The sequence below is a fragment of the Phormidium sp. FACHB-1136 genome, from assembly GCF_014697375.1.
Lineage (GTDB): Bacteria > Cyanobacteriota > Cyanobacteriia > Phormidesmidales > Phormidesmidaceae > Nodosilinea.
In genome coordinates this window covers 1-57,244 of the sequence record NZ_JACJRS010000005.1, presented here as the reverse complement: position 1 = coordinate 57,244, position 57,244 = coordinate 1, and the positions used below count along the sequence as shown (strand labels likewise).

The 57,244-nt window shown below is 58.2% G+C and carries 51 protein-coding genes, 1 tRNA gene and 1 pseudogene; 33 read left to right on the top strand and 20 right to left on the bottom strand.

Annotated features, from left to right (window positions below; translation table 11 throughout):
• Positions 1 to 43 precede the first annotated feature (43 nt).
• Genes H6G62_RS02895 through H6G62_RS02880 form a run of 4 tightly spaced genes read left to right on the top strand, consistent with a single transcriptional unit; the run spans position 44 to position 2,951 of the window.
• Complete coding sequence (locus tag H6G62_RS02895; RefSeq protein WP_190492610.1) at positions 44 to 616, top strand: YqhA family protein; 573 nt, start codon at positions 44 to 46, stop codon at positions 614 to 616.
• Entirely contained in the window at positions 613 to 2,100 is a 1,488-nt protein-coding gene (locus tag H6G62_RS02890) for an MFS transporter (protein WP_190492609.1), read from the top strand. The genes H6G62_RS02895 and H6G62_RS02890 overlap by 4 nt, the downstream gene beginning before the upstream one ends.
• Before the next feature lie 3 nt (positions 2,101 to 2,103).
• Complete coding sequence (locus tag H6G62_RS02885; protein WP_190492608.1) at positions 2,104 to 2,565, top strand: DUF1622 domain-containing protein; 462 nt, start codon at positions 2,104 to 2,106, stop codon at positions 2,563 to 2,565.
• Positions 2,562 to 2,951 (top strand): DUF202 domain-containing protein, encoded by a 390-nt coding sequence (locus tag H6G62_RS02880; RefSeq protein WP_190492607.1) that lies wholly within the window; start codon positions 2,562 to 2,564, stop codon positions 2,949 to 2,951. The genes H6G62_RS02885 and H6G62_RS02880 overlap by 4 nt, the downstream gene beginning before the upstream one ends.
• 49 nt (positions 2,952 to 3,000) lie before the next feature.
• Here the strand turns inward: H6G62_RS02880 and H6G62_RS02875 are convergent, their stop codons facing one another.
• Positions 3,001 to 3,405: a DUF202 domain-containing protein gene (locus H6G62_RS02875; protein ID WP_190492606.1), complete on the bottom strand. Its 405-nt coding sequence runs from the start codon at positions 3,403 to 3,405 to the stop codon at positions 3,001 to 3,003.
• Positions 3,406 to 3,579: 174 nt separating this feature from the next.
• On the opposite strand from H6G62_RS02875, the gene H6G62_RS02870 reads away from it, so the two are divergent.
• The 6 genes from H6G62_RS02870 (at position 3,580) to H6G62_RS02845 (ending at position 10,447) form a co-directional block, all read left to right on the top strand.
• Positions 3,580 to 3,969, top strand: a complete 390-nt coding sequence (locus tag H6G62_RS02870; protein ID WP_190492605.1) for a DUF202 domain-containing protein — start codon at positions 3,580 to 3,582, stop codon at positions 3,967 to 3,969.
• Between the two features lie 85 nt (positions 3,970 to 4,054).
• Positions 4,055 to 5,539, top strand: coding sequence for a DUF202 domain-containing protein (locus H6G62_RS02865; protein WP_199324690.1), 1,485 nt, complete (start codon positions 4,055 to 4,057; stop codon positions 5,537 to 5,539).
• A gap of 389 nt (positions 5,540 to 5,928) precedes the next feature.
• Positions 5,929 to 6,831, top strand: coding sequence for a formylglycine-generating enzyme family protein (locus tag H6G62_RS02860; RefSeq protein ID WP_190492604.1), 903 nt, complete (start codon positions 5,929 to 5,931; stop codon positions 6,829 to 6,831).
• 111 nt (positions 6,832 to 6,942) lie between these two features.
• Complete coding sequence (locus H6G62_RS02855; RefSeq protein WP_190492603.1) at positions 6,943 to 8,247, top strand: dihydrolipoamide acetyltransferase family protein; 1,305 nt, start codon at positions 6,943 to 6,945, stop codon at positions 8,245 to 8,247.
• A 218-nt stretch (positions 8,248 to 8,465) separates the two neighbouring features.
• Positions 8,466 to 9,188, top strand: coding sequence for a MerR family transcriptional regulator (locus H6G62_RS02850; protein WP_190492602.1), 723 nt, complete (start codon positions 8,466 to 8,468; stop codon positions 9,186 to 9,188).
• Positions 9,185 to 10,447: a VWA domain-containing protein gene (locus H6G62_RS02845; protein ID WP_190492601.1), complete on the top strand. Its 1,263-nt coding sequence runs from the start codon at positions 9,185 to 9,187 to the stop codon at positions 10,445 to 10,447. The genes H6G62_RS02850 and H6G62_RS02845 overlap by 4 nt, the downstream gene beginning before the upstream one ends.
• 24 nt (positions 10,448 to 10,471) lie before the next feature.
• Here the strand turns inward: H6G62_RS02845 and H6G62_RS02840 are convergent, their stop codons facing one another.
• Positions 10,472 to 11,620: a HEAT repeat domain-containing protein gene (locus H6G62_RS02840; protein ID WP_190492600.1), complete on the bottom strand. Its 1,149-nt coding sequence runs from the start codon at positions 11,618 to 11,620 to the stop codon at positions 10,472 to 10,474.
• Positions 11,621 to 12,041: 421 nt separating this feature from the next.
• Between H6G62_RS02840 and H6G62_RS02835 the strand changes: the two genes are divergently transcribed.
• The 3 genes from H6G62_RS02835 to H6G62_RS02825 all read left to right on the top strand — a co-directional run bounded on the left by H6G62_RS02835 (position 12,042) and on the right by H6G62_RS02825 (position 16,721).
• A complete protein-coding gene (locus H6G62_RS02835; RefSeq protein WP_190492644.1) occupies positions 12,042 to 13,625 on the top strand; it encodes a ferredoxin--nitrite reductase in 1,584 nt (527 codons plus the stop codon).
• 371 nt (positions 13,626 to 13,996) lie between these two features.
• Positions 13,997 to 16,231 (top strand): nitrate reductase, encoded by a 2,235-nt coding sequence (locus H6G62_RS02830; protein WP_190492599.1) that lies wholly within the window; start codon positions 13,997 to 13,999, stop codon positions 16,229 to 16,231.
• Between the two features lie 64 nt (positions 16,232 to 16,295).
• Positions 16,296 to 16,721, top strand: coding sequence for a phosphate-starvation-inducible PsiE family protein (locus tag H6G62_RS02825; protein ID WP_242051794.1), 426 nt, complete (start codon positions 16,296 to 16,298; stop codon positions 16,719 to 16,721).
• Positions 16,722 to 16,732: 11 nt separating this feature from the next.
• Here H6G62_RS02825 and H6G62_RS02820 read toward each other — a convergent pair whose 3' ends face one another.
• Entirely contained in the window at positions 16,733 to 17,479 is a 747-nt protein-coding gene (locus H6G62_RS02820) for a hypothetical protein (RefSeq protein WP_190492597.1), read from the bottom strand.
• Between the two features lie 238 nt (positions 17,480 to 17,717).
• On the opposite strand from H6G62_RS02820, the gene H6G62_RS02815 reads away from it, so the two are divergent.
• The gene (locus tag H6G62_RS02815; protein WP_190492596.1) at positions 17,718 to 18,635 is read left to right on the top strand and encodes an S-layer homology domain-containing protein; all 918 of its coding nucleotides are present in this window, start codon (positions 17,718 to 17,720) and stop codon (positions 18,633 to 18,635) included.
• Positions 18,636 to 18,669: 34 nt separating this feature from the next.
• On the opposite strand, the gene H6G62_RS02810 is transcribed toward H6G62_RS02815, so the two are convergent.
• Together H6G62_RS02810 and rpsF are read right to left on the bottom strand one after the other, a co-directional pair.
• The gene (locus H6G62_RS02810) at positions 18,670 to 19,230 is read right to left on the bottom strand and encodes an Npun_F5560 family protein (RefSeq protein WP_190492595.1); all 561 of its coding nucleotides are present in this window, start codon (positions 19,228 to 19,230) and stop codon (positions 18,670 to 18,672) included.
• Positions 19,231 to 19,675: 445 nt separating this feature from the next.
• Complete coding sequence (gene rpsF / locus H6G62_RS02805) at positions 19,676 to 20,005, bottom strand: 30S ribosomal protein S6 (RefSeq protein WP_190492594.1); 330 nt, start codon at positions 20,003 to 20,005, stop codon at positions 19,676 to 19,678.
• Between the two features lie 152 nt (positions 20,006 to 20,157).
• On the opposite strand from rpsF, the gene H6G62_RS02800 reads away from it, so the two are divergent.
• On the top strand, positions 20,158 to 20,943 hold the full coding sequence (locus H6G62_RS02800; protein ID WP_190492593.1) for a fumarylacetoacetate hydrolase family protein: 786 nt from the start codon (positions 20,158 to 20,160) through the stop codon (positions 20,941 to 20,943).
• A gap of 10 nt (positions 20,944 to 20,953) precedes the next feature.
• On the opposite strand, the gene H6G62_RS02795 is transcribed toward H6G62_RS02800, so the two are convergent.
• From H6G62_RS02795 to H6G62_RS02785, 3 genes are all read right to left on the bottom strand, one after another.
• A complete protein-coding gene (locus H6G62_RS02795; RefSeq protein ID WP_190492592.1) occupies positions 20,954 to 22,858 on the bottom strand; it encodes an ABC transporter ATP-binding protein in 1,905 nt (634 codons plus the stop codon).
• Between the two features lie 209 nt (positions 22,859 to 23,067).
• Positions 23,068 to 23,574 (bottom strand): DUF4168 domain-containing protein, encoded by a 507-nt coding sequence (locus H6G62_RS02790; protein WP_190492591.1) that lies wholly within the window; start codon positions 23,572 to 23,574, stop codon positions 23,068 to 23,070.
• A gap of 116 nt (positions 23,575 to 23,690) precedes the next feature.
• The gene (locus tag H6G62_RS02785) at positions 23,691 to 25,364 is read right to left on the bottom strand and encodes an ABC transporter substrate-binding protein (protein WP_190492590.1); all 1,674 of its coding nucleotides are present in this window, start codon (positions 25,362 to 25,364) and stop codon (positions 23,691 to 23,693) included.
• 422 nt (positions 25,365 to 25,786) lie between these two features.
• Between H6G62_RS02785 and H6G62_RS02780 the strand changes: the two genes are divergently transcribed.
• Positions 25,787 to 27,304, top strand: a complete 1,518-nt coding sequence (locus H6G62_RS02780; RefSeq protein WP_347239274.1) for an adenylate/guanylate cyclase domain-containing protein — start codon at positions 25,787 to 25,789, stop codon at positions 27,302 to 27,304.
• A gap of 178 nt (positions 27,305 to 27,482) precedes the next feature.
• On the opposite strand, the gene H6G62_RS02775 is transcribed toward H6G62_RS02780, so the two are convergent.
• Positions 27,483 to 28,040, bottom strand: coding sequence for a DoxX family protein (locus tag H6G62_RS02775; protein WP_190492589.1), 558 nt, complete (start codon positions 28,038 to 28,040; stop codon positions 27,483 to 27,485).
• 512 nt (positions 28,041 to 28,552) lie between these two features.
• On the opposite strand from H6G62_RS02775, the gene H6G62_RS02770 reads away from it, so the two are divergent.
• Positions 28,553 to 29,278: a late competence development ComFB family protein gene (locus H6G62_RS02770; protein ID WP_190492588.1), complete on the top strand. Its 726-nt coding sequence runs from the start codon at positions 28,553 to 28,555 to the stop codon at positions 29,276 to 29,278.
• A 60-nt stretch (positions 29,279 to 29,338) separates the two neighbouring features.
• Here H6G62_RS02770 and H6G62_RS02765 read toward each other — a convergent pair whose 3' ends face one another.
• The 3 genes from H6G62_RS02765 to H6G62_RS02755 all read right to left on the bottom strand — a co-directional run bounded on the left by H6G62_RS02765 (position 29,339) and on the right by H6G62_RS02755 (position 32,365).
• A complete protein-coding gene (locus H6G62_RS02765) occupies positions 29,339 to 30,589 on the bottom strand; it encodes a glycosyltransferase (RefSeq protein ID WP_190492587.1) in 1,251 nt (416 codons plus the stop codon).
• The gene (gene argH, locus H6G62_RS02760; RefSeq protein WP_190492586.1) at positions 30,590 to 31,984 is read right to left on the bottom strand and encodes an argininosuccinate lyase; all 1,395 of its coding nucleotides are present in this window, start codon (positions 31,982 to 31,984) and stop codon (positions 30,590 to 30,592) included. It lies immediately after the preceding gene.
• A 69-nt stretch (positions 31,985 to 32,053) separates the two neighbouring features.
• Complete coding sequence (locus H6G62_RS02755; protein WP_190492652.1) at positions 32,054 to 32,365, bottom strand: hypothetical protein; 312 nt, start codon at positions 32,363 to 32,365, stop codon at positions 32,054 to 32,056.
• Between the two features lie 131 nt (positions 32,366 to 32,496).
• Between H6G62_RS02755 and H6G62_RS02750 the strand changes: the two genes are divergently transcribed.
• The 5 genes from H6G62_RS02750 to H6G62_RS02730 all read left to right on the top strand — a co-directional run bounded on the left by H6G62_RS02750 (position 32,497) and on the right by H6G62_RS02730 (position 37,257).
• Positions 32,497 to 33,408, top strand: coding sequence for a LysR family transcriptional regulator (locus tag H6G62_RS02750; protein ID WP_242051793.1), 912 nt, complete (start codon positions 32,497 to 32,499; stop codon positions 33,406 to 33,408).
• Positions 33,409 to 33,579: 171 nt separating this feature from the next.
• A complete protein-coding gene (locus H6G62_RS02745; RefSeq protein WP_190492585.1) occupies positions 33,580 to 33,909 on the top strand; it encodes a hypothetical protein in 330 nt (109 codons plus the stop codon).
• A gap of 13 nt (positions 33,910 to 33,922) precedes the next feature.
• Positions 33,923 to 35,212, top strand: a complete 1,290-nt coding sequence (locus H6G62_RS02740; protein WP_190492584.1) for an ATP-binding protein — start codon at positions 33,923 to 33,925, stop codon at positions 35,210 to 35,212.
• 319 nt (positions 35,213 to 35,531) lie between these two features.
• Positions 35,532 to 36,605 (top strand): hypothetical protein, encoded by a 1,074-nt coding sequence (locus H6G62_RS02735; RefSeq protein ID WP_190492583.1) that lies wholly within the window; start codon positions 35,532 to 35,534, stop codon positions 36,603 to 36,605.
• 52 nt (positions 36,606 to 36,657) lie between these two features.
• A complete protein-coding gene (locus H6G62_RS02730) occupies positions 36,658 to 37,257 on the top strand; it encodes a TIGR04376 family protein (RefSeq protein ID WP_190492582.1) in 600 nt (199 codons plus the stop codon).
• A 54-nt stretch (positions 37,258 to 37,311) separates the two neighbouring features.
• Here H6G62_RS02730 and nth read toward each other — a convergent pair whose 3' ends face one another.
• The 3 genes from nth to larB all read right to left on the bottom strand — a co-directional run bounded on the left by nth (position 37,312) and on the right by larB (position 39,952).
• Positions 37,312 to 37,968 carry an endonuclease III gene (nth, locus tag H6G62_RS02725; RefSeq protein ID WP_190492581.1) on the bottom strand — a complete coding sequence of 219 codons (657 nt, stop codon included), beginning with the start codon at positions 37,966 to 37,968 and terminating at the stop codon, positions 37,312 to 37,314.
• 3 nt (positions 37,969 to 37,971) lie between these two features.
• On the bottom strand, positions 37,972 to 39,063 hold the full coding sequence (gene rseP / locus H6G62_RS02720; RefSeq protein WP_190492580.1) for an RIP metalloprotease RseP: 1,092 nt from the start codon (positions 39,061 to 39,063) through the stop codon (positions 37,972 to 37,974).
• Between the two features lie 109 nt (positions 39,064 to 39,172).
• A complete protein-coding gene (gene larB / locus H6G62_RS02715; protein WP_190492579.1) occupies positions 39,173 to 39,952 on the bottom strand; it encodes a nickel pincer cofactor biosynthesis protein LarB in 780 nt (259 codons plus the stop codon).
• 225 nt (positions 39,953 to 40,177) lie between these two features.
• Here larB and H6G62_RS02710 point away from each other — a divergent pair, with 225 nt between their 5' ends.
• Positions 40,178 to 40,753, top strand: a complete 576-nt coding sequence (locus H6G62_RS02710) for a DUF1802 family protein (RefSeq protein WP_190492578.1) — start codon at positions 40,178 to 40,180, stop codon at positions 40,751 to 40,753.
• A gap of 59 nt (positions 40,754 to 40,812) precedes the next feature.
• On the opposite strand, the gene H6G62_RS02705 is transcribed toward H6G62_RS02710, so the two are convergent.
• The 3 genes from H6G62_RS02705 to gap form a co-directional block, all read right to left on the bottom strand.
• A complete protein-coding gene (locus H6G62_RS02705) occupies positions 40,813 to 42,210 on the bottom strand; it encodes an IctB family putative bicarbonate transporter (RefSeq protein ID WP_190492577.1) in 1,398 nt (465 codons plus the stop codon).
• A 91-nt stretch (positions 42,211 to 42,301) separates the two neighbouring features.
• A complete protein-coding gene (locus H6G62_RS02700) occupies positions 42,302 to 42,874 on the bottom strand; it encodes a hypothetical protein (protein WP_190492576.1) in 573 nt (190 codons plus the stop codon).
• A gap of 263 nt (positions 42,875 to 43,137) precedes the next feature.
• On the bottom strand, positions 43,138 to 44,163 hold the full coding sequence (gap, locus tag H6G62_RS02695; protein ID WP_190492575.1) for a type I glyceraldehyde-3-phosphate dehydrogenase: 1,026 nt from the start codon (positions 44,161 to 44,163) through the stop codon (positions 43,138 to 43,140).
• Positions 44,164 to 44,620: 457 nt separating this feature from the next.
• Here gap and H6G62_RS02690 point away from each other — a divergent pair, with 457 nt between their 5' ends.
• The 3 genes from H6G62_RS02690 (at position 44,621) to H6G62_RS02680 (ending at position 47,463) form a co-directional block, all read left to right on the top strand.
• Entirely contained in the window at positions 44,621 to 45,982 is a 1,362-nt protein-coding gene (locus tag H6G62_RS02690; protein WP_190492641.1) for a histidine phosphatase family protein, read from the top strand.
• 2 nt (positions 45,983 to 45,984) lie between these two features.
• Positions 45,985 to 47,322 (top strand): dihydroorotase, encoded by a 1,338-nt coding sequence (locus H6G62_RS02685; protein ID WP_347239273.1) that lies wholly within the window; start codon positions 45,985 to 45,987, stop codon positions 47,320 to 47,322.
• 68 nt (positions 47,323 to 47,390) lie between these two features.
• A tRNA-Arg gene (locus H6G62_RS02680) sits at positions 47,391 to 47,463 on the top strand.
• A gap of 79 nt (positions 47,464 to 47,542) precedes the next feature.
• Here the strand turns inward: H6G62_RS02680 and H6G62_RS02675 are convergent.
• Positions 47,543 to 48,751, bottom strand: coding sequence for a bifunctional oligoribonuclease/PAP phosphatase NrnA (locus tag H6G62_RS02675; protein WP_190492574.1), 1,209 nt, complete (start codon positions 48,749 to 48,751; stop codon positions 47,543 to 47,545).
• Positions 48,752 to 49,006: 255 nt separating this feature from the next.
• Here H6G62_RS02675 and H6G62_RS02670 point away from each other — a divergent pair, with 255 nt between their 5' ends.
• The 4 genes from H6G62_RS02670 to H6G62_RS02655 all read left to right on the top strand — a co-directional run bounded on the left by H6G62_RS02670 (position 49,007) and on the right by H6G62_RS02655 (position 55,332).
• On the top strand, positions 49,007 to 49,471 hold the full coding sequence (locus H6G62_RS02670) for a carboxypeptidase regulatory-like domain-containing protein (protein WP_190492573.1): 465 nt from the start codon (positions 49,007 to 49,009) through the stop codon (positions 49,469 to 49,471).
• 294 nt (positions 49,472 to 49,765) lie between these two features.
• Positions 49,766 to 51,151, top strand: coding sequence for a tRNA (N6-isopentenyl adenosine(37)-C2)-methylthiotransferase MiaB (gene miaB / locus H6G62_RS02665; RefSeq protein ID WP_190492572.1), 1,386 nt, complete (start codon positions 49,766 to 49,768; stop codon positions 51,149 to 51,151).
• Positions 51,152 to 51,168: 17 nt separating this feature from the next.
• Positions 51,169 to 52,542, top strand: a complete 1,374-nt coding sequence (locus H6G62_RS02660; protein WP_190492571.1) for an FAD-dependent oxidoreductase — start codon at positions 51,169 to 51,171, stop codon at positions 52,540 to 52,542.
• Positions 52,543 to 52,791: 249 nt separating this feature from the next.
• Entirely contained in the window at positions 52,792 to 55,332 is a 2,541-nt protein-coding gene (locus tag H6G62_RS02655) for an adenylate/guanylate cyclase domain-containing protein (protein ID WP_190492570.1), read from the top strand.
• An 83-nt stretch (positions 55,333 to 55,415) separates the two neighbouring features.
• Here H6G62_RS02655 and H6G62_RS02650 read toward each other — a convergent pair whose 3' ends face one another.
• The gene (locus H6G62_RS02650; RefSeq protein WP_190492569.1) at positions 55,416 to 55,862 is read right to left on the bottom strand and encodes an SRPBCC family protein; all 447 of its coding nucleotides are present in this window, start codon (positions 55,860 to 55,862) and stop codon (positions 55,416 to 55,418) included.
• Here H6G62_RS02650 and H6G62_RS02645 point away from each other — a divergent pair.
• The 3 genes and pseudogenes from H6G62_RS02645 (at position 55,861) to H6G62_RS02635 (ending at position 57,187) form a co-directional block, all read left to right on the top strand.
• A complete protein-coding gene (locus H6G62_RS02645) occupies positions 55,861 to 56,142 on the top strand; it encodes a hypothetical protein (RefSeq protein WP_190492568.1) in 282 nt (93 codons plus the stop codon). The genes H6G62_RS02650 and H6G62_RS02645 overlap by 2 nt on opposite strands.
• Positions 56,142 to 56,891, top strand: a pseudogene (locus tag H6G62_RS02640) (transposase); the annotation flags it as partial. The gene H6G62_RS02645 and the pseudogene H6G62_RS02640, both read left to right, overlap by 1 nt.
• Before the next feature lie 71 nt (positions 56,892 to 56,962).
• Complete coding sequence (locus H6G62_RS02635; protein ID WP_190492567.1) at positions 56,963 to 57,187, top strand: IS1 family transposase; 225 nt, start codon at positions 56,963 to 56,965, stop codon at positions 57,185 to 57,187.
• The last annotated feature ends 57 nt before the right edge of the window (positions 57,188 to 57,244 follow it).

Here is a 57,244-nt window from a genome sequence, read left to right as displayed (position 1 = left end):
GTAGCCGTCGCTGAGTTTTCCTATCTATATTCATGACCGATTCATGACCGATTCCTCTTCCTCCAAACCTGCCACGACCATGCCTCGTTTGGTGATGGCCATCCGCTGGACTCGCTTTATGAGTGTGCTGGCGGTGGCATCGTCTTTGATTGGGGCGTTGCTGATGTTTGGAATTGGCACCGTCAACACCCTAAAAGCCGTGATGCTGGCTGTTAATGCCGAGGAATCTGTGATAGAAGGGAGCCGCATTTCTCCCACAGAACTGGCCACCATTGAGCTATTGGAATGTCTGGATGAATTTCTGGTAGGGCTGGCATTTTTATATTTTGCCTACGGCATTTATGCACTGTTTATTCAGCTTGAAAAGTCTGATACCGAAGCGGGTACTTGGGCGAAATTGGGCGGTATCAGCACCCTCAAAAAGACCTTGATGGAAGTGCTGATTGTGCTGTTAACGGTGATCTTTGTCAAAGGACTACTAGAACGGCTGTCGTTTCGAGGTCTAGAGTGGACGTATTTGGTCATTCCCCTGTCGATTTTGGCCCTCGCCGCCAGTACCCGCCTGCTGCAATTTGAAGGGGCCGATGGCGCTAAGTCCAAGGAGTCTGAGGAATGACGGCAACGATCCCTCCCCAATCCTTTGAGCAGCGCTTGGACAATGCGGGCCTCACCCGTGCCATGGGGCTGCTGTGGCTGCTGTCGGCGGGGCTGATTGCCCTGGATGGCTTCGACTTTTTTGTCATCGGGGTCGCCATCCCTTTCCTGAAGCGGGATTTTGGCCTGGATGCCGCCACCCTGGGGGCGGTGGCCACGGCGGCGGTGGTGGGTTCCCTGGTGGGGTCGATTACCCTAGGGCCAATCACCGACAAGGTGGGCCGCAAGCCGATGCTGATTGTGGATGTGGTGCTGTTTGTGGTGGCCACAGCGGGGACGGCCCTGGCCTGGAATGCCGCCTCGCTGATTGCCTTTCGGTTTTTGGTGGGGGTGGCCATCGGGGCCGACTACCCGATCAGCGTTGCCTACATCACCGAAAACGTGCCCGCCCGCTACCGGGGCCGATTGGTGATCGGAGCCTTCACCTTTCAGGCGGTGGGGGCCATGCTGGGAGCGCTGACGGGGGTGGCGGTGATCACGCTGTTCCAGGTCATCTATCCCGACCCGGAACCCCTGGCGGTGCAGTATGCTTGGCGCTGGATGCTGGGCGTGGGCGTGGTTTTGGCGATAGCCGTCGCAGCGGTACGGCTAAGCGTCCAACTAGAAAGCCCCCGCTACCACATCAGCCGGGGCGAGTACGCCGAAGCCTCTGAGGCCGCCAGCCAGCTCTTGGGTGAAACCATCACCATCACCGCCGAGGAGGAACCGCCCCCGGAGACCGAACCCGTCGCCCTGTCCACGCTGTTTACGCCAACCCATCGCCGTAGCACCCTGCTGGCCTCCCTGCCCTGGTTTTTGCAAGACATCGCCACCTACGGCATCGGCATCTTTACCCCGGTGATCATCGCCAAGCTGGCCCTCTCCACAGAAACGAACTTTTTGGTGCGAGAAATCAAATCGGCCCAGGGAGCGGCTTTGGTGGATGTGTTTCTGATCGTCGGCTTCCTCTGCGCCGTGGCCTTGGTGGAGCGCTGGGGGCGGATGCGCCTGCAAATCCTGGGCTTCCTCGGCATGGCGGTCGGGCTGCTGCTGTTGGCGACCTCCGGCCTAGTGAGCGCGGGCAGCGGGGCCGAAACGGGGCTGGTGTTAGCGGGATTTCTGGTGTTCAACCTGATGATGAACGCTGGCCCCAATGCCACCACCTTTCTGCTGTCGGGAGAAGTCTTTCCCACCCATCTGCGGGCCACCGGGGCTGGATTTGCGGCCTCCTTTGCCAAGGCGGGGGCGGTGTTGGGCACCTTTGTGTTGCCAGTTATCGCCAAGTCTTGGGGGATTCCGCCCCTGCTGGTAGGATTAGCGGCGATTTGTGTCCTAGCGGCGCTGATCACCCATCGCTTCCGCATCGAAACCACGGGGCAATCCCTCGAAGCCGTGCAGGACTGGGAGCGGTCTCAGGTTGCATCCAGCGCCTCGCTGTCCGTCCCGTCGCCCCATCAAGGAGGTTAAGCCATGCCCTGGTTAGAAGTCATCGAAACCTTCTCCTTTCATCTGGCCACCCTTGGCGAAACCATCCTAGAAGCCCTAGGAGTAATCTGCATTTTTGTGGGGATTATCGTCACCGCTCGACTGGCGCTAAAAATCCTCAAACATCGTCATCGGGTGATGCTGCCATTTATTCAAATTCGGCTAAAATTTGGTCTTTGGCTGGCCCTAGCCTTAGAATTTCAACTTGGCGCTGATATTTTGAGTACAGCCATTACCCCCACCAATGAAGCGCTTGTTCGCCTCTCGGTTATTGCTGTCATTCGCACCTTTTTGAACTACTTCTTAAACAAAGAAATTGAAGCTCAAATGGAATTTCGTGAGAAGGCCATTACCCACAACTATCCCCCCCTCCATATGCTGGATAGCCCCCTAGACTTTATGGAAATCCCTCCCAAAGATACCCCACCACCGAGTGCTCACCCATGACCAACCCCACCTCTGATTTTAATCCCCAAGATGAACTGGCCCGCGAGCGCAATCACTTGGCCGCAGATCGATCCCTGCTGTCTTTTGTTCGCAGCAGTCTTACTCTAATTGGGATTGGGGTAGGGGTCGATCAAGTGGTGAGTGCCATTGCTCCGGGGGGGCGCTTTATCGATGCCTGGGCCTATCTTCTCAGCCTGGAGTTAGTGGGCTTAGGTGTCGTTACGTTGGTCTTTGCCATCCGCGATCACCAGGGTGAAATGCAACGTCTCAAAGCGCCTGTGTATCGTTATACTCCCCGTTGGCCACTCGGAGCTACTACGGGGCTTCTGGTACTTATCGTTGGGATTCTGGCGTTCTTCTGGTTGGGGTTTCAGCTATGGGTATGAAGGATAGTGGGCGAGGAGCCACGCCCCTACAGCCTAAATTAAGGACGCTCTAAATCAAAAATAAGGTGGCAAAAAATCCAGCGATACCAAGAATCACAATGCCAATAACGACGATACGATTTAGCTTTCTTGTCGATAGCATTACATAATTGGGGTGCTCAATGCTTTTAATAGCCAACCGATGTTGTACTAGCCCTACACCTAATAAAACCAGTCCTATTTCCACAAAGCCCATGCCAATCAGTGTGGCGGCCTCCCTTGTAATAGTCGAACTTGTCTCAGGGAAGCGCTGCCTTAGGCTGAGAAAAATTTGGTCAAAGGCCACACCGAAACCGATCAAACTCAGACAAATTCCCAACCAGGCATTGATCGTCCGTTCCGCCGCTGCCCGATTGCGTTCCTTGGCTAGCTCATTGGTGGTGTTAATGGGTTTTTGTGGTGTCGAATCTGTCATTGCCCCCGTTCTCCCTTACCCGTGAGGATATCCCGTGAGGATATGTTGAGTTGCTTTGAGAATAGCCTAATTTTTAACGATCTAAAACCCAAATTTCACAATTCAGAGTTCACCATTCAAAATCCACCATTCAGCATTCAAAAACACCCTTGTTTATTAGCTCACTGACCCCCTATGACCGAACTCAATCCCGCCACCGAACTCGCCAAAGAACGCAACCGCGCCGCCGCCGAACGCACGCTCATGGCCTGGATTCGCACCGCTCTCGCCCTGATTGGTTTTGGCTTCGGGATTGAGCGCATCGTCGCCGCCATCCACCAAGCCCTAGGCGATGCCGTCAACCCCCTGCGGCTGTCGCGCATTTTGGGCCTCTCCTTTGTGGCCCTGGGCACCTTTGCCATGCTGTTCGCCGCCCTTGACCATCAGCGCCAACTCCAACGCATTCAGCGCAACGATCTGGTCTACCAATCTCGCCAGTCCCCGTCCCTGATTGTGGCCTACGTCCTCACGGGGTTAGGGGGCATCGCCTTCCTCGGCATCCTCATCAGTCCCCTGATTTCTTGATCCTAAATCTGGCTGGATTGTCTTTGGTATAGATGGGCGAGGAGACCTCGCCCCTACGATTCCGACTCCCTACTCCCGAACCCCCATGTCTTCTACCGAACCCCCATCTCCCTTGCCGAATAACAACGAACTCGCCATGCAGCGCACGGTCATGGCTGAGAAACGGACTGAACTGGCCGAAAATCGTACGGCTATGGCCGAAAAACGCACGGAATTAGCCGAGAATCGTACCGAACTGGCGGAACAGCGCACCGAACTGGCCGAGAAGCGCACCGGGCTTTCCATCGAGCGAACAGACCTGGCCGAACTGCGGACGGAACTGGCTAAGGAGCGCACCCGTGCCGCCGAAGAACGCACCCTGATGGCCTGGATTCGCACAGCGCTGTCGATGATTAGCTTTGGCTTTGGCATTGATCGCCTGTTCACCTACCTGGATCGCACCGAAACCGATCTCGGTATCAACCGCCTGACGGAGGAGCGGGTGCTGGGCCTGAGCCTGATGACCCTTGGTCTGGTGACGCTGGTGATGGCGATTATCAACCACTGGACGATGCTGAAAACCATTGAATCCGACGATTACAAGTATGGCCCCACCTGGTCGCAGGGGTTGGTGGTGGCCACGGTACTGCTGTTTCTGGGGCTGGCGGCCTTCATTCCCCTAGCGGTGGGGGGCGTGCAAATGGCGGAGGTGTTTACCCTCAACAGCCGCGTCATCACTACCCTGGCGGCTTTAATTATTTTTATTTTGATGCTCAGCCTGGGGGCGCAAACTTCCCTCAGCAGCCTTGCGACCCTATGGCAGCAGCCCAGTTTGTTGAGGCGTTCCCTGCTCTCTACCCTGGTGCTGTTCCCGGTGGGGGCGGTGGTGATTGGCTATCTGGTGCTCAGCGGGGGGCAGCCGGGGGTGGGGCGAGTGGCCTTGGGCCTGGGTGTGTTGGCAGCAGCACCGGGGGCACCCCTGCTGTCTCGGCGGGCGGCGATGGCGGGCAGCAATCCTGATGTAGCCATTAGCCTTCAGGTTACGCTGGCCCTATTGGCGACCGTGACTACGCCGTTGACCCTGTGGGTGCTCAGTAGCCTGTTTGCCCCCATCGATGCCAGCGCCGACTATCTGATCATTGTTAAGCAGGTGCTTCTCGCCCAGTTTTTGCCCCTGGGGCTGGGGATCGCCCTGCGTCGATTCAGCGGGGAACAAGCTGCCAACGTAGGCCAACTGCTGTCGGTGATTGCCAGTACGCTGTTTGCGGTGCTGCTGGTGTTTGCCCTCGGCATCAGCATTGTGGTGCTGCCCACCATCGCATGGCGCGGCTTGGTGGCGATTCCGCTGATTGTGATCTTCGGCCTCGCCTGCGGCCACTTCCTCGGTGGGCCAGAGATCGCCGTGCGTTCCGCCGTTGCCACCGGAACCATCGCCCGCAACGCCGGACTCGCCCTCTTCCTCCTTGCCGCTAACGGAGGCGGAAACGCTATCCCTACGGTGATCGCCTACGTCGTGATCGGTGCGGTGACGGCCTTGCCCTATAACGTTTGGGCCAAACGGCAAACGAAAACCGCAGAAAATCCCGCCTGAAGCTAAGATCCCAGGGTTTTTAGGCGACTGATCATGAATTACCGCTGCTTTCAAGTCAGAACCCTGGGATCTTTAAAGCTGTCCCCCTTTGGCCCCCCTCTCCCCCCTGGGAGAGGGGCTGGGGGTGTAGCTTGCTTCCCACAGGGTGGGCCAAACCCATCACAAGCGCCACTTGCCAACGAATAGCATGTTGATTGCCCTTTTCCAATGATGAGATGCACTCTGCACCGATGTCCTAAGTGGTGCATTGCTGCGCGAATGCACCCTACAAAATTTTCCATTTCCCCATGGCTCTACCCCGTTATTGGATCCCTTACGTTCTTCTCATCCTTGCCCTTTTCTTCTTCCCTTGCCCAGCGTTGGCGGAGGCTTCCCCTTGCCCTAACGATATGGTGTTTATCCCTGGCGGGACGTTCACCATGGGGGATGGGGTCTCCGATTTTGTGGAGGAAAAAATTGCCGAGGATGTCTCCGTCAGCAGTTTTTGTATCGAACCCCATGAGGTGACGAACGCCCAGTTTGCGGCCTTTGTGCAAGAGACGGGCTATGTGACGGTGGCGGAGCGGCCCCTATCAAAGGATCAGTTCCCAGATTTGCCGGAGGATCAGCGGGCACCGGGTTCCTTGGTGTTTCAGCCGCCGGAGGAGGGGGTGCAGCAGGTGGCCTACCTAAGCTGGTGGCATTGGGTGCCGGGGGCCAACTGGCAACACCCCTTTGGCCCAGATAGCGATTTGCAGGGCAAGGAGAATCATCCCGTCGTCCACATCGCCTACGAGGATGCCGAAGCCTACGCCGCTTGGGCGGGCCGCCAATTGCCCACCGAAGCCCAGTGGGAATACGCCGCCCGTGGAGGATCCGAAGGCTGGACTTATACCTGGGGCGAACAGTATTCCGCCAAGCAGGCCAACACCTGGCAGGGGCTATTTCCCTTCTTCAACACCAAGGCGGACGGCCATTTGGGCACGGCCCCGGTGATGTCCTTTCCGCCCAATGGCTACGGGCTGTACGACATGGCGGGCAACGTGTGGGAACTCACCTCCAGTTGGTTCACGGTCTACCACGACGACCTCGCCCACCAGCACGACCCCACTGGCCCCACCCAAGCGGTGAGCTACGACCCCAAAAAGCCCCAGGATGGAGCCACCCACGTCATCAAAGGCGGTTCCTACCTCTGTGCCAAAAACTATTGCAGCCGCTATCGCCCCGCCGCCCGCGAATCCCAAGCCCCCGACACCGGAACCACCCACATCGGGTTTCGGCTGGTGCAGACACCCCGCCCTGAGGCCAACTAGACCGCCCTCGACCCCCAAGAGTTTTTTGGGGATGGAATCCGCTTAGGGATAGAATAAATAGTCGGTCTTGCGGCCAAGTTGTTGTTTTAGCGCTGTCTCGGAAGTCACCCCATGATTCGCGAAGTTTTCATGCCCGCCCTCAGTTCCACCATGACCGAAGGCAAAATTGTCTCTTGGGTGAAAGCACCGGGCGACAAGGTGGAAAAGGGTGAAACGGTGGTGATTGTGGAGTCTGACAAGGCTGATATGGATGTGGAGTCCTTCTATGAGGGCATCCTCGCCGCCATTGTCGTAGACGCTGGGGACACAGCCCCGGTGGGTGAAGCCATTGCCCTGCTGGCCGAAACCGAGGCCGAGGTAGAGGCCGCCAAACAACAGGCCGCTACTAAGGGGAGTTCCGGGGAATCCGCCGCCGCTCCCGCCGCTCCCGCTCCTGTGGCCGCGACAGCAACTCCCGCTGAGGCACCCGCCCAGAACGGATCCACCGCCAGCCCTCGCAGTGGTCGGGTGGTGATTTCCCCCCGTGCCCGCAAGTTGGCCAAGGAACTCAAGGTAGACCTAGCTACCCTGCAAGGCAGTGGCCCCCACGGTCGGATTGTGGCCCAGGATGTGGAACGAGCCGCTGGCAAGGCCCCCACCCCCGCTGGCCCCGCCGCCACGGCCCTCGTGAATACTCCGGCTCCGGCCCCCCTTGCTGTCGTGGCAGCTCCGGCTCCAGCCCCCGCCGCTGGGTCGGCTCCCCTGGGCCAATTGGTGCCCTTCAGCACCCTTCAGCAGTCGGTGGTGCGCAATATGAACGCCAGCCTGACGGTGCCCGTTTTCCACGTCGGCTACACCATTACCACCGATGCCCTAGACGCCCTCTACAAGCAAATCAAATCCAAGGGCGTCACCATGACCGGGCTGCTGGCCAAGGCGGTGGCGGTGGCCCTGAAGAAGCACCCCGTCCTCAACGCCTACTACACCGACCAAGGCTTGCAGTATCGCCCCAACATTAACGTGGCGGTGGCGGTGGCCATGGAGGGCGGTGGCTTGATTACCCCCGTACTACAAAACGCCGACCAGCAGGATATCTACTCTCTCTCCCGCACCTGGCGCGACCTGGTGGAGCGCTCCCGCGTCAAGCAGCTCAAGCCGGAAGAATACACCTCCGGCACCTTCACCCTGTCTAACTTGGGTATGTTTGGGGTGGATAGCTTCGATGCCATTCTGCCCCCCGGCCAAGGGTCGATTCTCGCCATTGGGGCCGCCAAACCCACTGTGGTTGCCACCGCCGACGGCCTGATGGGCATCAAACGGCAAATGCGCGTTAACATCACCTGCGACCACCGGATCATCTACGGAGCCGACGCCGCCAGCTTCCTCAAGGATTTGGCCGACGTGATCGAAAACAACCCCCAGTCCTTGACCCTGTAAGCCCTTAACTCCCAAATTGGCCCTAGACGACATCGGGTTTTTCTGATGTTAGCCCCACTCTACCCCTCGCAATCAAAACGATGGCGGGGGGTATTGCTTAGGGATTCTCCCCAAGGCCAGCGGTCAATATCGCCACAGAAAACGGCTAGGGCGTCCTCGCAACACTGACAGCCAAGATTGTTATTGACATTGAGAATTGTCTGAATTAAATTAGAGTCATGCACCAACTTCAGCGGTTTGCTGACCAAGATGCCCAGTGGGCCTTGGATGATTTTGTGGAAGTGGCCAATCAGCTTCTACCCCAGTTCTTGCCCGACGGTGGTGCAGAGAGTCGGATACAAGAAACCGTCAATGCCCGATTAGTACGTCACTACAGCACCAGCGGCCTGCTCGATAAACCCCTCAAACAGGGGCGAGAGGCGCGGTATACCTACCGTCATTTATTGCAGTTGTTGGTGTTGCGGCGGCTGCTGGCGGAGGGCTACGGTTCCGGTGCCATCGGGCAACTGATTTCCACTAAAACCAATCAAGACCTGGAGGTGCTGCTGCAAGGTGGTGCTCAGTTAACCGTGGAGGCGGCGAATCCGGCCCTGGCGTTTTTAGCCAAGGTGCAAGCCCGATCTGCCGAACCATCGGCCCCGTTGCCGCCAACCTCGGTGGTGGGGATGGCCCCCCGATCTGCCCCGTCCCCGTCCCCGCCGGCCCCATCCGCTTCCCACTGGGTGCGTCATCCCCTGCTGGAGGGATTGGAACTCCATATTCGGGAAGACTTTAGATATCCCACTACGCCCCAGGAGCGGGATGCCCTACTACAACTGATTGCCCAGGCTTTGACATCGTCCTCCGGTTTGTCGCCCTCTGGTTCGTCACCATCTACTGCGTGGTCGCCTCGTTCATCTTCTTCTACTCCATCCTCTTCTAAAGGGAGAACACTGCCATGACTACCGCTGCTCCTCAACCCACCATCACCATCATTCCCATGCATGGAGCCGTTGCTGCCCAGCGCTCGACGACGTTGGATGTGCTGATTCGCATTACGCCGCCGGAGATTGAAATCACCACGGATCGGCCCCCGTTGAACCTAGGTCTGGCCATCGACTGTTCTGGTTCTATGAGCGGGGCCAAGCTGGACTATGCCAAGCAAGCGGCCTGCTTTGCGGTGGAAAATTTGCTGCCCAGCGACCGGGTTAGTGTGGTGATGTTTGATAGCGATGTGAGCGTCCTTGTTCCTAGCACCCTGGCCACGGATAAAGGCGCGATGCTGGCTAAAATTCGCCAGATTCAGGCCGGAAGCTGTACAGCACTCCACCAGGGCTGGGTGCAAAGCGGTCTTCAGGTGAGCAGCTATCTCCACAACGACCACCTAAACCGGGTGCTGGTGCTGTCCGATGGCTTGGCCAACGTGGGCGAAACCAACCCCGACACCATCGCCAACGATGTCCACGGGCTATCCCAACGGGGTGTGAGCACCACCACCCTCGGCGTCGGCAACGACTACAGCGAAGACCTGATGGAGGCCATGGCCCGCAGCGGCGACGGCAACTTCTACCACATCGAATCGCCCAAGCAACTGCCCGACATTTTTCAGACCGAACTCAATGGGCTATCGGCCACGGTGGGCCATCGGGTGAGCCTGGGCCTAAAACCCAAGCATGGGGCCGTGGTGAAGGATGTCCTGAACGATTTCGACCTCACCTCTACCCAACGCTACAAGCTGCCTAACCTGGTCTTGGGAAGCTCGATCAATGTGGTGATGCGGCTACAAATTCCTGCCCTGGATGCTGAGACAGACCTGGGCGATATCCGCCTCGCCTGGGACGACCCCACCCAGCCCAAACGCCAAGTATTACGCGCCACCTTCTCGATGCCCGTGGTTAAGGCCGAGCAACTGGGCGATTTCCCAGCGGTAGCCGAGGTGCAGGAACAGGTAGCCCTGCTGATGGCGGCACGGGCTAGGGAGGAAGCTATTCACTTTAGCGATCAGGGCGACTATGCCCAAGCCATGGGTTCCCTCCGAAATGCCCAGACCTTTATGGCCGCTTGCCCCCCTTCGGCGGTGCTGGCGGAGGAGAGCATGGCCCTGGATGATCTCGAAGCCCGATTTAGCGAGGGTGACATTGCCAGCGCTCGCAAGCTGTCGAAGTCCCAGCGCTACAACCTGCAACGCAGCCGCCCCAGCCAGCGGAAAACCCAGGATTAAGCCGATCAGCTAGACCAATTTAGGTCAAATCCGAACCCTAGCCCCCTGCTTTAGAACGGGGGTTGAGCGCAGGGCTGCTTCAGCATGGAAACGAACCCCCGCATCGGCATCCTGGCTCAGGGTTTGCAGTATGGGGAGGGCCGTATCATCGCCAATTTGCCCTAGCAACATCACTAAATTGCGGCGCAGGAGGCTGTGATCTGCCGTGGCGGGAAGGGTGTTTAACCATTGCTGCACTGGTTGGCTCATCTGAGTTTTGAGGCCAGGGTGGGTGATTTGGGAAAGCCCCTGCACCAGAGCGATGCGAGTATCTTGGCCCAAGGTGTCCCAGGTTTGGATCAACACCGCTAGGGCAGCGGCGGTGCCCTGCCATGCGAGGGCCTGGGAAGCGGCTATTTTGAGGGGTTCTGGGGTATGGATGGCCTCTAGCAACCCTTGGAGCGTCCGGGTGGCGGCTAGGTGAGGAGTGCGTCCGAGGGCATGGATCGCCCGCTGGGCCACGGTGGGGTTCACATCCTGAACCAACGGCTGAATCCACGCCACCCAGCCCGACTCATCCACCTGCGTTCTAAGGCGAATCAACCCTTGCAGCGCCGCCAGCCGCACCGAGGACGCCTTGTTTTGAACCGCCTGGGTAAAAATCGGCAGCAGGTCAAGATCCGCGAACTGGCCCAGGGCTTCAATCACCTTGGCCTGGGTCGTTCCGGTCGTGAGGTCAACGGCGGCAACCAGGGGAACCTGGGTGGCGGGGTGGGGAATGCGGGTCAGCACCTCGATGACCAGGGTTTGATAAGTCGCCTCGGTCACCAGGGTGCTGAGGGACTGAATCGCGCTAGGGCCAATGTGGCCGAGGGCATCGATAATCGCCTCCTGCAAGTCCTGGTCGGCGGTGCCCAGGGCGTCAATTAGGGCTGTAATCGCCATCGGGTGGTCAAAGCTTCCTAGGCTGCGGGCCGAGAACCAGCGGATTTCCCAGACCAAGGTTTCATCCCTCAGCATAGCGATCAGATCGGGAATCGCGGACTCACCCAGGCGGGGAATCTGCTTGACGGCTTCCCACCGATCCTCAAAGCTACCCTGCCTCAAATTCACCCGGTATCGGGGGCTATCGACCCTGGATTGGGACTCTAGGGACGTCTGGGATGAAGCCGAGGGGTCAACAAAATCTAGCAAAGCCTTTCTCCCTATCGGCGTGGGATGCGCCGCAATACTGCGCGGGGACGCGGGGCCAGTTCCCGAAGCCCGCCTGTATCTATTGATAGCCGATGACGGCATACAACTATGCAGGTCGCGCAATTGAATCTTGCATGACCTGCATGGATCGCCTAAAAGCGTATTGAGAGATACAAAACCCTTGGAAATGCGCCGTTTATGGTAATTATGCTAAGTCGCGGAATGATTTAAAGAGTTTTCTAGGAGTGGAAAATATTTCCTATCCACTTCATTAGTGCTTTCGCTATCTATCCAACGGTCCCTTTGAATGGCATTGAAACGCTGGATACATCTACGGAAATCTAGATTTTGATGTCGCTTATTGATGGGTTTTCATTGTGTTGTTGACTGTTCTTAAGGCGGTGTGCCTGTGACTATTTCTATGGATAGGACTAGCGAAGCCGCTAGCACGAAACAGAATAAGTTTGAAAAACTGAAGGCCGAAAAGGATGGCTTGCTGGTCAAGCATGATCTAGATCATTTCGCCAAAATTGGCTGGGAAGCGGTGGATGAGACCGATTTAACCCATCGCCTCAAGTGGCTGGGCATTTTCTTTCGGCCTGTCACTCCTGGTAAATTCATGCTGCGGCTGCGGCTCCCCCACGGGGTAATAGTCAGTCGCCAAGCCCGCACCTTGGCCAACATCATTCAACGCTATGGTGAAGATGGCAGTGCCGACATTACAACGCGGCAAAATCTTCAACTGCGCGGCATTTTGCTAGAGGATATTCCCGATATTTTTAGTCAGCTAGAGGCGGTGGGGCTGACTTCGGTTCAATCCGGCATGGACAACGTGCGCAACATCACGGGTTCTCCGGTTGCGGGCCTTGATGCCGATGAGTTAATCGATACGAGGGAACTGGTACAAAACATCCAGGATATGATCACGGGCAACGGCCAGGGCAATCCTGAATTTAGCAATTTGCCCCGCAAATTCAACATCGCCATCGAGGGTGGGCGCGACAACTCTATCCACGCCGAAATTAACGATATTGCCTTTGTCCCCGCTTTTCGGGAAGGCATTCTCGGCTTTAACGTGCTGGTGGGGGGCTTCTTTTCCGCCCGTCGCTGCGAGGCCGCCATTCCCCTCAAGGCCTGGGTGCCCGCCGATGACAGCGTGGTTGCCCTCAGCCGCGCCATCCTAGAGGTCTACCGCGACAACGGCCCCAGGGTGAACCGCCAAAAAGCCCGCCTGATGTGGCTGATCGACGAATGGGGCCTGGATCGCTTCCGCACGGAGGTGGAAGCGGCCTACGGCCAGCCCCTTCTATCCGCCGCCGACAAGGACGAAATGGACTGGGATAAGCGCGATCACATCGGCGTTTATGCCCAAAAGCAGGCGGGGCTGAACTATGTGGGACTGCATGTGCCCGTCGGTCGCCTCTGGGCTGAGGATTTCTACGAATTGGCTCGGTTGGCCGAAGTCTACGGTGACGGCGAATTGCGGCTGACGGTGGAGCAAAACGTGATCCTCCCCAACGTGCCCGATGACCGCTTGCCCGTGCTGCTGGAAGAACCCTTATTACAGAAGTTCTCCGTTGATCCGTCCCCCCTGGCGCGATCCGTGGTCTCCTGCACCGGGGCGCAATTCTGCAACTTTGCCCTGGTGGAAACCAAACAACGCGCCCAGGTTCTCGCTAAGACTCTGGATGCCGAACTCACCCTACCCAACCCCGTTCGCATCCACTGGACGGGGTGTCCCAACTCCTGCGGCCAGCCCCAGGTGGCGGATATTGGCCTGATGGGTACCAAAGTCCGCAAGGACGGCAAAACCCTGGAAGGCGTGGATATCTTCATGGGCGGCAAGGTCGGCAAAGACGCCCACCTCGGCGAAAAAGTCATGCAGGGCATCCCCTGCGACGATCTGCCCGATGTCCTCAAAACCCTGTTGATGGAGCACTTCCAGGCCCAACCCCGCTCCGGTGAGGATGCCTTCGTGGGTCAGGTCTCGGTAACGATGGAGTAGCCATCCCCCCCAACCCCTCTCCCACGGGGCTACCGAACATACATCAGTCTCTAGCCTGCTTTGTGCTGAGAATTGATCCCCCCTAGCCCTCCTTTTTAAGGGGGGAACCGGAGTCAAAGTCCCCCTTCATAAGGGGGATTTAGGGGGATCTCCCAAGACTTACGGCATGAAAACAAGATGTGTATGAGCGGTAACTCTAGGGAGAGGGAGACTCAGGGGGTGAGGGTTTCAAAAAAATGCCCTGCCGCTATCGTTCGCGCCAGGGACACACAGTTTGCATTAATGCTTGCAGCCTAGCATAGGATTTCCCCCTTTCCTAGCCTCTTTTATCCTTCTCAGTCCTTCCTTCTTATTCCTATACATAGATAGCTATGACGGCCCCTCACAAAACCCTCTGTCCCTATTGCGGTGTTGGGTGTGGATTGGAGGTCGTGCCCCAGTCCCGCAACCCCGAAGCATCGCCGGAAACCCAACGCTGGCAGACCAGGGGCGACCGTGCCCATCCCTCCAGCCAGGGCATGGTTTGTGTGAAGGGGGCCACCGTAGCGGAATCCATCGACCAGGATCGGCTGCTGTACCCGATGCTGCGGGAGTCGTTGGATGCGCCCTTTGAGCGGGTGTCTTGGGATGTGGCCTTGGACGCCATCACCCACCGTATTCGCGAGGTGATAGACACCCTAGGGCCGGATGGGGTCTGTATGTACGGCTCTGGGCAGTTCCAAACCGAGGATTATTATGTCGCCCAAAAGCTGATTAAGGGCTGCTTGGGAACGAACAATTTTGACGCCAACTCGCGGCTCTGTATGTCCTCGGCGGTGTCGGGCTATCTGCAAAGCTTGGGTTCCGATGGGCCACCCTGCTGCTATGCGGATCTCGACCTTACCGACTGCGCCTTCCTGATCGGCACCAACACCGCCGAATGTCACCCCATTGTCTTCAACCGTCTGCGCAAGCACCACAAGCGCAATCCCCATATCAAGCTAATTGTGGTGGATCCTCGCTGCACCGAAACCGCCCAGGTCGCCGACCTGCACCTGGCCATCCGTCCCGGCACCGACATCACTCTGCTGAACGGCATCGGCCACCTGCTGCTGACGTGGGGCGCGTTGGATCGGGGCTTCATCGACCAGTCCACCCAGGGTTTTCAGGACTATAGGGAAGTCCTGCGCCACTACGCACCCAGCATCGTCGCCGAGCGCTGCGGCATCCCCGAAACCGACCTAGAAACCGCCGCCCGCACCTGGGCCGAGTCCCAAAACGTCCTCTCTCTGTGGTCGATGGGGCTGAACCAGTCCTCCGAGGGCACTGCCAAGGTCTGTTCGCTGATTAACCTGCACCTGCTGACGGGGCAAATCGGCAAACCAGGGGCAGGGCCGTTTTCCCTCACCGGACAGCCGAATGCGATGGGAGGCCGCGAGGCAGGCGGTTTGGCCCACATTTTGCCGGGATATCGCCTGGTGAAAAATCCCCAGCACCGCCAGGACATCGAGCAATTTTGGGGTTTACCCGAAGGCCGCATTTCCCCCACCCGTGGCCTAACCGTGGGCGAGATGATCCCCGCCCTAGAGCATGACCAAGTGGGGCTACTATGGATTGCCGCCACCAACCCAGCGGTCAGCTTGCCAGACTTGAACCGCACCAAGGCCGCCCTGCAACGATCCCCCTTCACCGTTTACCAAGACGCCTACTACCCCACCGAAACCGCCGCCTATGCCCACCTGCTGCTGCCAGCGGCCCAGTGGGGCGAAAAAACAGGCACCATGACGAATTCTGAACGCACCGTCACCCTTTGCCAAGCCTTTCGGCCCCCGGTGGGAGAGGCCCGTGCCGACTGGGAAATTTTTGCTGAAGTCGGTCGCCGCCTGGGCTTTGCTGAGCAGTTCCGGTTCGCCACGAGTGCCGAAGTCCACCGGGAATTTGTGCAAATCACCCAGGGTCGTCCCTGCGATATGACGGGCATCAGCCACGAAAACCTCGCCACCCGCCCCATTCAGTGGCCTTGTCCAAGTCAGGGAAATCCCGATACCTCCCCCGACAAGCACAACAAACGCCTCTACACCGATCACCGCTTCCACTACCCCGATGGCCGCGCTCGATTCATGGCCTACCACGAAAAAGGGTTGGCCGAACCTGTGGATGACCGCTATCCCTTCGTCCTCACCACCGGGCGGCTCTATGGCCACTGGCACACCCAAACCCGCACCGGACGCATCGCCAAAATTCAAAAAATGCACCCCCAGCCGTTTCTAGAAATGCACCCCCGCGATGCCGAACGGCTCCAGCTTGCCGATCAAGACTGGGTGGAGGTGAAATCTGCCCGTGGCATGGCCCGTTTGCCCCTGTTGGTGACCAAAAACATTTGCCCCGGCACCCTGTTTGTGCCCATGCACTGGGGAGCCCTCTGGGCCGAATCCGCCGAATGCAACGCCCTCACCCACCCCAGCGCCTGTCCCATTTCTCTCCAGCCAGAGCTAAAGGCCTGTGCGGTGCAGGTGGTTCCTCTGTCGTCCTCGGTTCAATTAGACACCTTAGAAAAATTAGGGGAAGCGCCCCCCCAGCGAGCCGCTATGGTTCAACGCGATCCGGTAGAATCATCTAGACCTTAGGCATTTCTGCCTCCCTAAACCCCTTGTACCGATGGCTCGTTCGGCTAGACAGCTCCTTACACAATTGAAAAACGATATTTTTCTCAAACGCCTCCATCAGTTTGAAGGCACCATTTCCAAGGTGCTGTCCATGGGGATGATTGTGGTTATTATTGCCATGGTCATCGATTTAGGCATCGTGATCGTGCACTCTATTCTTACCACTAGCCCTGGCACATTTTTGGGACAGCCTGTTATTGATATTTTTGGGTTTTTCCTGAGTATCTTAATTGCCCTAGAAATTCTAGAAAACATTACGGGCTATATCCGCAGTCATGTGGTTCAGGTGGAGTTGGTCATTGCCACTGCGTTAACCGCCGTAGGACGAAAGATTATTATTCTTGACCTCAATCAAATCTCAGGCACCACATTAATTGGTCTAGCCATTGCCATTTTTTCCCTGGCCATCAGCTATTGGATTGTCCGCCACACGAACCGTAGCCAAGGTTAACCCCCAGCCCCCTAGAGGCATCCCCCTGGCCAGGTAACGGAGGGAAATTGTCCGGCCCGATACTGCACCACTTCCCCCCGATCATCGGTTTCAAAGACTAGGCGAAATAGATCTTCACCAGGATCGCGGGGCGTAAACACAATGGTTTTGCCAAGGGTGACGGGGTTGGCCGTGGCCTCTAGCTGATTCCTATAGAGACGGACAAGTTCGGCCTCCGTGGAGCCAATTTTTGCGCCGCTGCGGGTTTCGATGATGCTACCGGGCCACACATCAATGCGAAGAATTCGACCGCCAATGGCCATTAGCCCAATGGGTTCGCTGTTGCCCTTAATTCGATAGTACTGGCACACGCCATCGCCACTGCCTTCTAAGGGAATGGGAGTCAGGCCAATTTCCTCTAGATCGTCCAGGGTCATGCCAATTTGGATAGGGCCAAGTCCGGTGGTTTTCAGCGGTTCATTGAGGATAGCGAGTAGTGGCAGATTCACAAGGGCTGAGGCATCTCCTGCCTTAGCTAAGGCTCGCTTCATCAGACGCAAGGAATTTAGGGGAGCCACCACCCCTTGCATCAACACCGGAGCCTGGGGCAGATAAACCGATGGGGTTGTGGATGAGGTGATGGTAGAACGGCTATCGGGCTGACCGCTAGTCGGTTTGGCCATAGCCTCTGTCGCGCCTCCCTGGGGGAAAGCCGTGAACCATCCCCCCACCATCGCGGCCATCGTGAAGACGGCAAGTTGCCCGATACACTGTTTCATGCTTTTGTGGCCATTGAAACGTTGGATCATTGTTACCTATAGACTATACGCGATGAATAGAGCGCGATTGAAAACCTTTCTCACCTTTGGCACCCTTTGGAGTCCCATTGTATAGACTATAAGCAATGATCGGGGACGTATGGCCTAACCAAACCTGGCGGGCCGCTCACCCAGCCCAATGACGCCAAACTCCACAATCTACGCTAGCCTTAGCTTGCGTGTTTTGTGGGGGGTGCCCATGCCGTCCTGGCCAATCCTGAAGCGAAGTCTTCAGCCAAAACCCATCACCCTCATTGTGCTGTTGGGCCTGGGTACGGGAATGACTGGCTTTGTCTGGCGTTGGCAGAGTCTTAGCGCCCAAAGCCAAGTGGCCCCCAGTCTAGAGAGTCCCATTGACCAGGTTATCGTTCCCGGCTTGCCCAATCCCTTGAGGATGCTGTCTGCCCTGCATACCCCGTCCTCCCCACCCCTAGAGATTCCGCCGCTGCTATTGCCCCAGCCCCTCCCCCCCCAGGAGGTGTGGCCCGATGCGCCCAGCCAGCCGCCTCGCCCCTACTTTAGTGATAGTGATGAAGCCGCCTGGGTGGCTCCCATTTTGGAGGATCTCGCCCAGCGACGCCTGATTAAGGGCTTCCCAGACGGCACCTTCCGCCCGAACGACCCGATGACGCGGGCCGAGTTTGCCACCCAACTCAGTCACCTCTTTGTCCTGTCGCCCCAGACCGCCCCATCCACCGTATATGGCGATGTTGACCCCAACCACTGGGCTATCCAGCACATCCAATCGGCCATTGCCACGGGTTTTCTGACGGGCTATCCCGATGGCACCTTCCGCCCGGAGGCCAAGGTCACTCGGATCCAGGTCATGCTGGCCCTCGCCAACGGCCTTAACCTCAAATCTAGCAGTAGCCCAGATCGGGTGTTGCAGGGCTATCTCGATGCGGATCAGGTGCCCCCCTGGGCTAGAACGGCCTTGATCACCGCCCTGGAGGCTAATCTAGTGGTCAACCACCCCAACCCCAAGCGCCTAGAGCCGAATCGAGACGCCACGCGGGCCGAGGTGGTGACCATGCTACGCCAAACCTTGGTCTATACCGGACAACTGAGCCCTCTTACCCCAGGGCGTCCGCCCCTGCCCGACCAACCCGCCTACTAGCAGGCTGAGCTTGGAGGCGGGTTGGGCCAACGGTTTAGGCGCTGGCACTGCCAAAGGAGGGTAGCGAGAGGCCGTCCATCCCCTCCTGGCTGAGGGCGGGCAGTTCTAGGCGTTGACTGCGGCGGGTGCGCATGGCAAGGCGGTAGGTGACGCTCTGCAATTCGGCCTGAAGCTGGCGGTTCTCCCGCTGAAGTTCGGCGACCCGTTGCTTTACGGCGGTCAGGCGTTCGGAGAACTTCTGACGATAGACCGTCGGCAATTCCTGCACCACCTGCTCCAACATACGGGAGCGGTCGGTGAGATCCTGCACCGTTTGGCGTAGTTGCACCACCTCGGTATCCCGTTCCTCTAGCTGGCCTTGATAAAAGTCAATTTGCTTTTCCACCCCCCGCAGTTGATCCCGCAGGGCACGAACTTCGGCCTGGTGTTGCTCAGACACCTCAGGGCTGGGCATAAATCCGGCATTGCCCTTCACCAACCGAAAGAGCTCCTGGGAAAGCTGTTGTACGAGCTGATCGCGAATTTCCAGCTCAGCGGTGAGGCGAGCCACCTCGGCCTGTTGCTCATTTCTATCTGTGTACGGAGACTGCGCCACAAGACTACTCCCATCCAACTAACGAACCAATGTGTTTGAATTACGGCCCCATTCGGCCTTCACCAGGGCACCCCTGGCCCGCAACTCAGCCTAGGGTAGGCATTTTGGCCAACGTTTCCCTGGGCAATGGCGTGATCCCGCACCCAGGGCCGTGCCAAAGTGCTGCTAATGTAGCACCTGTCGCCAAAATCGGCACACCTGTTTTGGGCTAAATCTGGTTGGCTTGTGCCCAGCCTCAGCAGCCAAGGAGACCTCATCCCTACGGTTGATCGGGCTGAGAAGCGGGGCAGCTTTGTTGACAACGTTTGGGGGCAAAGGCCACAAAAAAGCCACAGCCCCAAAGGAACTATGGCTTCTCACCTTCCCCAGCCAGAAAACGCTAATGGGCCGCACTGATAGACGGAACCCAGGGCTCTAGGGCAGAGGCACGGAGGACAACGAGAGGCTACTCGACTTCAGCGACGGCTTCGGCGACGGGGGCATCGGCTTCTTGCTTGACGGTCAAAAAGCGGATCACGTCGTCGCTCAAGCGCATGGCCCGCTCCAGAGGAGCCACAATTTCGCCGGGGCCAGTGTAGTTCATTTGGATGTAAATCCCTTCCCGGTTGCGGTCAATTTCGTAGGCTAGACGACGCTTGCCCCGGTGCTGGGTTTCCAGAATGGACGCACCCTGATCCTTAAGCATGGTTTGATATTTACCGATGGTGCCATCGACGATCTCATCATTGAGGTCGGGACGTAAAATGTACATGGTTTCGTACATGTATGATTTCATGGAGGCTCCTTATGGACAAAAATGGCCTTTACACCCTTGAAAACAGCTTTTATTCCCCCCTAGCAGCCTCCCTAGGATGGTCTAGGGACTAGAGGTCTTGCGGTTAGCGTAAAGACAAGGATCTACAATTATATCAAGATTTAGCAAGTATTATGGCGCAGCGCTACGTTCGAGTTCAGTCCCACCTTGGGCAACTCCACTACGGTTTGCTTCATCCTGATCGCCGTGTGCAGGTGCTGGATGCGCCCCCCTGGCTCCAGGGCCAGCCCACAGAGGCGGAATTGCTGCCCACTCAGTACACCATTCTGGCTCCCTGTGCCCCGTCTAAGGTGGTGGCCGTGGGCAAAAACTATGCGGATCATGCCGCCGAAATGGGCACACCGCCCCCCCCAGAACCCCTGATTTTTCTCAAGCCCTCCACCACGGTTACCTCGGTGGGGGCCACCATTTACTACCCGTCTCAATCTCAACAGGTGGACTACGAGGGCGAATTGGCCCTGATCATCGGTGAGCGTTGTGCCCAAGTGCCCCTAGAGGAGGCCCAATCCAAAATCTGGGGCTACACCATTGCCAACGACGTGACCGCCCGCGATCTTCAAAAACATGATGGCCAATGGACAAGGGCCAAGGGATTCGATTCCTTTTGCCCCCTTGGCCCCTGGATTGTGAGGGAAATTAGCTCCGCCGCCCGCCTACAAACTTTTTTGAACAACAACCCCGACCCGGTACAGTCCGCTTCAATTGAAACAATGATTTTCAACCCTGGACAGTTGGTCACCTACATCAGCCACATCATGACCCTGCTGCCCGGTGATGTGATCCTGACCGGAACCCCGGCGGGGGTTGGCCCCCTCTCCCTTGGCGACCAAGTGCGGGTGGAAATTGAGGGCATTGGTGCTCTAGAGAACCTGGTCGCCGCTAGGGCCGAGGGAGCCTAGGCCGTCACGATTAAACCCCCAGCATTTGCAAGCGGTAGAGGCTGGAGTAGAGGCCATCGAGGGCGAGGAGTTCGTCATGGGTGCCCTGTTCCACCAGTTCGCCGTGCTTGAGGACGAGGATGCGGTCTACGTTGCGGATGGTGGAAAGGCGGTGGGCAATGATGATGGCGGTGCGGCTCTCTAGCAGGCGTTCTAGGGCGTCTTGGATCATGGCCTCGGTGCCCACGTCTAGGTTGGCGGTGGCTTCATCCAGGATGAGGATGCCGGGATCGCGGATGGCGGCGCGGGCAAAGGCGAGGAGTTGCTTTTGCCCCCCGGAGAGGTTGGCCCCCCGTTCTCGCAGTTCGGTGTGGTAGCCCTGGGGCAGTTGCTCGATCAGGCCGTGGATGTTGGTCTTTTTCGCCGCGTCGATCACCGCCTCCAGGGGGTAGTTCTCCCCTAGGGTGATGTTGCTTTTCACATCGCCAGCAAACAAAAAGCCGTCTTGCAAAATCACGGCCATGCGCCGCCGCAGTTCCGCTTGGGGTAGGTCGCGAATGTCTACGCCATCCAGCAAAATCGAGCCGCTGTTGATGTCGTACAAACGGCAGAGTAGGCGAATGATAGAACTTTTGCCCGCCCCGGTTGGCCCCACCAGCGCCACCTTTTCGCCGGGACGAATGGTGAAGGTGAGATCCTTGAGCACAGGCTCGTCGGCCTTGTAGCCAAAGGTGACCTGGTTGAAGCGGATTTCTGAGGCGTGGGTGGTGGCGGAAGAGGGAGAGAGGGGGAGAGGGGGCGTGGCGGGGAGGGCAGGGGTCGAGGGTTGAGCCGCCGTGACTTCTGCGGCAGGGGGGGCGGTGGCGGCGACACTGAGGTGGGCGGGGTCGCGGATTTCGACAGGGATGCTGAATAGGTCGGTGAGGCGTTCGACGGCGGTGAGTCCGGCTTGGATGGCGGTGAATTTATCGGCAAACTGGCGCAGGGGATCGAACAACCGCTGGGCAAACAAAATGAACGAGGCTAACACCCCAAAGGTGAGGGCATCCTGCATTACCAGCAGCCCCCCCAGCCACAGCACGCCGCCAATGGCCACCAGGGAAATCCACTCCAGGGTGGAGGATACCGCTGAGTCGTAGAAAATTGTCTTATCCACGGCGGTGATATAGCGCTGGTTGGTGGCCCGAAACAGTTCGGAATTAAAGCGTTCCCGCCGAAAAAGCTGCACCACGTTGATGCCTGCGATGTTTTCTTGCAGGGCGGCGTTGAGCTCTGAGAGATGTTCCCGTGTCTTGTAGTTGGCCTTGCGATACTGCTGCTGAAAGAAAATAATCAGCCCGGTCACAGGCACCAGCAACCCCAGCAACATCAGGGCCAGTTGCCACTGCATGGTAAACATCACCACCAGCAACACACCGATGGAAAACAAGTCGGTGATAATGCCCACGGCCCCGGTGGAAAACACCTCCCCCAGGGCGTCCACGTCGCTGGTGATGCGGGTGATCAGCTTGCCGACGGGGGTGCGGTCAAAAAATCGCACGGCCAAGGAGGTGACGTGGGAGAACAAATCGTTGCGAATGTCGGCGGTGATCTGCTGCCCCACCTCCTGCACCAGATAGCTTTGAAAGCCATCCAGCAGCAGACGAATGGCCACCGTCACCACTAGGGTGCCCACAATCAAATTCAGCCCGCCCTGGAGGGTACGCCCCTGTAAAAACGCCATCACAGGCTCCTGGCGAATGAGGGAAATTGCCTGCCCAATCAACACGGGCTGGAGAGCATTGGCCAAAGACAGGGGCACCAGCAAAACCAGAGGCAACACCATCATGCGGCGGCGCTTGTAGAGGTAGGGCCACATCTGCAAAAACAGCCGCCAGTCACTCTCAGGACGGCGGGGCAGTTCACGATCTGCGGACAGCGAAGACGTAGCCACCATGGCGCATCAAAATCCTTGACAATCCAACACAGGTCATCGGCATCCTGAACGACAACCCAGCTTACCCAAGCCTGATCCACTGTAACGTAACCCTGCCTTGGCAGGCCGAAACCTAACCCTGGGGACGCCAGTCTCCTCGCTCATCGAGAATCTAGCTATGGCCTAGGCCACTTCAACGCAACCCGCTGCGGGTTGTGCAATCGCTGCCCCTAGCGACCGTTGATTTGGTCACCGATGCGTTGGTAGAGGTCGGCGTCTTGGTCGGATTGTTCTAGGATTTCGTTGAATCGATCAACGGACAGTCCGGCGGCTTCGATGGCCTTGCCCATAGTGTCTTCGGCCCCTTGGCGCAGGGTGGCAATGCGCTCGATGGCACTGTCAAACTTTACCGCCACGGCGGCATCATCGGGGGGCTGATTGTGGGCTAGGGCTTGGTCGGCTAGGGCGTTAAACTCTTCCACCGTAAACCCTTCGGCTTCCACGGCCTGGGCCATTTCGGCCTCAGCCTCATCGCGAATGGTTTGGATGCTCTGGTAGGCCTTGGCAAATTTTTTCACCTCACCAGCGGGCACCGAGGCCGTCGCTAGCAGGTGGAGAGAGGGATTCGTTGGCAGGGTGCCCTGCAACCCTGTAGCCTGGGCCATGCCGGGGGAGAGACCAAGACTGAGGGCAAGGCCCAGTAGCAGCGCCATGAGGGGGCTAAGGAGTTTCATCATGGGAAAAGCGTCCTTCGGGGGCATGAATGCTTAGAATTCTATCGATGAAGCGACCCGTACCACCCAGGGACAGTACGGGCCAAGCTCTGTGTCAGCCTAACGCAAAGCCCAAGAAATTAGGACTGACTGATGCGCCAGAGGAGGAACTGCTGGCTGGGCTCGATGGCCACGCCGCCGACGCCATCCTGAGCAAAGACAAAGTCCTTGTTTTGCCAGAGGGGCACGTAGGGCACTTCCTCCGCCATCATGGTTTGCAGTTCGGCAATGATGGCCTGACGGGCGACGGGGTCTTGTTCGGCCCGCTGTTGGGCAATTAGGTCGTTGGCCTCGGTGCTATAGAAGAAAGAACCATTGGCCTGGGATGCCCCTTCTTCGCAGCCCGCCTCCACGCTGCCCGTTTCGCAACCCAGGAAGGGCTGGAGGAAGGTATCGGGGTCGTAGAAGTCGGGGTACCAGTTGGAGAGGATGATCGGGTAAATGCCCTGGCCCACGTTTTGCCACAGGGTTGCCCCTTCGGTGTTTTGAATGTCTACGGTTACCAGTCCCGGCAGGGCGGTTTCGATGGATTCTTTGAGGGTGTTGGCCACAATGCTGCGGGTGGTGGAGGCGGAGGGGTACCACACTTCCACGGTGAGGGGGTTGGTTTCCGAAAATCCTGCCTCGGTGAGCAGTTCCCTGGCCTTCTCGAAGTTGCCATCGCCCAGGCTGTCTTTGAACACGGGCTGAGACACCTCAAAGCTGGGGGGAATCAGGCTGTAGAGCGGTTCCGCTTGGCCTTGGAACACCCGCTCATTCAGCAGGGGCCGATCCACCATGGCGGCGATGGCCTGCCGTACCCGTACGTCCTCCAGGGGCTCAATGCGTCGATTGAGGGACATGTAGTTAATCACGTTGGTGCCGCCCTCAATCACCTGCCAACCGCCGGAGTCGGCCTCCCGTTGCAGGCTAGCAATTTGCTCAGGGTCGAGGGTTTGGTAGGCCACGTCTAGCCCGCCCGTTTGAAAGGTGTTGTAAAGGTTGGCAGGGCTGGTGAAAATTTGGATGTCGATGCCCTGGTTGGCCGGAGCCTCGCCCCAATAGTCTTCGTTCACGTCTAGCTTGATGGCGTCGCTGGCAAAGCTGGCTAGCTTGTAGGGGCCGCTGCCCACAAAGCTATCGGGGTTAAACTTGCCTGACCCCACTTCGTAGCTGGCGGGGGAAACGGGGGTGATCCCCGAAAAACTCAGCAGGGCCGGAAACGCCGCAAAGGGAGCGCTGAGGGTAAGGGTGAGTTCGTAGTCACCCGTGGCTTCCACAGACTGGATTTTGTCCGACAGCAGGTAGGCCGGACGTCCACCATTTTCCATAAACCGCTCAATGGAAAAGGCCATCACCTCGGCAGTAAACGGAGTGCCATCGTGGAGGGTGACATCCTGGCGCAGGGGAATCGTGTAGGTGAGGCCATCCTCGCTAAGGGTAGGCATTGCCGTAGCCAGTTGAGGCACCAAGTCCGTAGTGCCGGGGGTGTAGGTGTAGAGCCGATCCCCCAAATTTTGCAGCAAAATGCCGGGGAAGGTTTCGTAGGCATCGGCGGGGTCGAGGGTGCGGGCGGTGAGGGTGGTCCCTAGAGAAATCCGTCCATTGCTGTCGCCGCTGGTGTCGGTGGTGGGTTGATCATTCCCTGCACAACCCAAGGCCACCCCCAGACAGAGGCTAAACAGTGCCACAAACTGAATTACGTGCCGCCAGGATCGTCGCCGCACGATTGCTAATACCGATAAACGCTGCCATCGAGAGGCCAAATCAACCATAGTTCTCCCTAGTCCAACAAAAGTATTGCCCGTCTATCCCAAGCCCAGATGTGACAAGTCTGGCTTAAAAACGGTAGCGTTTTCCAGGCTAACCTGCACCTCTGAACTGGAATAAGGTTTATTTTGAATCATCAACTGCCCCTGAGAGAATGCGTCCTAGGGGAATTGTGACCAGATCTCGGTCAAACCAAGCCCAAGGCCACCTCAAATACCCGACTTTCCATGCCTTTGTCCGGTTGTTTTATCCGAGTTTGCCCAGTAGGATAGCCAGACAAGGCACCAGAATTTTAACGCAAGTGTCCTGAGGGATAGCGACGCTGGCGGTACAGCGTTCTCAGGAGGCAGATAATTCCGTCCTGCCTGAGCCCTTGGGCTACACTTCAATCAGTCCCTTGCCCTCTCACATAGGTCGTTGATTCTGAGTGAAAGACGCGGATCCATCGCCCGATTTCGTCCAACCTGCCATGGACTTGGTCATTATCGACGATGACGTGGAAACCCGTCGCCTTTTAGCTCGGCTGCTCACTCAACAGGGCTATCGTCTGCGCGAAGCCACCAATGCCGAGTCGGGTCTCGCCGCCATTGCCCAGCAGATCCCCGACCTCATCCTGCTAGACATCGTCTTGCCCGATCTGGATGGCTATACCCTCTGTCAGCGGCTGAAAACCAACCCAGCCACCCGCGATATTCCCATCATTTTCCTCAGTTCCCTGGTGGATTCCCTCGATAAGGTGAAGGCGTTTCAGTCGGGTGGAGCCGACTACATTGCCAAGCCCTTTTCGGTGCAGGAAGTCTTGGTGCGGGTGCAAAATCAGATTTATCTCGCCCAGCAGCGGCAGCAACTTCACCAAAAAAACCAGCAGCTCCAGCGCGAGGTGGAGGAGCGTCTTCAGCTCGAAAAAGCACGGCAGACGGCAGAGCTCAATTACCACAGTCTGTTTGAAAACTCGACGGTGGGCATTTTCAAAACTACCGCCCATGGCCAATTTCTGAGTGTTAACCCTTCCATGGCCCGCCTCTATGGCTACGACTCTGCCGATGCCATGATCGCCGCCGTCGAGGACATCAGCCGTCAGATTTATGTGCAACCCAAGCGCCGGGAAGAACTCCTGGTCTACCTCAGCCGCTTCGACAAAATCACCGATGCCGAATCCGAGGTCTTTCGCCAAGACGGCAGCACCTTTTGGGTCAGTGAAGATATCTGGCGCGTGTTTGATACCGAGGGTCAGTTGATCTACTACGAAGGCATTGTCCACGACATTAGCGAACGCCGCCAAATGGAGGACGAACTGCGACAACAGCGGCAACAGGCGGATCGGTTGCTGGTGAATATTCTGCCCTACCGCATTGCCCAGCGGCTCAAGTCGGGGTCGCGCACCATTGCCGAAAGCCTCGACCAAGTCAGCGTTCTGTTTGCCGACCTGGTGGATTTCACGGCAGCCTCCACCGAAATGAGCCCCCGGCAGCTCGTGAAAATGCTCAATGAAGTGTTTTCCATGTTCGACCAACTGGCCGAGTTCTACCGCCTAGAAAAAATCAAAACCATTGGCGACGCCTACATGGTGGCTGGGGGGTTGCCCACCGCCCAAGAGGGCCACGATGTCGCCATTGCCCAATTTGCCCTCGATATCGCTGAAGCCATCCAGCAATTCCCGCGTCCCGATGGCGAAGGCTTCAAAATTCGCATTGGCATTAGCACTGGCCCCGTGGTAGCTGGGGTCATTGGTCGTCGCAAGTTTGCCTACGACCTCTGGGGCGACACCGTGAACATTGCAAGTCGGATGGAGACCACCGGATCTCCCCAGCGTATTCAAGTGACTCCAGAATTCTACGAAAGGCTCAAGGACAAGTTTTTGTTTGAGCCCAGGGGCCATGTGGCCGTTAAGGGGCGGGGCCAAATGATGACCTACTGGTTGATCGGTCGTCGTCCCCCCAGCTAAACCGCTACGCCTCCGTCTGCACCGTAACCGCCGCCTGAAATAAAACCCCGGTTTCTGATTTGCCATACCATCCAGATCGGATGAACGGGGCAAGTAGCCGGGGTTCTAGAAACCTATAAACCGGAAACCTATAAACCGGGGTTTTGGAGGCCGGGAACCTAGGGGCTAGTTGGGTGATCTAGCGGGTGGGGGTTTCGGCTTCGGGCAGGCCAGACCGCTGGAAGGCCGTTTCCAAGGATTCCCGCTGGTCAGTGGCCTGATTCCGCTGCACCCCGGCCATGAATCGAGCCAAGACGGCATCCACCGAGAACGCGCCCGCCCCATTCACCCAGAAAAACAGAAAGGTCGCGGCATACAGGGCCGACAATTCCAGGTAGGGAATACTAAAGCCCGCCACCTTGATGTGGTGATACATGGCCACCCCCATGGTAAAAAACAGCCCCAAGGCCGCCGGACGGGTGAACAGCCCCAGTGCCACCAGGGGAGCCCCAATCAGCTCTGTGAAAGCCGCCAGATAGCTAAGGGTGATGGGGAAGGGGAACCCCAGATAGGCCACGTAGGCTTCGGCGAAGCTTTCAATATTAGTCAGCTTGTCCAAACCATTATGAATCATGACAATTCCAGCCACAATTCTCAGAATTGTCCAGGAAACCTGAAAAGGAACATTGGCGGAAGAATTGGGCTTAAGGGCCAGTCCGCCAAGGGATAGAAGGCGCTGCGGGGCAGTTAGAGTCATTGAGAAAACTTAAGCTCGTCATTAATAATGCTAACGAAGTTTTAAGTTCTGTGATGCCATCTCGACCATGTTTTTGCTTCTGGGAAGAAAAAATATTTCGTTCGCCCTATGCCTCCAATCCCTAGTCCGCGACACCAAGTCAGGCGTCCACCCCGGTCCCCATGGGTTAAAATTGGAGGCTATGATAAAAACATCCACATCATTCAGCGCATTGAGTCACTGTCTTGCCACCTAGCCACCCAACCCATCACAGGTGTCTTTTTAGGGGGGTGCTACCGAGATGGTTCAAGACTGAGCCCCCATCAGGGATTGCATCATCCACGCCAAGCTCAAATTCTAAGCCGATGGAGATCCCTCGTGCCTGAGGCCATTATCCCTAGCCTGCTGGCGGCTAATGAGGTAAAGGCTTTATCCAAGCCCAAACCTGAGGCCATGGGAACCGTGACCGCCTAGCGCCTGAGCCGTGGGGGCTGATCAATACCTGAATTTCGTCTATGAGGATCCCGTGAGTTATGAAAATCGCCCAAGATAGTCCGCGTCGGGCCTACATCAATGTGATGGAACTGCTCGTGGCAGAGGAAGTGGAGCAGCAACTGAAGGATCTGCCCCCCAGAGTCGCTAAATATCTAAAGGTGGTGGAGGTGGAAACCTACGCCCTCAACCGCCTACCCGCTCTCTATGCCTCCAGCGAAAAAGGCTGGCGACACCAGTACGAAAAGGCCAAGCGAGAACTCCGCAACCAAATTAAAAGTGCCGTGCGTCAGGCTATCGCTGCTGTCCAGGTTGATCCTATTCGATCCTCAGAGCCGCTCCAACTGGGTCAGGAGGATGAGACCAGTGGGGTGCTAGATTCCCTGCGCGATATCCTGAGTCAGCCCGATTTAGGCTGGGATGGCGTTGTCAGTCGCCTGCGGGAAGTCATGGGTACGAACCGTTCTGGAGGGGCACCCCAACCATCAGCGTCTAGCCTAGACAGTTCCCACCGCACGCGGTATCGTCCCATCTCCAGTGGCAACTATGCTGGGCCTTCCTCAGCCCCTGGGTTTACGGCTACTGCTCCCACCGCCCCTGTCAACAACACAGATGTCCACGGGCAACACTGGCGTCCCGGCACCTATGGATCTAGCATTTCCTGGCAGCGACGACATAGCCAAGAGTCTGCCCAGAAGCAGGGCCAAAGCGATGCCAAAAATGGTGGCCTAGATTTTGACTGGAACGATTCTCGCTACAGCCAATAGGCGATAGCGAGATATCAGTCATGCTGGCTGCGGGCAATGTTATCCAGAACCCAAAGGCCGCTATAGCAGTTGTGCTCCGGCCAGTAGATCCCTGGGGATCCCCAGTTGTTGTACGCCCTGTCTGAGTTGCTGGGCGGTGGCTGGGTCATAGGTGCCATAGAGGTTGATGGCCCGATTAAAGGAATTCAACGCTTCGGGGAGTTGACCCAGTTTGAATAGTGCCACCCCTAGGTTTTGGTGGGCCTCGGCATAGTTGGGCTGGAGGGCAATGGCCTGACGGTAGGCGGCGATGGCTTCATCCAGATATCCCCTAGCCCGCTGGGCGGTACCCAGGTTGTAGTGGGCAATGGCGAGGGTCGGGTCGGCGGCGATGGCTTGCTCAAACAAAGCAACGGCGGCGAGGAGATCCCCCTGGGCTTTTTTCAAGCTGCCGTAGTTGATCCAAGCGCCCAGTTTCAAAATGGCAGGTACGTCTTCAGCAAGGGCGGCTTCGTAATCGGTGGCGGCGAGGTCGGGCTGATCGGGGTGGCTATCCCCTTGGGCCAGGGCACGGTGATACAAAACTTCGTAGCGAGTGAGGGCATCGAGGCTGTCCAGATTCGCCAGGGCGCGATTTAGCAGGTCAATGGCTTGATCGGGTTTTTCCGATTCTAGATACAGGGCCGCGAGTTTGTTCAGCAGGTAGCCGTCGTTGGGGTGATCGGCCAGATAGGTTTCCATCACCCGCTGGGCCAGGTCAAACTTGCCCTGCTTCACCACCACCGCCGGATCGTAGCCCGTGTGGTGTAGGGCCACCGTGGTTAGCGTGACCACCTGCCAGTGGGTTTCCTGGGCCTGGAGAGCAGTGATACTGTCGTCTACGGTTTCGTGGTAGGGGCGGTGGAACTGAATCCCTGGCAAACGCCGAAATAGGCGGGTAATTAGGGTGTAGGGGGCTTGGGGTGCGCCCAGTTCCAGCCGCAGCAGGTTCACAGCTAGGACGTTTTCTGCCGGAATGTCCCCTAAAGGTTGACCCTGATCCAAGGATTTTAATAGGGTGGCAACTTCCGGCTGGAGGACTTCGTCGGCGTCGATGACCAGCACCCAATCCCCAGTAGCGTGGGTGAGGGAGGCATTGCGGGCGGTGGCGAAGTCATTCACCCAGGGGAAGGAATGCACCTTGGCCCCGTGGGATTGGGCAATGGCAACGGTGTCGTCGGTGGAACCCGTGTCCACGACGATGATTTCGCTCACCACGTCCTTGACGCTGGTCAGGGCTTGGCCTAGGGTCGCGGCTTCGTTTTTGACGATCATGCACAGGCTAATGGCCATCTAGTCGTCCCCCAGAATTTGCTGGGCGCGTTGGATGGCTTGGCGCACTTGGTCGAACCCGGTGCCGCCGTAGCTGTTGCGGGCCGAAACGACTCGCTGGGGGGTGATCGCCTCGTAGATGTCCTCCTCAAAGGCGGGGTGGAGGGATTTCCACTCGTCCATCGTCAAATCGCGCAGGAGCTTGTTGGCGGCGAGGGAGGTCTTCACCACCTGCCCCACGAGGTTGTAGGCTTCCCGGAAGGGGACGCCCTTGGTCGCCAGGTAATCCGCCACATCAGTAGCGTTGGAGAAGTCTTCGTTGACGGCCTGCCGCAGTCGGGGCACCCGGAAGGTGACGCCCTCGGAGAGCAGAATGGTCATGGCCTCTAGGCAACCGCGCACCGTTTGCACCGTGTCGAAGATGGCCTCTTTGTCCTCCTGCAAATCCTTGTTGTAGGCCAGGGGCAGGCCCTTCATCATCACCAGCAGCCCTTGCAGATGGCCGAAGACGCGCCCCGTTTTGCCCCGCACTAGTTCTGGCACGTCGGGGTTTTTCTTTTGGGGCATGATGCTGGATCCGGTGGAGCAGCTATCGTTGAGGCTGACGAAACTAAATTCCTCGGAAGCCCAGAGAATCATCTCTTCGGACAGCCGCGACAGGTGCACCATGATCAGGCTAGCGGCACAGGCAAATTCGATGGCAAAATCCCGGTCGCTGACGCCATCCAAGCTGTTGCCGTAGACCCGCTCAAAACCCAGCAACTCCGCCGAATACTGCCGATCAATGGGAAACGTCGTCCCCGCTAGGGCACCGCAGCCCAGGGGCGAAATGTTCACCCGCTTTTGAATATCCTGAAGCCGTTCCCAGTCTCGCTGGGCCATGTCGAAGTAGGCCAGCAGATGGTGGGCCAAGCTGAGGGGTTGCGCCCGTTGCAGGTGGGTGTAGCCCGGAATCAGGGTCTCCACATGGGCCTCGGCTAGGGAGAGCAGAGTTTGCTGAAACTGGCGCAGTTGGCCCTGAATAGCCGTAATTTCCGCCCGCAGGTACAGGCGCACATCGGTGCCCACCTGGTCATTACGAGACCGGGCGGTGTGGAGTTTTTTGCCGCCGTCGCCAATCAGTTCCGTCAGCCGTCGCTCCACGGCAAAATGCACGTCCTCCGCTTCAATGCCCGGTTGAAACCGACCCTCCCGGTACTCTTGGCGAATGGTTTCTAGGCCGTTGACGATGGCCTCCCCTTCCTCTGGGGTGAGAATGCCCGTCTTCACCAGCATTTTGGCGTGGGCTTCTGACCCGGTGAGGTCGTATTCGATTAGGGCAATATCAAAGCCGATGCTGGCATTAAATCGGGCAATGGAGGGGTGCAGCGCGGTCTCAAAACGCTGGCTCCAGGTTTGGGAAGAGGGGGTTTCCAACGGAACTCCTTTCTGTAATTCAGGTGTCCAATCAGGCGGGAATCGGCTTTGGCGGCGCAGATCAAACCCTTAGTAGGCGGTGAGGCCGCGCACCATGTAGCCTACGGCAATACCAATCAGCAACGCCCACACCTGGCCCGATTCAATGAATGTATTCCAGAGCTTGCCCATATCGCCGAGGATGTCCTGATCAAACTGCTGGGCCAGTACCATAGATTGCGGCATGGCGGAGGACACCGAAACCCCATCAAGGGACGGTGTCGCAAGGGGTAAAAAAGCCTGAACCTGGAGGGCGTCATCCAGGACAATGGGGCGAAGAATCGACTCTAGCCCATGGGCCGAAGGCACATTTGTCAGAAAAAACTGGGAAGAAACGTCCATAGTGCGCATCCAACCGGAACAAGATTCACCAAAACTATACACCAGCCCTTGAAGATGGAGACAGGTGGGTAGGGATTAGGAAATCAGGGAATAGGGAATTAGGGAGCCAGGAATAGGGAATTAGGGAAGCCATGAAAGACAACCCCCAAAACCAAATGAAGCTTTCCCAACTGCGGGTGTTGGTGGCGGTGGCAGATCACAGCAGCTTTAGCGAAGCGGCCCTGTCTCTGGAGATGTCTCAGTCGGCGGTGAGTCATAGTATTGCGGCGTTGGAGGATCATTTAGGGGTGGTGTTGGTGGCACGGGGTCGTCATGGGGCAAGGCTCACCCCGGTGGGAGATCGCATCGTTCACCATGCCCGCATCATGCTCTACCAATCTGAAGCCATTGTGCAGGAGGCCGAGGAAATTAAAGGGTTGAAGGGCGGGCAGGTGCGGGTGGCATCCTTTCGTAGCATTGCTATTCATCTGCTACCCGATGCCATTGCCCAGTTCAACCACCGCTATCCGGGGGTGACCATCAACCTCAGTGAACACGACAACTATCGCCAGGTGGAAAAGGCGTTGCGGGAGGGCAGGGCCGACATTGGCCTAACGGTATTGCCCGCCGCCGAAGATCTGGAGAGCTGGGTCATGTTGGAAAACGAGTATGTCGCCCTAATGCCACCTCGGTTCCAAGCCGCGAGTCAACATCTGACCTGGGCCGATCTCACCCAGCAACCAATGATCATGCCGCCGCTGGATCGGGTCATGATGCGGGATGTCTATGCCCATATTCAGGCCCACGGTCATCATCTGAACGTGATTTCTGAGGTGGAAACCGACACCACCATCGTGAATCTGGTGGCCCAGGGCATGGGAGCCACGATTTTGCCCCGCCTCGCCGCCGAGCCCATCCCCAGTGCCGTGCAGGTCTTTTCGCTACCAGAGCCCCTGTCGCGGGTGATTGGGGCCGCTATTCTCGCCGATGGACTCCATACTCCGGCCATTTACGGATTTCTGGATGTGCTCAAAGCCATGGCTAAGCCCAATCCACAACCCTGAAGTTTTCCTAAGCGTGGGTTGCCCCCAGGGGCTTTGCCCGTAAGTTGGAAAGATAGATCAAAATCCGGGTCTAAGCCCAATTGGGCTATCCGCCGAATTCGCCTGAATTGGGACAGCGCCATCTCGGTGAGAGCAAGCTTTCGTTTCCCCCTTGGGAGGGATGGGTTGGATATGGATCAGGTCATACAGGGATTTTTTGTACTGTTGGTACAGATGCTTCATTGGATTCGCCCCTTTTTGGTGCCGCTGTGTTTTGTGGTGGCCTGGGGGCTGGTGGGCATAACCGTGTGGCAACTGATCGCCGTGACCCGCGATGGGATGCAGCGGGCCAAGCGAATGCACCAAATTCCCTGCGCCGACTGTCGGTATTTCACCAATAGCCCCTTTCTGAAGTGTCCCCTCCATCCCCAAACCGCCCTCTCCGAAGCGGCCATCGACTGCGGCGACTACGAAACCAACGATCCCATGGCCCAGGGGATGGCCCCGCCCCCTTCCGACTAGCAAAGGCGACGTTATGACCCAGTTTCCAACCACCATCGTGGCGGAGATTCAACACTACCGTCAGGCACTGGCCAAACTGCTGATCTACGGCGATAGTTTGCAAGATCGGGTGGGTCAAGCCTTTGTGGAATTGTTGGAGGCGGTGGCTAGCCAATCCACCATCGAAAGCCTAGGATCCTATGGCCGCTGGTTCCAAGCCTTAGCCACCGCCCAAGAAACCTGGTCGAGCTATCTCCAACGGAGCATTGCCTACGCCGACAATCCCTTCACCCAGCAGGTGCAGCACCGGGGGTTAGGGGAACTTCCTGCGGCCCTAGTCCAAGCGGCCTGCCACGATCTGGCCCTACTGCAAGATCTCAGCGCCCTCACCAGCCCCCAGGTGGCCGAGTGGGTACAGGTGGTGAGTGGCCTAGACCAGCCTCCGGTGGCCTGGGAGATGGATCCCGCTCCGCTGCCCTTCACCTTTGCCTCCCTCCAGCCCTGGCCTGACCAGATCGACGCCCTAGCCACCCACTACCAGCAGCAAGGGGTGGGTAGATTGGCCCAGTATCACGTCTTTACCTGGCAGGGGAATGCCCTCCAGGGCGTTGCCCATCCCGACCCTGTGTGCCTAGAGTCCCTCACCGCCTACGACCATCCCCGTCAACAACTACAGCAAAATACCCTGGCCCTGCTGCGGGGCTATCCCGCCTTAAATGTGTTGCTCTACGGTAGCCGGGGGTCGGGTAAATCCTCCTTGGTCAAAGCGTTGGTCAATCAGTATGGGGCGCAGGGATTGCGGCTGGTGGAGGTGCCCAAACCCGCCCTACAAGCCCTACCGCAGATTGTGGATCGGCTGCGTAGCGCCCCCCAAAAGTTCATTATTTTTGTGGATGATCTGTCCTTTGAGGAGGACGACGATGCCTTTAAGGCGCTGAAGGTGGTGCTAGAGGGCAGCGTGACCGCTCGACCTCAGAATGTGGTGGTCTATGCTACCTCCAACCGCCGCCATTTGGTGCGCGAATACTTCAGCGACCGCCCCCGCCCCAGCGACCAAGACGAAGTCCAGTCCTGGGATACGGTGCAGGAAAAGCTTTCCTTTAGTGATCGCTTTGGCCTCACCCTCACTTTCGAGCCTGCCGACCAACCCACCTACCTCGCCATTGTTCAACACTTGGCCAAACAGGCAGGAGTGTCCCTCGACGAGGCCGACCTCCAGGCGAGGGCACTCCAGTGGGCCACCCGCCACAATGGCCGATCTGGGCGCACCGCCCGACAATTTATCGACTGGATCACCGCCGAACTAGCTGATGGAAGACCCTGACCCTGCGATGGAAGCCCCTGGGATCGCCCTCAGATCGGGAGGCCAGGGAAACCTTCGCGTCGCAAAAGGTCACGAAATAGTGAAAGATTCTGAAAGTTGGAGTACACTTCAGCAAATTAACGCCCATCAGACCCGGTCTGGCTAACCCACAGAGTGAGGCTTGACCCTTGCATCCATGGCCACCTATGGCTTCTAGCTGTTCCTAGCTTCTGCCCATGGCCTTCCTAACATGACGAGCCCCTAAAGACCTATCAACTCTCTCAGCCCGTCTAACCGGGCCTCAACCGCTGAGTTGGGACGCCACCCCAGGACAACACCCATGAGCCCAGAAACATCCCTCAAGACCGCCACCCTGCCCCCCGCAGCGCCCGCCCCAGATCCCGCTGTTGGGGATACCGTTGAGGTTGCTACGGAGGTTGCCACGATGGATCCGGCAAAGGTGGTCAGCACCTACGCCGATACCCTGATGGCGGGCCTCTTTGGCGATCTAGATCGGCTACTGGATGGAGACGAATCGGCCCTCTTGGCGGTGGAAGACGAGCTGAAACACCCACCCCAGCCCGTCGAGGTGGCCGACAGACAACCCCCAGCGGATCAAGGGTTAGAACTCTGTCAGGAAGCGGCCCTCACGGCTCCAACGACGACCCTAGCGCCCTTGGTCGCAGTTGCAGAACCGCCCATCCCGGCCCCGCCCGCCAAAACCGCCCTCGGCAAACTGTTTGATCGGCTGCTGCTAGCCTGTACAGCGCTTTCTCTGGCTGGGGTGGTGGCCTTCTTGTGGATCGGGCAACGGCCCCAGGCCACCCCCTCCAGCGAGGTAGTCCCAGACGGCACCGCCGCCCAAAGCGATGCCGAATTCCTGGCCTACCTCCAGCGATCCTTAGACGCCATTGAAACGCAAGTCGCCCAGGCCCAAGACAACGCTACCCCGCCCCTGGATGCTCTACCCACCCCGGCCCTGCTCCCCCCCGGTGGGTTTCCCTCCCAGCGGGCCGACCTAGACGGCCTAGGCCGCATTAATGTGATTGAGCGGGTCTATATTCCCTACCAAGCCACGCCTCCGACCCTGCCCTCCACTCCCCCCGTGGCCGCCGTTCCCCCGGTCACCCCCGGCGCACTGCCCGCCGCCCCGCCCATCACCCCACCACCTACCGCCAGAACGACCACCCCGCCCCAGCCCTCGGCCCCAGTGGTGAACCATGTGCTAGTTGGGGTGCTAGAACTGGGGGATCGATCTGCGGCTTTGTTTGAAATTAACGGCGTGTCCCAGCGGGTCTACATCGGCGAACGCATCGGCAATGCAGGCTGGAGCTTGGTGGCGGTCGCCAACCAGGAAGCCGTGATTCGTCGTAATGGGGAAGTGCGATCCATCTACATCGGCCAACAGTTTTAGGGCGAGAAGAGCGACTATCCTAAAAACAGCCGTTGCCGCAGGAGTTGTCGTTGTGGGCCTATTTGAAGACCTCAGCAAGTTTCTGGAAACCCGTCTGGATGAGTTCTTGCGGGCCAACCCCCACCTAGAACTGATGGGATTGGAAGACCAGCTTCGGGGCCAAGAGCAGGATGCCATTCGTCTTCTAGGCGATCTGAAACGGCGCGAACAACAGCTTAAGGATCACATTCTGGCAACGGCCCAAGAGATTCAAAAATGGCATGGGCGATTGACCAAAGCCAAGGCGGCTAACCGTCCTGACCTGGTGGCCATGGCGGAGGAACGGGAGGCCAATCTATTGCGGCAGGGCAACCAATACTGGGGCCAGATGCAGGGGGTGACCACCCAAATCGATCAGACCCGCATCCTTCAGCAGCAAATCCATGACCGCCGCCGAGAACTGAAGGCCAAAATGGCCCAGCTTGAGGCTGAACGTGCTGCCCAACGCGCCGCTGAACGATCCGCCCAAAACACGAGCCATTGGGAAACGGGCTGGTATCAACCGCCAATGCCGGGGACAGGCCGAGCCAGCGCGGATCCGGTGGAGGATCGCTTTCAGCGCTGGGAAGCGGAGCAGGAACTCGAAGACCTCAAGCGACAGATGGGGCGCTAGGGGAAGGATTTGGAGGCATCGGACACGCAGGTTAGGCGCGATCCCCTCGGAGATTTACCCTGGCTTGGGGGCGGAGGGACATAGATCCGCTAGGGAGCAGTCGGCACAGTTGGGGTTGCGGGCCATGCAAACGGCTCGTCCGTGGTAGACCAGGCGAATTGACCAGTTTTCCCAGTCGGGCTGGGGCAGCAGTTTCATCAAATCCTGCTCGATTTTGATCGGGTCGCTGTGTTTAGTGAGGCCGAGGCGGTTGGTAAGGCGCTTAACGTGGGTATCCACCGTCACCCCGGCATTGATGCCAAAGCCGTGGGCCAGCACCACGTTAGCGGTTTTGCGGGCCACCCCCGCCAGGGTGAGTAGGTCTTCCATGGTGGCAGGCACCTCACCGTTGTACTCGGTGACGATGCGTTGGCAAGCCGCTCGGATGTTTTTGGCCTTATTGCGATAGAACCCGGTGGATTTGATCAGGCTTTCCAGGTCGGCCAGATCCGCCTCGGCAAAGGCGTGGACATCGGGATAGGCGACAAACAGGGCCGGGGTCACCTTGTTCACCCGTTCATCGGTGCATTGGGCCGACAAAATGGTGGCCACCATCAGTTGCAGGGTGGTCTCAAAGTCGAGGGAGCAGGGCGCTTCGGGGTAAAGTTCCTTGAGGCGGCGCAGAATTTCTAGGGCGCGTTGCTTTTTTGGGGGGCGACGGGGGGCACTCACGGGTTACTGACGCAGATTTTGGAAAATCTCAAGCTGGGTGGTATCGCGCACAATCAAAAACACGCCTAAGCCTAGCAGCAACACGAGGCCCGTCTGCATGACATTTTCCTGGAGACGGTCGGGCAGGGGCTTACCGCGCAGGGCTTCTACCAGTAAAAAGGCCAGTTGGCCCCCGTCCAGGGCGGGCAGGGGCAGGATGTTGATAATCGCCAGGTTGATGCTGATGATGGCGGTGAAGGGGAATAGCATGGCCAAGCTGGATTCCGCCAATCCGGCTCCCTGCTCGACAATTTTGACCGGGCCAGCCACTTGGTTAGCCATTTCACCAAAGTTAGTCACCAGCATGACAAAGCCGTTCACCGTGCGCACCAGCATCTCTTGGAACTGCTTGGCGGCGAGGGTAAACACTTCAATCGGGCCAGTGGGGCGACGGTAGCCAAAGTCGCCATTGGGCTGAAGCTGTACCCCAATCACCGCATTCCCATCGGGGCCGGGGGTGGGGATGACGGTGACCTCCAGTTCTCGACTGCCTCGCTGCACCGTGAGATCCACGGGTAGGTTAGGGCTGTCTTTAATCAACTGGATAAAGGTGGGAATGGTGCTCTCGCTACCGTCGAGGGGTTCACCATTGGCGGCAATCACAATGTCTCCAGGGCGAATTCCAGCCTGGGCGGCGGGGGAACTGTCGGAGACCACCTGAGGGATGACAATGCCCGGTTGGGGGTCAAAGGTTTCGGGGATGCCCACGGTGGTGAACTGGGCCACAAACACCAGGTAGGCAAACACCAGGTTGGCAATCACCCCGGCACTGATCACAATGGCCCGGTCGAGGATGGGCCGATTGCGCAACAAATCAGGGTCGTTGGGGGGAATCTCGCTGTCGGGGTCGTCATCGGGGAAGCCCACAAAGCCCCCTAGGGGAATGGCCCGCAGGGAATATTCGGTTTGGGCACCCTGATACTTCCAGAGGATGGGGCCAAAGCCAATGGCAAAACGATTCACATGGATGCCCTGGAGCCGAGCCGCCAGGAAATGACCCGCTTCGTGAACGGCAACCAGGAGGGCAATGACGGCAATGGCAGCGAAAACGGACATAGGCGACCCGGTGCGTGACAACAAGACAACAGTTTTCCTATTCTAGCGCCCACCCAGCCGCTCCATAGGGCTGGAGCCATGGCCTAGGCACCCCTGAAGGAGGCCAAGCCTAGGGATGAGCCTTGAGTTTAGCGGCGGTACGCAGAATTTGTCCGGCCAACATCGCCGCCCCAAAGCCGTTATCGATGTTGACCACACCAATCCCCACGGCGCAGGAATTGAGCATGGTCAGCAGGGCAGATAGCCCCTGGAAGCTGGCCCCATAGCCAATGCTGGTGGGCACCGCCACAATGGGGCAATCGGCCAAACCCGCCACCACACTGGGCAAGGCACCCTCCATCCCGGCCACCACAATCAACACATCCATCTCCCGAATCAAGTGCTGGTGACGCAAAAGGCGATGCAGCCCTGCCACCCCCACATCCCACAGGCGCACCACCCGAAACCCCGACAACTCTGCCGTAATGGCCGCTTCTTCGGCCACGGGCAAATCAGCCGTACCAGCGGTGAGAATCCCTAGGGTGCCCGGTCGATGGGGAGCCAGGTTGAGGGGGACAAGGGCGCAGATGCGGGCCACCTCGTAGTACAGCGCTTCGGGCAATTGCTGCCGAATCTGGCCATAGACCTCGGAATCAATGCGAGTGGCCATCACGACGGGGTTACGGGCCTGCAAGCTTCGCATAATTTGCACGATTTGATCCACGGTTTTCCCTGGCCCCCAAATCACCTCCGGGAATCCCGTGCGCAGGGTACGGTGATGATCCACCTTGGCAAAGTCCTCAATGGGCTCAAACTCAAGGTATTTCAACTGGTCTAGGGCGGCATCGGGGCTGATCTGCCCCTGGGCAACGGCAGACAGCAGGGCACGTAGGGCTTCGGGCTGGGTCACGGCGGTGGAAGAAAAAACATCTTCTGGCTATTGTCCCAGATGGCGATTGTCACGGGGTTGACATAGAAAGAACACGCTGCCGTCACACCCGCCCCCTAAGGTAGAACTTAATCGTTCACTCCTCAACACCGAGCGTCAGAGCTATCTCTGGCGCTTTTTTATTGGACGAGTTGATTTACCATGGGCTAGAGATTGATGGGCGCAACCTGAGCGAGGACACCCCCCATGCTGACTTGGGCGCTGAAGGAATGGGATGCGGCAGTGACGGCCTTGCTCAAGGGCCAGACCATTCTGCTGCTGCGGAAGGGCGGTATTCGAGAACAACAGGGGCAATTTTCGGTGGTGACCCGCCAGGGCTTGCTGCTGCCCACCTTCGAGCATCAAAAACCAGAGCTGATTAAGCCAGAATTTCAAGCCTTGGTGCAGCCCGCCCCGATGGCAGAAAATTCCGAAGCCGTCCGTTTCTCCGGCTGGGCCGAAATCACCCACGGCTTCACCCTGCCCTCCACAGAAGCCGCCCTAGCTTTGGTGCCCGACCTGATTTGGACGAGCCAGTTTGTGCAGGAGCGCCTCCAGTGGCAGTCGGATCGCCCCCTCTATGGCCTGTTGCTGCGGGCCTATCGGTTTAACGTCCCCATTTCCCTCCCGTGGCACAGCGGCTATCGGGGCTGTCGATCCTGGGTGCAACTGGGGCAAAGCGTCGCCGTGGAGAACAGCGCCCCGGCCTTGGCGAAGGCAGACTATCAGCATCGGGTGACGCGGATTTTGGCAGATTTGCCGGAGGGTGCCGCGTTGCTGTAGCCGAAACGCCGGGTCGGTTCAGGCCAAGCGGGCGTTGGTGGTCGTGTTAGGGATTGAGCTTAGGAATCTAGCTGGAAATCACGACCTTTGCCCTGGCGCAGGGTTGGGTAGTAGCTGGCGACGAGGGCGATGGCCATCCACCAGAGGGTACTAATTTGGGGGCGATACATCACCGTATCGGCAATGCCCTGGCCCAAAATACCGACGATGGAAGCCATGGCCCCCATCAGCCAATAGCCCTGGATAGACTGGATTTCCCGTAGTTTTTGGAGCTGTACCCAGCCCTGCTGAAAGACCATCATCAGCATCCACAAAAAGGCGGCAAGACCGATAATGCCCCCCTCCACCAGCACCTCCAAAAAGACCGAATAGGCACTGAGGGCGGTGTAGCGGGGCCGCTGATAGATGGGATAGACGGCATTGAAGGCGTCGTTGCCGGGGCCAATGCCGAGGATGGGGCGGTCTCGAATCATCTCTAGCACAGCGGCCCAAACGTTGATGCGGAAGTTGTTGCTGCTGTCGGCCCGTCCCACAAACATACTCAACACCCGCACCCGCAGGGCATCCACGGAAATCACCGCGAGCACCACAAAGGCCGCTGATCCCCCTAGCAGCAGCGGCATGGCCCAGCGTCGCCAAAAGGGTGTAAACCAGAGGCTCCAGTACTGTACGGTGAGGGCCAACAGCACGAAGCCCCCCAGCAAGAAACCAATCCAGCCCCCTCGGCTGAGGGTGAGCACCAGGCAGAGGGTGTTAATCACCGCCGTGAGGGCGGCTAACCCCTTCGGCACCCAGCGCGGCCAAGCCAAGACCGCCATCACCGAAAACATGACGGCGGGAATCAGGTAGCCCGCCAGCAGGTTAGGGTTGCCCAAAAAGCTGTAGACCCTTGTGGTATTGGCCAGTTCGGAGGTGGCATCGACCCAGGTGGCTAGGGCGGTGGCCCCAAAAAAGTACTGCCGCAGGCCGTAGATCGCCACGGGCAGCGTTGTGAACAGATAGGCGGAGATCAGCAGCGTTCTGGCCCTGGGCTGGCGACTCACCCGCGCAATGAGCAGAAAGAGCAAAATATTCAAGGTGAGTTTGATCAGGCCACTGACCGCCGCCCCCCGCACCGGAGAGAGCGCCGTGGCCAGCGCCATCACCCCCCAAAACACCGCCACCGTAACATGGACGGGGGTCATCCCCACCCCGGCCTCATCGGTGAGGGTAAGCAAGACCCAGAAGGCTGCGATGGCCAACAACAACACCCCAATCAGGGTCGTCGAAACGTAGGGAGCCAAAATGTAGAGGGTTGCTACCAGGGCCAGCCCAATCCAGTCGCCCCAGGGCAGCAGCCAACTTCCCTGCCGCCACTGCCGCAGCGGGGCCAGGAGGCGATGGAGGAGGCTCACCTGTCGCCACTGGTCGAAGGCAAAGGTGGAAAGGGTTAACTGCTGCCAAAAGGACATCAACATAGATCAACCAGTAGGGTCGTAAATAAAATCCTCCCCATCATGCCAAGGTTTGGGCAGCACTGACTGGTGAAATCTGTTCTAGGGGGATGGGCTACCGGAAAATGCACACCGTTCCGGCCCAGAAATCAGTGATTTCGGCGGCGGGGGTGGGGTCAGACAGCAGCCCCGCCAGTTGGCCAGCGGTGAACTCGGTGCCGATGGTGCTCTCAACCACGGTGACGGTATAGGCCGCTTCCAAATCCTCCCGGCTGGATCCCACACCGATACCTGCCAGGGTGGTGAACTGATCGCTACCGACCTCAGGCCGCACCGACCAACCCACAAATTCTTCCCCGTCGGCATTCAGCACCAGGCCCTCGGCCCATAGGGCACTCACAAAGGGATCGCCGGGGCATTCGGCGTTAGTGCTGATTTCCAGGGGACGACCCAAATGGCGAATCACCGCCGCTTGCACGGTCTCCATCTCCATGCCAAAGGGCAGTAACGTCGTCGATCCGCTGTCTGGCTCCACCAAAAATAAACCTTCCCCGGTCAGCGCTAGGGCAGTATCGGTGGACGTGGAGGCGTCTGGCGGCGGGGTGGAGCTGGGCTGGGTGCAAGCGGCAAGGGAGAGGGCAAGGCTCGCCGCAAGGATGGGGCGCAGGGGCAAAGGGATAGAAGCCATGGTGAGATCCAAGATCCTAGGAAAATGAAGGGCCAACGTCGCTGAGATGACCCTAGCCGTTAGGCTCTTCAACACCGCGTTCTCGGTTCATTTCGGACAAAGGCCCTGGATCCCACCGCTAGGCTGGGCTGACCAACGGGCCAAAACCTAGATTTACCAGAGTGGGCGGGGTTCTGGGGTGGGGGTGGGGGTCAGGAGACCTGACCCCTACGTGGCCCCAATAGGCGGTGGGGGCGTGGCTATCGTGTCTTGGCTGAGGGGGGCTAGAGGATGCCGTCCTTTTGGGCCATGTAGGTCATCAGGTCGATGACCCGCATGGAGTAGCCCCACTCGTTGTCGTACCAGGCCACCACTTTGAAGAAGTTGCTGTTGAGGCCAATGCCTGCCCCGGCATCAAAGGTGCTGGAGTGGCCATCGGTGATGAAGTCCGAGGACACCACATCGTCTTCAGTGTAGCCCAGAATACCCTTCATCGGGCCTTCGGCGGCGGCCTTCATGGCAGCGCAGATGTCCTCGTAGGAGGTGGCTTTCTCGGTCTTAAAGGTGAGATCGACCACCGACACGTTGGGGGTGGGCACCCGGAAGGCCATCCCGGTCAGCTTGCCCTTCAGTTCCGGCAGCACCAGGGTGACGGCCTTGGCGGCTCCGGTGGAGGAGGGGATGATGTTTTGCCCTGCCCCCCGACCACCCCGGAAGTCCTTCTTGGAGGGGCCATCGACGGTGGGTTGGGTGGCGGTGACGGAGTGAACGGTGGTCATCAGCCCTTCGCTGAGGCCGAAGTTATCGTTAATCACCTTGGTAATCGGAGCCAGACAGTTGGTGGTGCAACTGGCGTTAGAGACAATGGTGTCCTTGGCGGGGTCGTAGGTTTCGTGGTTGACGCCGACGACCATGGTGTGAACCTTGTCGGGATCCTTGGTGGGAGCTGAGAGCACTACCCGCTTGGCCCCGGCCTGAACGTGCTGGGAAGCGGTGTCGAAGGTGGTGAACAGCCCCGTGGATTCCACCACATAGTCTGCGCCGAGGGTGCCCCAGGGCAGTTCCGTCGGGTTCCGCATCGCCATACAGGGGATTTTCTTGCCGTTGACGATGATGCCGTCTTCCACCGCCTCCACGGTGCCGTCAAAGCGGCCATGGGTGGAGTCGTACTTGAGTAGGTAGGCCAGATTTTCCGGCGGCACTAGGTCGTTAATACCGACAAATTCGATGTTGGGGTTGGCGATGCCACCCCGAAACACCAGACGGCCAATGCGGCCAAAACCGTTAATACCAACTTTTAAGGTTGCCATGCTGGATTTTTCCTCGCGTAGATGGGTCTCAACCGAGATAGAACACGGAGATGCCCAGGTGCTATTCACGGATAGCCCCTGCCAACAGTGCGCCTATCCTCCGACGCCCTAGCAAACCAGATCACGATAAACCTGGGGTTAAGGTCTGCCCCCAGGAGGATCGTCATCCCATCCCCTAGGCGTTTATCCGTAGATCCGGTTAGTGGTCGTCGGTGGGTTGAGTGACCCTGAATGCTGCCCTGTACCGCTGGCGTCAGGGGGAGGACATCATTCTGGTCTCTTACTATGTAAAGGGCAAATCGCCAAAGGGAGGCAGATCTACGCTTTTCTTTCAGACTTAGCACTCTGCCTGCAAGAATCGATCCCACACGTCGTCATCACGGGGCCAGAACACTGCGCTGACCCACGCAACAGGGTAAAATCTGACCTTGGTTGAGCAACTTGAGAGGATAGACCCCTGAAAACCCGCGTAATTATCGTCCGTCACGGGCAAAGCACCTATAACCAGCTCAAGCGCATCCAAGGTCACTGCGACGAATCGGCCCTGACACCCAAGGGAGAGGCCCAGGCGCTCCAGGTGGGCCAAGCCCTAGGGGAGATTCCCTTCGACGCGGTGTGGTCTAGCCCTCTCCAGCGGGCCAGAAAAACCGCTGAAATCATCACCGCCGAGTTGCAAAAGAGCTTGCCCAACCTGGCGGATCCTCAAACCACCGACGACCTGAAGGAAATTAGCCTGCCCCTGTGGGAGGGGATGCCCTTCACTGAAGCCGAGGCCCAGTTTCCGGAAACCTTTTCTCAGTGGCGCAATGATCCGGCTAATTTTGTCATGGCCATTCCCACGGCAGAGGGCGGCACCGAGGACTTCTATCCAGTACGCAGTCTCTACCAGCAGGCGGCTCGGTTTTGGCAAACCCTGCTGGCCCATCACGAAGGACAGACTATCCTGGTTGTCGCCCACAGCGCCATCAATCGCGCCTTGGTGAGCACCGCCATCGGCCTAGGGCCAGACCACTTCAACCAGCTCAGCCAAGCCAACTGCAACATCAGTGTGCTCAACTTTGAGGGCGGCTGGAACGGCCCGGTGCAGGTGGAGGCCATGAACCTGACCAGCCACATGGGCAGTCCTTTGCCGGAGATGCGCAAGGGCTACCGGGGGCCAAGGATGCTGCTGGTGCGCCACGGCGAAACCGAGTGGAATCGGCAGGGGCAGTTTCAGGGCCAAATTGATGTGCCCCTTAACGACAATGGCCGCGCCCAGGCCCAAAAGGCAGCGGAATTCCTCAAGTCTGTCCAAATCGACGCCGCCTACACCAGTTTCATGGCCCGCCCCAAGGAAACCGCCGAGATCATCCTGCAACATCACCCCGGCTTGGCACTGCACAGCGTCACCGACCTGCAAGAAATTAGCCACGGCGAATGGGAAGGGCTGTACGAAGCCGACATCGAGAAAAACTACCCCGGCATGTTGCACCAGTGGCAAACTGCCCCCGAAACCGTGCAAATGCCAGGGGGTGAAAACCTCCAGCAGGTGTGGCATCGGGCGATTTTGGCCTGGAAGCAAATTGTGGCGGCCCACAGCGGCGGCGACGAGGTGCAGACCGTCCTGGTGGTGGCCCACGATGCGGTTAACAAAGCCCTACTCTGTCACCTGGTCGGCCTTGGCCCAGAGTCTTTCTGGCGGTTTAAGCAGGGCAACGGTGCGGTGAGTGTGATCGACTACCCCAACGGCATCGACAGCCCCCCGGTGATCAACGCCGCCAACATCACCATTCACCTGTCGGGTAGCGTGCTAGATAAAACGGCAGCGGGGGCCTTGTAACCGTGACCACCGAGGCAGATCAGCAGCCGATGTCCGGGAGGCCAACTCCCCTAGACCAGCCACCCCCAGTCCCAATCCAGCTAATCCAACAGGTGCGGGTGTTGGATGCCGTCACCCCAATGGATCAAGTCAACGACGTGCTGGTGCAGGGGGGGCAGATCCAGGCCATCGCCAACCCCATCACCGACTGGCCCGCCGAGGCCGAGGTGATTTCGGGCCAGAGTAAGGTGCTGATTCCGGGCCTGGTGGATCTCTACAGCCACTCTGGAGAACCAGGCCACGAAGACCGCGAAACCCTGGCCTCTCTGCTGCGGGCCGGACGGGCAGGGGGCTTTACCCGTGTGGGCATTCTCCCCACCACGGAGCCCGCTGTGGACAATCCGGCCATGGTGGAGAAGTTGCTGAGCCAACGCCAAGCCCTCGCCGCCGCTGAGCCGAACCTGCCCCACCTGTATCCTTGGGGTGCCCTCACCCAAGCGGCCCAGGGCCAGCAAATGGCGGAACTAGCGGAACTGGCCCAATCCCCCATCGTGGGTTTTGCCGATGGCCGTCCCCTGCAAAATCCGCTTTTGACCCAGCGGTTGCTGGAATACCTCAAACCCCTCAACCATCCCGTGGCCCTGTGGCCCTGCGATACTACCCTGCGTGGCAACGGCGTGGCCCGATCCGGCCCCTCCGCGCTGATCTACGGCTTTGTGGACGACCCCGCTCTCTCGGAAACCGCTGCCCTCGCCGCCCTGCTGGAAATCGTTGCTGCCGTGGGCACCCCCGTCCATATCATGCGCCTGTCCACCGCACGGGGGGTCGAATTGGTGCGGCGGGCCAAGGCTGAAGGACTGCCCATCACCGCCAGCGTCTCTTGGATGCACCTCATCGTTAACAGCCGCAACCTGGATAGCTACGACCCCAACCTGCGCCTCGCGCCACCCCTGGGCAACCCGGAGGATCAGGTCGCCCTGATGACCGGGGTGAAAAACGGCACCATCGATGCCATTGCCATCGACCACCGACCCCACACCTACGAAGACAAAACCGTGGGCTTTCCGGCGGCACCACCGGGGGCCATCGGCCTAGACCTAGCCTGGAGCGTGTTGTGGGATGCCTTTGTTGCGACGGGACTGTGGGAACCCCTCACCCTGGTGCAAGCCCTCAGCACCAACCCCGCCCGTATTTGGGGCCAAACGCCCCCCACCCTGCACCCCCAGCAGCCCGCCGAAATGCTGCTGTTCGACCCTGCCCAATCCTGGACAGTGACGCCCCAAAGCCTAGAATCCCTTTCCCACAACACCCCCTGGCTGGGGCAAACCCTCAAAGGGCAGGTGCTGCGTACCTGGGTTTAGCCCCTAGGAGGATTTTCGGTGCAATTGTGCCACGACCAAACCAGAGATGCTAAGATAGTTCAGCCTAAGGGCATGTAGCTCAGTGGATAGAGCACTAGATTCCGGTTCTAGGTGTCGCAGGTTCGAATCCTGCCATGCTCGTTAATAATGCCGTTACAAGGGGCTAAATCTGCTTGTAGGTTTGGGGATATCTACCTAACGAGAAGGGGTTAGGGGAAAGCTAGTCTGTTGTGATAATGCCCTCTTCGGGGTTGACTAAGCGCCAGAGTTTTTGTTTGATTTGCATATCAAAGACCTCCCACTTGAGGCGGTTGTATTCGGAATTTTCGTAGAAGCCGGAGAGAAACCCGACGGGAATTTCAAAGCCACCCGCCCTGGATCGGCCCCCGCCAAAGAAGCGGCCTGCGCCGTCTTGGCCAAAGGCTTCTTTAATAAATTCATCGGGGTCTAGGGTAATTTTGCTGGTGCGGAGGGATCCGATCACGACCTCGCGTTCTTCGTCTTCGTCGTGGACGATGCCATAGACGACGGCGGTGTGGATGTTTTCTTCGGTGACGAGGAAGTCGGCGGCTTGGGGAATGGCATCGCGGTCTTCGTAGCGCAGGTAGCCTACCCCGGCAATGGAGACATTGTTTTGTACCTTACGGTTGCGCAGGGATCGCTCAATAACGTCCATCACCCGCTTGGAACGAGAGGCCTGTAGGATGGCATTGAGCAGTTGGCCATCGTAGAACTGGCTGAGGTAGGCGGCGGCCAAAAAATCATCGGCGGCGGCGTTCATCAGTTGGTTCGTGTCGGCCCGGAGGCCATGCATGAGGGCGGTGGCACATTTGGTGTGTTTGGTGTTGCTGCGATCTAGGCGCAGGAGCCCTTGCTGCAAGTATTGGGTGAGCATCGTGGCCGTAGCGCGAATGTGGGGCCGCAGGTCGATGCACTCGGCGTCTAGGTTATCTTGGGGGGCGTGGTGGTCAATCACCAGCACTAGGGGCACTCCGGCCTTGCGAACGGGGTGATAGAGCTGGCTGGTGGTGCCTTGGTTATCGACTAACACGACCCCTTGATAGTGATCGAGGTTGGGGCCATCGTTGTTGGCCAAAATCCAGCGACGGGCGGGCAACCCCGTGAGCTTGACGAGGGCAATATTTTCTTGATGGCTGAGGGTGCCGCCATAGAAAATATCGCACTCAATGGTGTAGGTAGCAGCAATTAGCTTGTAGGCCCAGGCCGAAGACAGGGCATCGGGGTCTGGGAAGTCTTGCAGGAGGATGATCTGCCGTTCGCCCCGGTGGGCTTCTAGTAAGGTGCGTACCGCCGACACCGGACAGTCCGACGACTCATCCACGCCCGCCCCCGTCGCCGCTTCCGAACCATTGGACAACTCCAGGGACGTTACTTGGTTGGGGCTGGAATCTAGGGTCATGGTTGCCATAGGACTTGCCGAAACAAGGGGGGAGGATAAGGGGAGAATTTGGGTATGGGCAGAACGCAGGCGGGGGCTATGGCATGGGGGTCTAGGGTTTCCATGGCATTGATGATCCTAGGATCATTATGACAACATTCTTAGGGCCAAGCCGGGGCGATGGCGGTATTTCTTTGCTTCCCGTCCCAAACCGCTCCAAACAAACTGGGGGAATCGGGAAACCACTCGCTACAATGGGCTCTGTCCTGCCATGATCACGCTGTCATGAAATCCTTACTTGTTGCCCTAGTAACCTGTTTGGCCTTGATAGGGTTGCCCGGTGCGGCCTGGGCGCACCAAGTCGAAACCTTCTATACCCTGGGGAGCCAGATCGAGTTTCAGTCGGTTTTGGGCGAGGGCGAACCCTTCGCTGGGGCCACGGTCACCATCTATGCCCCCAACCAGCCTGACCGCCCCTGGCGCACCCTCACCACGGACGCCAATGGCCGCTTTGCTTTCCTGCCCGATGAATCCATTCCTGGCGACTGGGAAATTGCCATTGAGTCTGAGGACGTGAGCCATGCCGACTACTGGACAGTGCCCGTGGGCGATACGGGCATCATCTACGACGGCATTAGCCTAGACGACAGCTTGGATCGTCACTACGTCACCGCTGCGGCCACCCTGGTGCCGTGGCTAATGGCCCTCGTCAGCGGCCTGGGCTGGGCCTGGTGGAAACAACGCCGTTAGCAGCCCAATCATCCCGAGCTCAGCAGATCGGCGGGGCAAACGCAATCGTGTGAAAAGCGATCCCTCGTCCCTGAACTCTAACAGCGGCGGGGTAATCCGCTGAAGCGCACCCATTAAACCTCCCCAATTGGCCAGTGAGTTTACCCGCTGAGAATTGGGGAGCAAGATCTGCATGGTCGATTCTGCATCGCCGTGGGGCATCCCCTGGGATTAGCGCAACACGCTAAGATAAAAAGCTGCATCCGATTGCGCTCCCAGCCTTTTATCCCGTTCCCCTACCCAGTGCCAAGACCCATGTCGAGTTCCACCCGTCAATACCACATCACCACCTTCGGCTGCCAGATGAACAAGGCCGACTCGGAGCGCATGGCGGGCATTCTGGATGACATGGGTATGGTGTGGACGGACGACCCCTACCAGGCGGATGTGGTGCTGTACAACACCTGCACCATCCGCGACAACGCCGAGCAAAAGGTCTATTCCTATCTGGGGCGGCAGGCCAAGCGCAAGCAGGAAAAACCCGATTTAACCCTAATTGTGGCGGGTTGTGTGGCTCAGCAGGAGGGGGAATCCCTTTTGCGGCGGGTGCCGGAACTGGATTTAATTATGGGGCCGCAGCACGCCAACCGTCTGCAAGATTTGCTGGAACAGGTGATGGACGGCAGTCAGGTGGTCGCCACCGAGGCCATCGACATTATGGAGGACATCACCAAACCCCGCCGCGACAGCGAAGTAACGGCCTGGGTGAACGTGATCTACGGCTGCAACGAGCGCTGTACCTACTGTGTGGTGCCGGGAGTGCGCGGCATCGAGCAATCCCGTACACCGGAAGCGATCCGGGCGGAGATGGAAGAACTGGGTCGCCAGGGCTTTAAGGAAGTGACGCTGCTGGGCCAAAACATCGACGCCTACGGACGGGATCTGCCCGGTTCCACCGCCGATGGTCGCCACCAGAACACCTTCACCGACCTACTGTACTTCGTCCACGATGTCCCCGGCATCGAGCGCATCCGCTTTGCCACCAGCCACCCCCGCTACTTCACCGAGCGGCTGATTCGCGCCTGTGCCGAACGGCCCAAGGTCTGTGAACATTTCCACATCCCCTTCCAGTCCGGCGACAACGATGTCCTCAAAGCCATGGCGCGGGGCTACACCCACGAAAAATATCGCCGCATCATCGACACCGTGCGCCGCTACATGCCCGATGCCGCCATCAGTGCCGATGCCATTGTGGGCTTTCCCGGCGAAACTGAGGAACAGTTTCAGCACACCCTGGATCTGGTCAACGACATCGCCTTCGACCAGTTGAACACCGCCGCCTATTCCCCCCGACCGGGCACCCCCGCCGCCCTGTGGGCCAACCAGTTGTCCGAAGACGTTAAGGCCGACCGTCTGCAACGGCTGAATCACCTGGTCGCCCAAAAAGCCGCCGAACGCTCCCTGCGCTACCAAGGCCGCATCGAAGAGGTGCTCGTGGAAGCCACCAACCCCAAAAATCCCGCCCAGGTGATGGGCCGCACCCGGGGCAACCGCCTCACCTTCTTCCCCGGCAATTTGCAAACGATGAAGGGCCAATTTGTGCAGGTTCGCATTACCGAAGCTCGCCCCTTTAGCCTGACAGGGGAAGTGCTGAAGGTATCGCCTACCTCGGAGCTTAGCCGATCCGTTGTTACGGCCTAAGAACTAAAGGTTAGCGGGTGAAAAGGCGCAATTTTCTAAACCGAGTCGGAGCCTTTGGCTTGGGGTATTGGGCGAGTGCCTGTGGGTCTTCCGGGCTCAGGACTGGGACTGTCTCCAACCCGAAGCGTGTGATCGTGGTTGGGGCGGGTCTGGCGGGTCTGGCAGCGGCTCAGGAGTTACAACGGCTAGGGCATGAGGTCGTTGTCGTTGAAGCACGGGATCGCATCGGTGGGCGGGTTTGGACGAGCCACCAATGGCCCGATGCTCCCCTAGATTTGGGGGCCACCTGGATCCACGGCACCGAGGGCAACCCGATCACCGAGTTGGCGGATGCTATTCAGGCTCGGCGGTGGGTGACGGACTATGACCAGGCCATCACCTACAACACCGATGGTTCCCCCTTCTCTGGGGAGGATGAGGAAGACCTAGATCAGCTTCGGGAAGCCCTGTTTGAGGCCATCGCCATCGCCCAGGATGGGGAAGTAGACACCTCGATTTTCCAGGCCACGGAGTCAGTACGGCAGACATTGGATCCGTCCTCCCAGGCCCGTCAGTGGATCAACTTTGTTTTGAATAGCGAACTGGAGCAGGAGTATGCGGGCAGTGTGGCTCAGCTTTCGGCCCACTGGTATGACAGCGACGAGGGCTTTGATGGCGATGACGCCCTGTTTGAGCAAGGCTTTGGCGTCATTACCGAGTCCTTGGCGGAGGGGCTGTCCATCGAACTAGGCCAGGTGGTGAGGGAGATTCGCTGGAATCAGTCGCCCCTGCGGGTGATCACCCAGCAAACCGAATTTTTGGCAGATCATGTGGTGGTGACACTGCCCTTGGGGGTTTTGCAGTCGCAACGGGTGCGGTTTACCCCGGCTTTGCCCAGCGACAAACAACAGGCGATTGCGCGATTGGGCATGGGCGTATTGAACAAGTGCTATCTGCGCTTTGAAGCGGCGTTTTGGCCTACGGACGTAGACTGGCTGGAGTACATCTCGGCCAACCATGGCGAATGGGCGGAGTGGGTAAGTTTTCAGCGCGTGGCCAACCAACCGATTCTGCTGGGGTTCAATGCCGCTGACCAGGGCCGACAGATTGAAGCCTGGTCAGATCAAGCGATTGTAGCCAGCGCCATGGAGACGCTGAAGACCATCTTTGGGGTGGACATCCCGGATCCCATGGATGCTCAGATGACCCGCTGGGCCTCGGATCCCTTTGCCCTCGGTTCGTATTCCTATAATGCTCTGGGTTCGACTCCCCAGGATCGCGAAATTCTGGCGGCTCCCTTGGGCAATCAGCTCTTTTTTGCCGGAGAAGCAACCGAACCCGACTATTTCGGCACCACCCACGGAGCCTATCTCTCGGGCCTCCGCGCCGCCGAGGAGATTCTATCGGCATAACCCTACCCCAAAACCATGATGAGAGTTGATGAAAATGCCTTCTCGCCCCCAGTCCAGTCGGTGAGCCCGTCTTCGCCTTGCCCAGACTGCCCCATGGGAAGCGACCCCTAGGAAATGGCGAGGCTATCCCCCAGGTTCAGGGAGAACTTACCGTATGATTCGGAATAGATACGGTTAGAGTAGTAGGTACTCAAGGTCTGAGTCGGTTCTAGTCGGGTCAGTTTGAAATCACGCTAAATCGGGTGTTCTATGGTCACTCAGTCTAATCGCGGTATGCTGGCCACGCTCTCGATGGTCAACCAAAACAGTTCTCTCACCCATCGGGTGCGTGATCTGCCCACGCCCCAGTTTATTGACCTGCTCGACCGAATTACCGACGAATTCGAGCATTTTCTCCGCGCCATCGACATGATCAACAACGAATCGTTGGAGATCATGTTGGAGCAAATTCTTGAAGCATTTACCCTCAAAATTGGCCAAATCTTGCAGGCCGAACGCACCACCATTTTTATGGTGGATCAGGAGAAACAGGAACTCTGGTCAAAAATTGCCCAGGGCGATGGGGAGCGATCCCTGGAAATTCGGGTGCCCATGAGCAAGGGTATTTCCGGCTATGTGGCCACCCATGTCACGCCCCTAAATATTCCAGACGCCTACGACGACGACCGCTTTGATCGTTCCTACGATAAAAAAACGGGCTACCGCACCCGCAGCATCCTGTGTATGCCCGTTTTAAGCAAGAAGTCTAACAACATTGTGGCGGTGGTTCAACTGCTGAATAAGCTGAATGAAACCCCCTTTAATGAAGAGGACGAACGCCACTTTAAGGAGTTCGCCGAATCCCTGGGGGTAATTCTAGAAAGCTGTAATTCCTTCTACGTTGCCGCCCGTAACCAAAAGGGAGTCGCAGCTCTATTGAAGGCAATTTCCTCCCTAGAACAAAGCTTAGATTTAGAAAAAACCCTGCAATCGGTGATGGAGGAAGCCCGTCAATTGATGCAGGCCGACCGCAGTACCCTATGGATTATGGACGAGGAAAAGGGAGAACTGTGGTCGCGGGTGAAGATGGGGGACAGCGAGAAAATGTTGGATCTACACAACCCTATCGGTAGCGGCATTGTGGGCTATGTAGCCAGCACGGGCGAGACGCTAAACATTCCCGATGCCTACCAAGATCCCCGCTTTAACCCTGAGCCGGATAAGCGCACGGGCTACGTCACCCGCAACATTCTTTGTATGCCCGTGTTCAACTCGGAGGGCAAACTGATTGCCGTCACCCAGTTGATCAACAAAGTACAGGGTACCTTTAATAGCTCCGACGAAGCCTTTATGCGGGCCTTCAACATTCAGGCGGGGATTGCCCTAGAAAATGCCAAGTTGTTTGAAAGCGTCTTGGTGGAAAAACAGTATCAAAAGGACATCCTCCAAAGCTTGTCCGATGCGGTCATTTCCACGGATTTGGAGGGTCGTATTGTCACCATCAATGACGCGGCTGTGGCGTTACTCGGCTGCCCCAACGAGGGCGACCACCTGCGGGAACGGCGAGACCAGTGGCAGGCAAGGCTGCTTAACCGTCCGGTGTGGGAGGTGATGCCCATCGAAAGTATGCGCTTTCGGGTGGAAGATAGCCTAGGCCATGGGGCCAGACATTACGTGCCAGAACAAACCCTGCGAGTGACTCTGCAAGTCGGGGATGACCAGGTCGGAGAAGGCCCGCTTCATCTGGCCCTGCCCGATCCCGCCCAGGCCGACCACTACCGCACTTGGGGCGATCCCAATGCACCGCTCCTCACCGCCGACCAGGTGAAGTCCCTAGAGCGCAGCGTCAACCTGACCGTGAACCCCCTGACCAATCCCGAAGGGAAGGTGCTGGGCGGGCTGCTGGTGCTGGAGGACATCAGCCAAGAAAAGCGGATGAAGAGCACCCTCTACCGCTACATGACCCCCGGTGTGGCAGAACGAGTCATGGCCCTAGGGGACGATGTGCTGATGAAGGGCGAACGCAAGGACGTAACGGTCTTGTTCTCCGACATTCGCGGCTACACCACCCTGACCGAGAACCTGGAAGCCGACAAAGTGGTGGAAATGCTCAACGCCTACTTTGAAACCATGGTGGAGGCTGTGTTTAACTTTGAGGGCACCCTCGATAAATTCATTGGCGATGCCCTCATGGCTGTCTTTGGTGCGCCCCTGCCCCTCAGCAACCACGCCTGGTCGGCGGTGCAAAGCGCCCTGGATATGCGCCGTCGCCTCGCCGCCTTCAACTACGCGCGGCGACATCTAAAACAGCCCGAAATCCGCATCGGTATTGGCATTAGCTCCGGTGAGGTGGTCTCCGGCAACATTGGCTCCCAGCGCAAAATGGAATACACCGTCATCGGCGATGGGGTCAACCTCAGCTCCCGCCTGGAGGGCGTCACCAAGGAATACGGCTGCGATATCGTCATCAGCGAATATACCCACTCCCTCTGCCACGACAAAATTTGGGTGCGCGAACTAGACCGCATCCGCGTGAAAGGCAAACTTCAGCCTGTCAAACTCTATGAATTGATTGGAGATCGCCAGCAATCCCTCGAATCGGTTGCTGAAGATTTCCTATCCCTTTACGCCCAGGCCCGCGACGCCTATATCACCATGGACTTTCCAGCCGCCCTGGCGCTGTTTGAAAGGGCTAAGGCGATGCGCCCCAACGATAAGGCCGTTGCCGTCCACATCAACCGTGCCCAGCATTATCTGGCCGACCCCCCACCCCAAGACTGGGACGGTGTCCACATCATGACCACCAAGTAGGGGCGAGGTTTCCTCGCCCTTCTGCCTGGGCCAAGTCCTTTTCCCGGCCTTCTCAACCGAGGGAACCCCTGGGGGTGACTGGGTTAACCCTGGGCCTCGGCCAACGCCTTAAGTCGCTGCAACTGAGCCTGCATATCGCGCCGCGTCCAGGGGGCGGCAACGCGATGGAACCCCCAGGCCACAACGGGGTTGGGAATCTCAAATTCAAAGCGGTTCAGCAGAACGGTGCCCTGGGGGGTGCGGTCGTATTGCCAGCGATCTTGGCCTTGGAAAAAGCCCTCGAAGGCCCACACAATTAGCCCTGGCTCACGGGTTGCCACGGTGCAGTGCAGCCTGGGCTGCCAGAGGGGAATTTGCAGGATAAACCGACAGCGGCTTCCCGGTTGGGTGTCCCAGGGATCAATCGGTTCGCAGCGCAGGGCGGGATTGAGCCAGCGATGCATCCAGTCTAGATCGGTAAAACAGCGATCTACCTTGGTCGGGTCGGCTTGGATGGTAATCGATTGCTGGAAAACGGTGGGGCTGGCCATGGGTAAGAAAAAAGCGACAGAAAGTTTAACAAACTTGTCAGACCTTCGGGATGAAATCTACGGCTTCGGGACTGCGTTGAGGCAGGTTAAGTCATATTTCAAATCCTGTTCTAGACAACACTCCGGACAGTTTTTGGGGGAGGGGTTGGAGAAAAGCTATCCACCGCATAAAGTGCGAGTGTACGTAAAACACGGTGCACCGATGGATAGCCTCAAGACGATTCTAGCGGGTCTGCTGACGACAGCAGGCCATTTAGCAAACCGCAGCAGCAGTTTTTGATGACGCTGATGACCACGATTTTCGTGGTCTGTGGGAAGGTCAACTACACGAACCTGAGTCGATACAGCGACCGCAGTGAGCGAACGTACCGTCGACATTTTGAGTCTGGCCTGGGCCTAGAAGGCTTGAACCAAGCCTTGATTGAGCAGGTTACTGCGGACGACAGCACCCAGATTGCGGTGGTGGATTTCACGTTCACTGAGAAAAGTGGTCGCCACACCTACGGCCTGGACGGGTTCTACAACGGCAAAACTCAGTGGGCAGAACGGGGTTTGGAATGGTCGGTCGTCGCGGTGGTCGATCTGGCCCAGAAGACCGGTTATGCCCTATCGGCGCAACAAACCGAAGCGGGCCTAGGAGCACAGGAACCCGCCACGGCTGACGAGACAACGACGTCCAAGAGCCAGGGCGACTTTTATCTGGGGCATTTGGCCTATTGCACCGCCTTCTTCCTAGCGGTGATTCGCTATGGGGTGGCGGATGGCTTCTACCGCAAGTACAAGTGGGTGACGGGAGTAGTGCAGTTGGGATTCCACTCCATTGGGCGGTTGCGCCGTGATGCCAACCTCAAGTTTCTCTACGATGGCCCCCAGAAGCGGCGGGGCAACCGTCGTCGCTATGACGGCAAGGTGAATCTGGCTGTTCCCAGTCGTTTTACGTTGGTTGAGACCCTAGAGGAGGGGGTGTCTCTCTACACGGCGGTCGTCTGGTCGGTCAGTCTCAAACGCCGCATCCGACTCGCCTATCTGTTAAAAGAGCAGGAGGCACTGGTCATTTAAAGGATGACAGCTAGAATGTAGGAGTAGAGCGTCATTGGCCTATGCGTTGCCCTCACTGCCAGAGCGAAACCGTCGTCAAGAATGGAACCCGTCGTCTGCACGATAACCAGATCGTGCAGTACTACCGCTGCCGCCGTTGCGCTCACACCTTTAACGAACGCACCGGAACCCCGATGGCTCGCCTGAGGACGCCGTCTACAGTGGTTGAATACGCCCTCAATAGCCGTAGCGAAGGGATGGGGGTTCGGGCGACGGGGCGAGTGTAGCACAAGTCCCATGCCACGATTCTGCGTTGGGAAGCGCGGTTAGCGCGTCAGGGTGAG

Bases quoted from the DNA above. Each gene is read 5' to 3' on its own strand.
- H6G62_RS02895 (WP_190492610.1), top strand. From the start codon at position 44: ATGACCGATTCCTCTTCCTCCAAACCTGCCACGACCATGCCTCGTTTG.
- H6G62_RS02890 (WP_190492609.1), top strand. From the start codon at position 613: ATGACGGCAACGATCCCTCCCCAATCCTTTGAGCAGCGCTTGGACAAT.
- H6G62_RS02885 (WP_190492608.1), top strand. From the start codon at position 2,104: ATGCCCTGGTTAGAAGTCATCGAAACCTTCTCCTTTCATCTGGCCACC.
- H6G62_RS02880 (WP_190492607.1), top strand. From the start codon at position 2,562: ATGACCAACCCCACCTCTGATTTTAATCCCCAAGATGAACTGGCCCGC.
- H6G62_RS02875 (WP_190492606.1), bottom strand. From the start codon at position 3,405: ATGACAGATTCGACACCACAAAAACCCATTAACACCACCAATGAGCTA.
- H6G62_RS02870 (WP_190492605.1), top strand. From the start codon at position 3,580: ATGACCGAACTCAATCCCGCCACCGAACTCGCCAAAGAACGCAACCGC.
- H6G62_RS02865 (WP_199324690.1), top strand. From the start codon at position 4,055: ATGTCTTCTACCGAACCCCCATCTCCCTTGCCGAATAACAACGAACTC.
- H6G62_RS02860 (WP_190492604.1), top strand. From the start codon at position 5,929: ATGGTGTTTATCCCTGGCGGGACGTTCACCATGGGGGATGGGGTCTCC.
- H6G62_RS02855 (WP_190492603.1), top strand. From the start codon at position 6,943: ATGATTCGCGAAGTTTTCATGCCCGCCCTCAGTTCCACCATGACCGAA.
- H6G62_RS02850 (WP_190492602.1), top strand. From the start codon at position 8,466: ATGCACCAACTTCAGCGGTTTGCTGACCAAGATGCCCAGTGGGCCTTG.
- H6G62_RS02845 (WP_190492601.1), top strand. From the start codon at position 9,185: ATGACTACCGCTGCTCCTCAACCCACCATCACCATCATTCCCATGCAT.
- H6G62_RS02835 (WP_190492644.1), top strand. From the start codon at position 12,042: ATGGATAGGACTAGCGAAGCCGCTAGCACGAAACAGAATAAGTTTGAA.
- H6G62_RS02830 (WP_190492599.1), top strand. From the start codon at position 13,997: ATGACGGCCCCTCACAAAACCCTCTGTCCCTATTGCGGTGTTGGGTGT.
- H6G62_RS02820 (WP_190492597.1), bottom strand. From the start codon at position 17,479: ATGAAACAGTGTATCGGGCAACTTGCCGTCTTCACGATGGCCGCGATG.
- H6G62_RS02815 (WP_190492596.1), top strand. From the start codon at position 17,718: ATGCCGTCCTGGCCAATCCTGAAGCGAAGTCTTCAGCCAAAACCCATC.
- rpsF (WP_190492594.1), bottom strand. From the start codon at position 20,005: ATGAAATCATACATGTACGAAACCATGTACATTTTACGTCCCGACCTC.
- H6G62_RS02800 (WP_190492593.1), top strand. From the start codon at position 20,158: ATGGCGCAGCGCTACGTTCGAGTTCAGTCCCACCTTGGGCAACTCCAC.
- H6G62_RS02795 (WP_190492592.1), bottom strand. From the start codon at position 22,858: ATGGTGGCTACGTCTTCGCTGTCCGCAGATCGTGAACTGCCCCGCCGT.
- H6G62_RS02790 (WP_190492591.1), bottom strand. From the start codon at position 23,574: ATGATGAAACTCCTTAGCCCCCTCATGGCGCTGCTACTGGGCCTTGCC.
- H6G62_RS02785 (WP_190492590.1), bottom strand. From the start codon at position 25,364: ATGGTTGATTTGGCCTCTCGATGGCAGCGTTTATCGGTATTAGCAATC.
- H6G62_RS02775 (WP_190492589.1), bottom strand. From the start codon at position 28,040: ATGACTCTAACTGCCCCGCAGCGCCTTCTATCCCTTGGCGGACTGGCC.
- H6G62_RS02770 (WP_190492588.1), top strand. From the start codon at position 28,553: ATGAAAATCGCCCAAGATAGTCCGCGTCGGGCCTACATCAATGTGATG.
- H6G62_RS02765 (WP_190492587.1), bottom strand. From the start codon at position 30,589: ATGGCCATTAGCCTGTGCATGATCGTCAAAAACGAAGCCGCGACCCTA.
- H6G62_RS02755 (WP_190492652.1), bottom strand. From the start codon at position 32,365: ATGGACGTTTCTTCCCAGTTTTTTCTGACAAATGTGCCTTCGGCCCAT.
- H6G62_RS02750 (WP_242051793.1), top strand. From the start codon at position 32,497: ATGAAAGACAACCCCCAAAACCAAATGAAGCTTTCCCAACTGCGGGTG.
- H6G62_RS02745 (WP_190492585.1), top strand. From the start codon at position 33,580: ATGGATCAGGTCATACAGGGATTTTTTGTACTGTTGGTACAGATGCTT.
- H6G62_RS02740 (WP_190492584.1), top strand. From the start codon at position 33,923: ATGACCCAGTTTCCAACCACCATCGTGGCGGAGATTCAACACTACCGT.
- H6G62_RS02735 (WP_190492583.1), top strand. From the start codon at position 35,532: ATGAGCCCAGAAACATCCCTCAAGACCGCCACCCTGCCCCCCGCAGCG.
- rseP (WP_190492580.1), bottom strand. From the start codon at position 39,063: ATGTCCGTTTTCGCTGCCATTGCCGTCATTGCCCTCCTGGTTGCCGTT.
- H6G62_RS02710 (WP_190492578.1), top strand. From the start codon at position 40,178: ATGCTGACTTGGGCGCTGAAGGAATGGGATGCGGCAGTGACGGCCTTG.
- H6G62_RS02705 (WP_190492577.1), bottom strand. From the start codon at position 42,210: ATGTTGATGTCCTTTTGGCAGCAGTTAACCCTTTCCACCTTTGCCTTC.
- H6G62_RS02700 (WP_190492576.1), bottom strand. From the start codon at position 42,874: ATGGCTTCTATCCCTTTGCCCCTGCGCCCCATCCTTGCGGCGAGCCTT.
- gap (WP_190492575.1), bottom strand. From the start codon at position 44,163: ATGGCAACCTTAAAAGTTGGTATTAACGGTTTTGGCCGCATTGGCCGT.
- H6G62_RS02675 (WP_190492574.1), bottom strand. From the start codon at position 48,751: ATGGCAACCATGACCCTAGATTCCAGCCCCAACCAAGTAACGTCCCTG.
- H6G62_RS02670 (WP_190492573.1), top strand. From the start codon at position 49,007: ATGAAATCCTTACTTGTTGCCCTAGTAACCTGTTTGGCCTTGATAGGG.
- miaB (WP_190492572.1), top strand. From the start codon at position 49,766: ATGTCGAGTTCCACCCGTCAATACCACATCACCACCTTCGGCTGCCAG.
- H6G62_RS02655 (WP_190492570.1), top strand. From the start codon at position 52,792: ATGGTCACTCAGTCTAATCGCGGTATGCTGGCCACGCTCTCGATGGTC.
- H6G62_RS02645 (WP_190492568.1), top strand. From the start codon at position 55,861: ATGGGTAAGAAAAAAGCGACAGAAAGTTTAACAAACTTGTCAGACCTT.
- H6G62_RS02650 (WP_190492569.1), bottom strand. From the start codon at position 55,862: ATGGCCAGCCCCACCGTTTTCCAGCAATCGATTACCATCCAAGCCGAC.
- H6G62_RS02635 (WP_190492567.1), top strand. From the start codon at position 56,963: ATGCGTTGCCCTCACTGCCAGAGCGAAACCGTCGTCAAGAATGGAACC.